Annotated in this window: 56 protein-coding genes and 1 pseudogene (2 of these 57 running past the window's edge); 29 read left to right on the top strand and 28 right to left on the bottom strand. The window is 64.0% G+C overall.

Features of this window, described 5'->3' with window-relative positions; translation table 11 throughout:
- The 3 genes from aguA to DU505_RS04475 form a co-directional block, all read right to left on the bottom strand.
- Positions 1-832, bottom strand: partial view of an agmatine deiminase gene (gene aguA / locus DU505_RS04485; RefSeq protein ID WP_245947766.1) — the 5' portion only. Its footprint begins 293 nt before the window's first position; only the first 832 of its 1,125 coding nucleotides appear in the window; it begins with the start codon at positions 830-832; its stop codon lies beyond the left edge, outside the window.
- Positions 833-840: 8 nt separating this feature from the next.
- The gene (locus DU505_RS04480; protein WP_114477788.1) at positions 841-2,187 is read right to left on the bottom strand and encodes a Na+/H+ antiporter NhaC family protein; all 1,347 of its coding nucleotides are present in this window, start codon (positions 2,185-2,187) and stop codon (positions 841-843) included.
- 67 nt (positions 2,188-2,254) lie between these two features.
- Positions 2,255-3,679 (bottom strand): aminotransferase, encoded by a 1,425-nt coding sequence (locus DU505_RS04475; protein ID WP_114477787.1) that lies wholly within the window; start codon positions 3,677-3,679, stop codon positions 2,255-2,257.
- A gap of 132 nt (positions 3,680-3,811) precedes the next feature.
- Between DU505_RS04475 and DU505_RS04470 the strand changes: the two genes are divergently transcribed.
- A complete protein-coding gene (locus tag DU505_RS04470; protein ID WP_114477786.1) occupies positions 3,812-5,059 on the top strand; it encodes a Zn-dependent hydrolase in 1,248 nt (415 codons plus the stop codon).
- Positions 5,056-6,576 carry an aldehyde dehydrogenase gene (locus DU505_RS04465; RefSeq protein WP_114477785.1) on the top strand — a complete coding sequence of 507 codons (1,521 nt, stop codon included), beginning with the start codon at positions 5,056-5,058 and terminating at the stop codon, positions 6,574-6,576. The genes DU505_RS04470 and DU505_RS04465 overlap by 4 nt, the downstream gene beginning before the upstream one ends.
- Before the next feature lie 91 nt (positions 6,577-6,667).
- Here the strand turns inward: DU505_RS04465 and DU505_RS04460 are convergent, their stop codons facing one another.
- Complete coding sequence (locus DU505_RS04460) at positions 6,668-7,483, bottom strand: LuxR C-terminal-related transcriptional regulator (RefSeq protein ID WP_114477784.1); 816 nt, start codon at positions 7,481-7,483, stop codon at positions 6,668-6,670.
- A gap of 200 nt (positions 7,484-7,683) precedes the next feature.
- On the opposite strand from DU505_RS04460, the gene DU505_RS04455 reads away from it, so the two are divergent.
- Positions 7,684-9,084 carry a DNA recombination protein RmuC gene (locus DU505_RS04455; protein WP_114477783.1) on the top strand — a complete coding sequence of 467 codons (1,401 nt, stop codon included), beginning with the start codon at positions 7,684-7,686 and terminating at the stop codon, positions 9,082-9,084.
- 27 nt (positions 9,085-9,111) lie between these two features.
- On the opposite strand, the gene DU505_RS04450 is transcribed toward DU505_RS04455, so the two are convergent.
- The 6 genes from DU505_RS04450 to gatC form a co-directional block, all read right to left on the bottom strand.
- Positions 9,112-9,276, bottom strand: a complete 165-nt coding sequence (locus tag DU505_RS04450) for a DUF6435 family protein (RefSeq protein WP_114477782.1) — start codon at positions 9,274-9,276, stop codon at positions 9,112-9,114.
- 51 nt (positions 9,277-9,327) lie between these two features.
- On the bottom strand, positions 9,328-11,061 hold the full coding sequence (locus DU505_RS04445) for a methyl-accepting chemotaxis protein (protein ID WP_114477781.1): 1,734 nt from the start codon (positions 11,059-11,061) through the stop codon (positions 9,328-9,330).
- Between the two features lie 204 nt (positions 11,062-11,265).
- Positions 11,266-11,817 (bottom strand): cupin domain-containing protein, encoded by a 552-nt coding sequence (locus tag DU505_RS04440; RefSeq protein ID WP_114477780.1) that lies wholly within the window; start codon positions 11,815-11,817, stop codon positions 11,266-11,268.
- A gap of 66 nt (positions 11,818-11,883) precedes the next feature.
- Positions 11,884-13,338 (bottom strand): Asp-tRNA(Asn)/Glu-tRNA(Gln) amidotransferase subunit GatB, encoded by a 1,455-nt coding sequence (gatB, locus tag DU505_RS04435; RefSeq protein ID WP_114477779.1) that lies wholly within the window; start codon positions 13,336-13,338, stop codon positions 11,884-11,886.
- Positions 13,338-14,798 (bottom strand): Asp-tRNA(Asn)/Glu-tRNA(Gln) amidotransferase subunit GatA, encoded by a 1,461-nt coding sequence (gatA, locus tag DU505_RS04430; RefSeq protein ID WP_114477778.1) that lies wholly within the window; start codon positions 14,796-14,798, stop codon positions 13,338-13,340. Before gatA ends, gatB begins: the two co-directional genes overlap by 1 nt.
- Before the next feature lie 51 nt (positions 14,799-14,849).
- Complete coding sequence (gene gatC / locus DU505_RS04425; protein WP_114477960.1) at positions 14,850-15,137, bottom strand: Asp-tRNA(Asn)/Glu-tRNA(Gln) amidotransferase subunit GatC; 288 nt, start codon at positions 15,135-15,137, stop codon at positions 14,850-14,852.
- A gap of 181 nt (positions 15,138-15,318) precedes the next feature.
- Here gatC and DU505_RS04420 point away from each other — a divergent pair, with 181 nt between their 5' ends.
- The 7 genes and pseudogenes from DU505_RS04420 to tldD all read left to right on the top strand — a co-directional run bounded on the left by DU505_RS04420 (position 15,319) and on the right by tldD (position 25,422).
- Entirely contained in the window at positions 15,319-16,356 is a 1,038-nt protein-coding gene (locus DU505_RS04420) for a rod shape-determining protein (RefSeq protein ID WP_043514225.1), read from the top strand.
- A 234-nt stretch (positions 16,357-16,590) separates the two neighbouring features.
- The gene (gene mreC, locus DU505_RS04415; protein ID WP_114477777.1) at positions 16,591-17,502 is read left to right on the top strand and encodes a rod shape-determining protein MreC; all 912 of its coding nucleotides are present in this window, start codon (positions 16,591-16,593) and stop codon (positions 17,500-17,502) included.
- Positions 17,502-17,993 carry a rod shape-determining protein MreD gene (gene mreD, locus DU505_RS04410; protein ID WP_114477776.1) on the top strand — a complete coding sequence of 164 codons (492 nt, stop codon included), beginning with the start codon at positions 17,502-17,504 and terminating at the stop codon, positions 17,991-17,993. Before mreC ends, mreD begins: the two co-directional genes overlap by 1 nt.
- Before the next feature lie 15 nt (positions 17,994-18,008).
- Positions 18,009-18,607, top strand: a pseudogene (locus DU505_RS04405) (Maf family protein).
- 65 nt (positions 18,608-18,672) lie between these two features.
- Positions 18,673-20,136: a ribonuclease G gene (gene rng, locus DU505_RS04400; protein WP_114477775.1), complete on the top strand. Its 1,464-nt coding sequence runs from the start codon at positions 18,673-18,675 to the stop codon at positions 20,134-20,136.
- A gap of 7 nt (positions 20,137-20,143) precedes the next feature.
- Entirely contained in the window at positions 20,144-23,971 is a 3,828-nt protein-coding gene (locus tag DU505_RS04395; RefSeq protein ID WP_114477774.1) for a YhdP family phospholipid transporter, read from the top strand.
- Positions 23,968-25,422: a metalloprotease TldD gene (gene tldD / locus DU505_RS04390; RefSeq protein WP_114477773.1), complete on the top strand. Its 1,455-nt coding sequence runs from the start codon at positions 23,968-23,970 to the stop codon at positions 25,420-25,422. The genes DU505_RS04395 and tldD overlap by 4 nt, the downstream gene beginning before the upstream one ends.
- A 162-nt stretch (positions 25,423-25,584) precedes the next feature.
- On the opposite strand, the gene yjgA is transcribed toward tldD, so the two are convergent.
- Positions 25,585-26,091, bottom strand: coding sequence for a ribosome biogenesis factor YjgA (gene yjgA, locus DU505_RS04385; RefSeq protein ID WP_114477772.1), 507 nt, complete (start codon positions 26,089-26,091; stop codon positions 25,585-25,587).
- 150 nt (positions 26,092-26,241) lie between these two features.
- On the opposite strand from yjgA, the gene pmbA reads away from it, so the two are divergent.
- Positions 26,242-27,582 carry a metalloprotease PmbA gene (gene pmbA, locus DU505_RS04380; protein ID WP_114477771.1) on the top strand — a complete coding sequence of 447 codons (1,341 nt, stop codon included), beginning with the start codon at positions 26,242-26,244 and terminating at the stop codon, positions 27,580-27,582.
- A gap of 91 nt (positions 27,583-27,673) precedes the next feature.
- Here pmbA and DU505_RS04375 read toward each other — a convergent pair whose 3' ends face one another.
- From DU505_RS04375 to DU505_RS04325, 11 genes are all read right to left on the bottom strand, one after another.
- Complete coding sequence (locus DU505_RS04375; protein ID WP_114477770.1) at positions 27,674-27,943, bottom strand: HPr family phosphocarrier protein; 270 nt, start codon at positions 27,941-27,943, stop codon at positions 27,674-27,676.
- A 2-nt stretch (positions 27,944-27,945) separates the two neighbouring features.
- On the bottom strand, positions 27,946-28,866 hold the full coding sequence (rapZ, locus tag DU505_RS04370; protein WP_114477769.1) for an RNase adapter RapZ: 921 nt from the start codon (positions 28,864-28,866) through the stop codon (positions 27,946-27,948).
- A gap of 42 nt (positions 28,867-28,908) precedes the next feature.
- A complete protein-coding gene (gene ptsN / locus DU505_RS04365) occupies positions 28,909-29,379 on the bottom strand; it encodes a PTS IIA-like nitrogen regulatory protein PtsN (protein WP_114477768.1) in 471 nt (156 codons plus the stop codon).
- A 5-nt stretch (positions 29,380-29,384) separates the two neighbouring features.
- Positions 29,385-29,693: a ribosome hibernation-promoting factor, HPF/YfiA family gene (hpf, locus tag DU505_RS04360; RefSeq protein WP_114477767.1), complete on the bottom strand. Its 309-nt coding sequence runs from the start codon at positions 29,691-29,693 to the stop codon at positions 29,385-29,387.
- 108 nt (positions 29,694-29,801) lie between these two features.
- On the bottom strand, positions 29,802-31,220 hold the full coding sequence (locus tag DU505_RS04355; RefSeq protein ID WP_114477766.1) for an RNA polymerase factor sigma-54: 1,419 nt from the start codon (positions 31,218-31,220) through the stop codon (positions 29,802-29,804).
- A 158-nt stretch (positions 31,221-31,378) separates the two neighbouring features.
- Positions 31,379-32,104 carry an LPS export ABC transporter ATP-binding protein gene (gene lptB / locus DU505_RS04350; RefSeq protein WP_114477765.1) on the bottom strand — a complete coding sequence of 242 codons (726 nt, stop codon included), beginning with the start codon at positions 32,102-32,104 and terminating at the stop codon, positions 31,379-31,381.
- A 7-nt stretch (positions 32,105-32,111) separates the two neighbouring features.
- Positions 32,112-32,639, bottom strand: coding sequence for a lipopolysaccharide transport periplasmic protein LptA (gene lptA / locus DU505_RS04345; RefSeq protein WP_114477764.1), 528 nt, complete (start codon positions 32,637-32,639; stop codon positions 32,112-32,114).
- Entirely contained in the window at positions 32,636-33,259 is a 624-nt protein-coding gene (gene lptC, locus DU505_RS04340; protein ID WP_114477763.1) for an LPS export ABC transporter periplasmic protein LptC, read from the bottom strand. Before lptC ends, lptA begins: the two co-directional genes overlap by 4 nt.
- A gap of 4 nt (positions 33,260-33,263) precedes the next feature.
- The gene (locus tag DU505_RS04335; RefSeq protein WP_114477762.1) at positions 33,264-33,821 is read right to left on the bottom strand and encodes a KdsC family phosphatase; all 558 of its coding nucleotides are present in this window, start codon (positions 33,819-33,821) and stop codon (positions 33,264-33,266) included.
- Positions 33,822-33,897: 76 nt separating this feature from the next.
- Positions 33,898-34,911, bottom strand: coding sequence for a KpsF/GutQ family sugar-phosphate isomerase (locus tag DU505_RS04330; RefSeq protein WP_114477761.1), 1,014 nt, complete (start codon positions 34,909-34,911; stop codon positions 33,898-33,900).
- Between the two features lie 32 nt (positions 34,912-34,943).
- The gene (locus DU505_RS04325; RefSeq protein WP_114477760.1) at positions 34,944-35,891 is read right to left on the bottom strand and encodes a calcium/sodium antiporter; all 948 of its coding nucleotides are present in this window, start codon (positions 35,889-35,891) and stop codon (positions 34,944-34,946) included.
- Between the two features lie 143 nt (positions 35,892-36,034).
- On the opposite strand from DU505_RS04325, the gene DU505_RS04320 reads away from it, so the two are divergent.
- From DU505_RS04320 to hisD, 9 genes are all read left to right on the top strand, one after another.
- Positions 36,035-36,847: an ABC transporter ATP-binding protein gene (locus DU505_RS04320; RefSeq protein WP_114477959.1), complete on the top strand. Its 813-nt coding sequence runs from the start codon at positions 36,035-36,037 to the stop codon at positions 36,845-36,847.
- A complete protein-coding gene (gene mlaE / locus DU505_RS04315) occupies positions 36,844-37,626 on the top strand; it encodes a lipid asymmetry maintenance ABC transporter permease subunit MlaE (protein WP_114477759.1) in 783 nt (260 codons plus the stop codon). The genes DU505_RS04320 and mlaE overlap by 4 nt, the downstream gene beginning before the upstream one ends.
- Positions 37,627-37,663: 37 nt before the next feature.
- A complete protein-coding gene (gene mlaD, locus DU505_RS04310) occupies positions 37,664-38,128 on the top strand; it encodes an outer membrane lipid asymmetry maintenance protein MlaD (protein WP_114477758.1) in 465 nt (154 codons plus the stop codon).
- Positions 38,129-38,176: 48 nt separating this feature from the next.
- Positions 38,177-38,854, top strand: a complete 678-nt coding sequence (locus tag DU505_RS04305; RefSeq protein WP_245947765.1) for an MlaC/ttg2D family ABC transporter substrate-binding protein — start codon at positions 38,177-38,179, stop codon at positions 38,852-38,854.
- Positions 38,851-39,189, top strand: coding sequence for an STAS domain-containing protein (locus DU505_RS04300; RefSeq protein ID WP_114477756.1), 339 nt, complete (start codon positions 38,851-38,853; stop codon positions 39,187-39,189). Before DU505_RS04305 ends, DU505_RS04300 begins: the two co-directional genes overlap by 4 nt.
- Before the next feature lie 124 nt (positions 39,190-39,313).
- On the top strand, positions 39,314-39,583 hold the full coding sequence (locus DU505_RS04295) for a BolA family protein (RefSeq protein ID WP_114477755.1): 270 nt from the start codon (positions 39,314-39,316) through the stop codon (positions 39,581-39,583).
- Between the two features lie 13 nt (positions 39,584-39,596).
- Complete coding sequence (murA, locus tag DU505_RS04290; RefSeq protein ID WP_114477754.1) at positions 39,597-40,859, top strand: UDP-N-acetylglucosamine 1-carboxyvinyltransferase; 1,263 nt, start codon at positions 39,597-39,599, stop codon at positions 40,857-40,859.
- A 43-nt stretch (positions 40,860-40,902) separates the two neighbouring features.
- Positions 40,903-41,565, top strand: a complete 663-nt coding sequence (gene hisG / locus DU505_RS04285) for an ATP phosphoribosyltransferase (RefSeq protein WP_114477753.1) — start codon at positions 40,903-40,905, stop codon at positions 41,563-41,565.
- Positions 41,566-41,632: 67 nt separating this feature from the next.
- Positions 41,633-42,955 (top strand): histidinol dehydrogenase, encoded by a 1,323-nt coding sequence (gene hisD / locus DU505_RS04280; protein ID WP_114477752.1) that lies wholly within the window; start codon positions 41,633-41,635, stop codon positions 42,953-42,955.
- A gap of 137 nt (positions 42,956-43,092) precedes the next feature.
- On the opposite strand, the gene DU505_RS04275 is transcribed toward hisD, so the two are convergent.
- A complete protein-coding gene (locus DU505_RS04275; RefSeq protein WP_114477751.1) occupies positions 43,093-44,310 on the bottom strand; it encodes a Do family serine endopeptidase in 1,218 nt (405 codons plus the stop codon).
- Between the two features lie 103 nt (positions 44,311-44,413).
- Here DU505_RS04275 and DU505_RS04270 point away from each other — a divergent pair, with 103 nt between their 5' ends.
- The gene (locus tag DU505_RS04270) at positions 44,414-45,175 is read left to right on the top strand and encodes a Nif3-like dinuclear metal center hexameric protein (RefSeq protein WP_114477750.1); all 762 of its coding nucleotides are present in this window, start codon (positions 44,414-44,416) and stop codon (positions 45,173-45,175) included.
- Between the two features lie 30 nt (positions 45,176-45,205).
- Here DU505_RS04270 and DU505_RS04265 read toward each other — a convergent pair whose 3' ends face one another.
- Positions 45,206-45,655, bottom strand: a complete 450-nt coding sequence (locus DU505_RS04265; protein ID WP_181872725.1) for a ZapG family protein — start codon at positions 45,653-45,655, stop codon at positions 45,206-45,208.
- A 216-nt stretch (positions 45,656-45,871) separates the two neighbouring features.
- Here DU505_RS04265 and zapE point away from each other — a divergent pair, with 216 nt between their 5' ends.
- The 8 genes from zapE (at position 45,872) to DU505_RS04225 (ending at position 52,190) form a co-directional block, all read left to right on the top strand.
- Positions 45,872-47,056: a cell division protein ZapE gene (gene zapE, locus DU505_RS04260; RefSeq protein ID WP_114477748.1), complete on the top strand. Its 1,185-nt coding sequence runs from the start codon at positions 45,872-45,874 to the stop codon at positions 47,054-47,056.
- A gap of 157 nt (positions 47,057-47,213) precedes the next feature.
- The gene (rplM, locus tag DU505_RS04255; protein ID WP_043516860.1) at positions 47,214-47,642 is read left to right on the top strand and encodes a 50S ribosomal protein L13; all 429 of its coding nucleotides are present in this window, start codon (positions 47,214-47,216) and stop codon (positions 47,640-47,642) included.
- 13 nt (positions 47,643-47,655) lie between these two features.
- Positions 47,656-48,045: a 30S ribosomal protein S9 gene (gene rpsI / locus DU505_RS04250; protein WP_114477747.1), complete on the top strand. Its 390-nt coding sequence runs from the start codon at positions 47,656-47,658 to the stop codon at positions 48,043-48,045.
- 214 nt (positions 48,046-48,259) lie between these two features.
- Positions 48,260-48,853, top strand: a complete 594-nt coding sequence (petA, locus tag DU505_RS04245; protein WP_114477746.1) for a ubiquinol-cytochrome c reductase iron-sulfur subunit — start codon at positions 48,260-48,262, stop codon at positions 48,851-48,853.
- Positions 48,853-50,112 carry a cytochrome b gene (locus DU505_RS04240; protein ID WP_114477745.1) on the top strand — a complete coding sequence of 420 codons (1,260 nt, stop codon included), beginning with the start codon at positions 48,853-48,855 and terminating at the stop codon, positions 50,110-50,112. The genes petA and DU505_RS04240 overlap by 1 nt, the downstream gene beginning before the upstream one ends.
- A complete protein-coding gene (locus DU505_RS04235) occupies positions 50,112-50,879 on the top strand; it encodes a cytochrome c1 (protein ID WP_114477744.1) in 768 nt (255 codons plus the stop codon). Before DU505_RS04240 ends, DU505_RS04235 begins: the two co-directional genes overlap by 1 nt.
- A 150-nt stretch (positions 50,880-51,029) precedes the next feature.
- Positions 51,030-51,656: a stringent starvation protein SspA gene (gene sspA, locus DU505_RS04230; RefSeq protein ID WP_114477743.1), complete on the top strand. Its 627-nt coding sequence runs from the start codon at positions 51,030-51,032 to the stop codon at positions 51,654-51,656.
- A gap of 51 nt (positions 51,657-51,707) precedes the next feature.
- Positions 51,708-52,190, top strand: coding sequence for a ClpXP protease specificity-enhancing factor (locus DU505_RS04225; RefSeq protein ID WP_114477742.1), 483 nt, complete (start codon positions 51,708-51,710; stop codon positions 52,188-52,190).
- A 158-nt stretch (positions 52,191-52,348) separates the two neighbouring features.
- On the opposite strand, the gene DU505_RS04220 is transcribed toward DU505_RS04225, so the two are convergent.
- The 4 genes in view from DU505_RS04220 to DU505_RS04205 are tightly spaced (at most 38 nt apart) and all read right to left on the bottom strand, a layout consistent with a single transcriptional unit that may run on beyond the window.
- The gene (locus DU505_RS04220; RefSeq protein ID WP_114477741.1) at positions 52,349-52,927 is read right to left on the bottom strand and encodes a BON domain-containing protein; all 579 of its coding nucleotides are present in this window, start codon (positions 52,925-52,927) and stop codon (positions 52,349-52,351) included.
- A 5-nt stretch (positions 52,928-52,932) separates the two neighbouring features.
- Entirely contained in the window at positions 52,933-53,526 is a 594-nt protein-coding gene (locus tag DU505_RS04215) for a phosphoheptose isomerase (RefSeq protein WP_043517869.1), read from the bottom strand.
- 38 nt (positions 53,527-53,564) lie between these two features.
- Positions 53,565-53,933, bottom strand: a complete 369-nt coding sequence (locus DU505_RS04210) for a YraN family protein (protein WP_114477740.1) — start codon at positions 53,931-53,933, stop codon at positions 53,565-53,567.
- Positions 53,917-55,057 carry the 3' portion of a penicillin-binding protein activator gene (locus DU505_RS04205; RefSeq protein ID WP_114477739.1) on the bottom strand. 659 nt of this gene lie beyond the right edge of the window, so the window shows 1,141 of its 1,800 coding nt (coding positions 660-1,800); the start codon falls outside the window, past its right edge — the gene reads right to left on this strand; its stop codon occupies positions 53,917-53,919. The genes DU505_RS04210 and DU505_RS04205 overlap by 17 nt, the downstream gene beginning before the upstream one ends.

Raw genomic sequence — 55,057 nt, 5'->3', positions numbered from 1 at the left:
CGGGCTGGGGAAGCTTGTGAACGCATAGCTCACGGCCCCTGGCATCGAACGTCGATTCCAGTACGGCCAAGGCTTCCCGGCAGATGGCGTGCTGGGGATCGTCCTCGTCATCGGACCAGGTCAGCACAACCTCTCCGGGGGCGACGAAGCAGCACAGGTTATCCACGTGCCCATCGGTTTCGTCCAGGTGGCAGCCCCGGGGCAGCCAGATGACTTTCTCGACGCCGAGGTAGTCGCGGAGCAGCTGTTCCATTTCCTCGCGGTTCAAGCCGGGGTTGCGGTTGGGGTTGAGCAGGCACTCCTCGGTGGTGATCAGGGTGCCTTCACCGTCGACGTGCAGCGCCCCGCCCTCCAGCACCACCGGGGCAGTGAAGCGCGGGATGCCGAGCATTTCGGCGATCTTGGTGCGGATGCGCTTGTCCTTGTCCCAGGGGAAATAGAGCCCGCCGTCGAGGCCGCCCCAGGCGTTGAACTCCCAGTCGACCATGGCCAGGCGGCCATCGGGGTGGGTCAGGAAGGTGGGGCCCACGTCGCGCATCCAGGCGTCGTTGCTGGAGAGCTCCACCACGCGAACCTCGGGCGGCAACTGGTGGCGGGCATTCTCGTACTGCTCGTCGTTGACCCCGACGTAGACGGTTTCGCTCTCGGCGATGGCCGTGGCGACCTCCACGAAGGCCTGCTGGGCCGGCTTGGCCCCGAAGCGCCAGGTGTCGGGGCGCTGGGGCCAGAGCATCCAGCAGGCATCGTGGGGGGCGAACTCGGCTGGCATGGCGAAGCCCTGGGCCCGGGGCGTCGGTTCGGCGGTCGGAATGTCGAACATTGGCTCGTTCATGATTGGTCTCACAGGTGGCCAACTATCAGGAAGATGCCGGCGGCGATACCGGCGGCGATCAGCACATAGGGCAACTGGGTCAGGGCATGGGCCATGGGTGTGCACCCGCTGCCCTGGGCGGAGAGCACCGTGGAGTCGCCGTAGAAGCAGGCGTGGCTGCCGAAGGCACTGGCGGAGATCAGGGCGCCGATCACCAGCGGCATATGGCTGTCCATGCTCGCCGCCAGCGGCAGCACGATGGGTATGGCCACGGCGAACAACCCCCAGAAAGAGCCGGTGGCGAATGCCAGGAAGGCCATGGTGACGAAGACCACCGCCGGCAGCATGCCCGGGGTCATCAGTGGCTGGACGGTGGCGATCACATAGTCGGTGAGCCCCAGCACGTCGTTGACCTCCTTGAGGGCGAAGCCGGCCACCAGGGTACCCAACGGCATGATCATGGCCTTGAAGCCATCAAGGGCCGTGTCGAAAGTGTCGTGGAAGCTCAACAGCCGCTGGCTGAAGATCAGCACCAGGGTCACGGTCAGCGCCACGATGACGCCGCGCAGGATGTCGATCTCGAAGTGCCAGGTGAAGAAGATCAGGGTGGCGATGGGCAGCAGGAAATTGAGCAGGTGCGGGCGTTTCTTGCCGGTGTCCTCGACTTCCAGGGCATTGTCGTCGATGCCGGCTGGCATCAGCTGGCCGGCGGCGGCACGTGCCTCGGCGCCCCTCATGGGACCGAGGTCGGGAATCCAGCCCATGGCCACCAGGGGCACCACGGCGGCGGCCACCCAGGCGTAGAACATATAGGGAATGGCCTCGATATAGAGGCCCATGCCGTTGCCGGCCACATTGTTCTCCTCCAGCAGGCCGGCGAAGAACACCGCCCAGGTGGAGAAGGGCACCAGGATGCAGATCGGCGCCGCAGTGGAGTCGACGATATAGGCGAGCTTCTCCCGGGAGACCTGGAAGCGGTCGGTGATCTTCTTCATCGAAGCGCTGATGGTCAGCGCATTGAGGTAGTCGTCGACGAAGATAACGAGGCCGAGTAGCCAGGTGGCAAGCAGGCTCTGGCGGCGGCTATGGATACGACGGGTAACTGCGTCGCCGAAGCTGAGCACGCCACCGGTCTTGACCAGCAGGGCGATCAGGCTGCCGAACAGGCCGCAGACCAGGATGATCCAGGTGACGGTATCGTTGCCAAGCACCGTCAGCAGAATGTCCGAACCCTGCGATACCACTGTGGCGGGTTCGATCATGAGTAGTCCAACCACCGCCCCTGCCAGCAGGGACTCGATGGTTCGGCGGGTAACGATGGCCATGCCCAGCACTACGGCGGTGGGGAACAGACTCCAGGGGCCAAAGGTTTCCATACAAGACTCTCTTTTATCGTTATGGTTGTTGGTTCATGCGGGGGCCGGATAACTGGCCCCGGGGCGCTTACAGGTAGCCATCGGCCTTGAGTGAAACCGTGGTGGCGGCGAAGGCCTCATCGAGGATCGCCACCACGCGATCCACCACCTCGCGGTCCCAGATCAGCGGCGGCGAGAGGATATTGAGGTGACCCACCGGGCGAATGATCAGGCCGCGTTTCTGGGCTTCGGCGGCAACCCGGTCGCCGACTCGCGCTTCTACCGGAAGCAGCTTCTTGGTGGCCTTGTCGGCGACGTTCTCGATGGCCAGCATGAAATGGCTGCCGCGCACGTCACCGACAGTCTCGTGATCCGCCAGAGTCTTGAGCTTCTGCGCCAGGTAGGGGCCCACCTCGCGGACGTTCTCGCAGATCGCCTCGCGCTCGATGATCTCGATGTTCTTGAGTGCCGCGGCACAGCTGACCGGGTGGCCAGAGTAGGTGAAGCCAGTGCTCAGCACGCCGCCCTTGCGCTGAGGTGTGCCCAGCACCTTGTAGATCTCGTCGGAGATCAGGGTGGCACCGAGGGGGGCGTAGCCGGAGGAGAGTCCCTTGGCGCAGTTGATGATGTCCGGCTGGGTATCGAAGACCGCCTCGGAGGCGAAGAAGTGGCCCAGGCGGCCGAAGCCGGTAACGACTTCGTCGGCGATAAAGAGGATGTCGTTGGCGCGGCATACCGTCTGCATGCGGGCATGGTAGCCCTGGGGGGGCATCAGCACGCCACCCGCGCCCATGATCGGCTCGGCGATAAAGGCGGCGATATTCTCGGCACCGATCTCGACGATGGTCTCCTCGAGCTCGGCCACCAGATGATCGCAGTAGTCCGCCTCGCTCATGCCCTCGGGGCGGCGGTAGAGGTTGGCCTCGCTCAGATGGGTGACCAGGTGATCGAGGGTGTCGAAGTCCCAGTTGTTGCTCTCGATGCCGGTCAGGCTGGCGGCCAGGTAGGTGGTGCCATGATAGGCGTTGCGGCGTGACAGGATACGCTTCTTGCTCGGCTTGCCCAGGCGGTTGAAGTAGTAGTGCACCAGGCGGATGGTGGCGTCGTTGGCTGCCGAGCCGCCGCAACTGAAGAAGACGTGGTTGAGGTTTGCCGGTGCCAGCTCGGCGAGCTTGGCGGCCAGCTCCGCCGCCGGGGCGTTCGACAGGTTGTTGAAGGTGGAGAAATAGGCCATGCGGGTCGCCTGTTCGGCCATGGCCTGGCCAATCTCGGCACGCCCGTGGCCCACATTGACGCACCACAGGCCGGCAATGCCATCGATGAAGCGGTTGCCGTGAGCATCCTCGACATAGATGCCGTCGCTGTCGACGATAAGATCGCAGCCTTTCTCATGGAACAGGCTGAAATCGGTGAAGGGATGGATAAAGTGATCCTTGTCCTTCTGCCAAAGCGTGCGGCGATCGTAGCGTAGTGACGAAGGGGTGTTGCCAGCGGTTCGATGGGTCGTTGTCATGGTTGGCTCCTCACAAGTGACAGAGCCAGCCTACGAAGATGTGCCCCGTCGTCGGTATATCCTGATTGGGGTATATCGCCGCTGCGACCTTCCCGCCTAGGGTGGCTGGGAACAAACACAAGGGAGACACCCATGACGGTTTCTATCGACGGCCAGCGGCTCTGGTCGAGCTTGATGGCCATGGCCGAGATCGGCCCCACCGCGAATGGCGGCAGCTGTCGCCTGGCGCTCTCCGAGGAGGATGCCGCCGGGCGGCGCCTGCTGATCGAGTGGTGCAAGGCGATTGGCTGCACCTTGCGCGTCGACCGGGTCGGTAATCTCTTTATCCGGCGCCTGGGGAAGCGTGATGACCTTGATCCGGTTGCCACCGGGAGTCACCTGGATACCCAGCCCAAGGGCGGGCGCTTCGACGGCATCCTCGGGGTGCTGGCGGGGCTCGAGGTATTTCGCACCCTCGACGATCACGGCATCATCACCGAGCGGCCGCTGGAGCTGGTGGTGTGGACCAACGAAGAGGGCAGCCGCTTTGCCCCGGCCATGGTGGCCTCCGGTACCTACGCCGGGGCGTTCAGCGTCGAGTCGACCCTGGCACGCCGCGACCGTGATGGCATAACCCTGGGCGAGGCGCTCGCGGCCACTGGTTTCGCCGGCGAGATGGAAGTGGGCGAGCCGCGTCTGGTGGGCTTCCTCGAGCTGCATATCGAGCAGGGACCGGTGCTGGAGGAGAACCGTGAAGCGGTCGGTGTGGTGACCGGCGTGCAGGGCATGCGCTGGTTCGATGTCACCCTGCGCGGGCAGTCCTCACATGCCGGCCCCACCCCGATGCGCTACCGCCGCGATGCCCTGGCCGCCGCAGCGCGCTTGATCGATCGCCTGCAGGGCCATGCCCTGGCGGACACCAGCGGCGACACCAAGGTCACCGTAGGCTGCCTTGATATCGACAGCCCCTCCCGCAATGTCGTCCCCGGCGAGGTGCGCCTCACCCTCGACCTGCGCCATGTGGAAGAGAGTGAGCTGGATGCCCTGGAAACTCACTTCGAGCGTGAGTTGGCCGCTGCCGGCGAGACCTTCGACATCGAAACCCGAAGCGAGCGGGTCTGGGCCTCACCTGTCGTCGAGTTCGATGTCGGTTGCATCGACGCCGTGGAGCGGGCCGCCCGGGCCCAGGGCGTGCCTTACCGCCGCATGATGAGCGGCGCCGGTCACGACGCGGTCTATGTCTCCCGGGTGGCCCCCACGGCGATGATCTTTATTCCCTGCCGCGACGGTATCAGCCATAACGAGGCGGAGTACGCCAGCCCGGAGCACTGCGCCCTGGGCGCCCAGGTGCTTTTTGATGCCGTGCTGGAGCGGGCCAACACCCTGGAGGCGAGCCGATGAGTGCCACCCCGACAGCGATTCCAACCACCAAGGCCGACTGGCAGGCCCTGGCCGAGGAGCTAACCCAGGGCCAGGCCCTTGAGACCCGTGCCTATATCGACGACGCCTTCGTCGCCGCCGCGAGCGGCGACACCTTCGAGTCGCGCAACCCGGCGACGAACGAGATCCTGGCCCAGGTGGCAAGCTGCGACGCCGCCGATGCCGAGCTGGCCGTGACCTCGGCCCGGGCGGCCTTCGCCGAAGGCGAGTGGTCGCGCCTGGCACCGGGCAAGCGCAAGAAGGTGCTGCTGCGCCTGGCCGACCTGATGGAGGCTAACAAGCACGAGCTGGCGCTGCTCGATACCCTGGACATGGGCAAGCCGGTTTCGAGCTCGCTGGGCGACATGGCCGGTGCCATCGCCTGTATCCGCTACCAGGCCGAGTGCATCGACAAGCTATACGGCGAGGTGGCGCCCACCGGCGAGGATGCCCTGGCGCTGGTGCTGCGCGAGCCCATCGGCGTGGTGGCGGCCATCGTGCCGTGGAACTTCCCGCTGATGATGACCGCCTGGAAGATCGCCCCGGCGCTGGCCGCCGGCAACAGCGTGATCCTCAAGCCCTCGGAGAAGTCGCCGCTCTCGGCGCTGCGCTTGGCCCAACTGGCCAAGGAAGCGGGGATACCGCGTGGGGTGTTCCAGGTGCTGCCCGGCTTCGGCCATACCGTGGGCAAGGCGCTGGCGCTATCCATGGAAGTCGACTGCCTGGCCTTCACCGGCTCCACGGCGGTGGGTAAGCAGCTGATGCAGTACGCCGGCCAGTCCAACCTCAAGCGGGTCTACCTGGAGTGCGGCGGCAAGAGCCCCAACATCGTCTTCGCCGACTGCAAGGAGCTGGACAAGGTGGCGAGCCACGCTGCCGCAGCCATCTTCCACAACCAGGGCGAGGTGTGTATCGCCGGCGCCAGGCTGCTGGTCGAGAACGCGATCCGAGAAGAGTTCGTCGAGAAGGTTCTCGCGGCGGCGGAGACCATGCAGCCCGGCGACCCGCTCGACCCCGAGAGCTTCATGGGCGCCATGGTCGATGAGACCCAGCACCGGCGCGTCCTCGACTACATTCGCCAGGGTGTGGAAGAGGGCGCACGGCTGCGCACCGGTGGCCAGGCCATCGACGGCCCGGGCTACTTCATTCCACCCACGGTCTTCGATGGCGTGACGCCACAGATGACCATCGGCCGCGAGGAGATCTTCGGCCCGGTGCTGGCGGTGTTCGGCTTCGACAGCGAGGAGGAGGCGGTGGCCATGGCCAACGACACGCCCTACGGGCTCGCCGCGGGGCTGTGGAGCCAGGACATCGACCGCATCATGCGCGTGACCGGGCGGCTGCAGTCGGGCCAGGTGTTCGTCAACAACTGGGCCGGGGGCGACCAGACCATGCCCTTTGGCGGCGTGAAGCAGTCGGGTAACGGGCGGGACAAGTCGCATCACAGCCTGGAGGAGTACTCCAGCCTCAAGAGCGTGTGGATGGCGCTCGAGACCTGAGTTCTCTCCCTGCGATGCATCGACGCGGGAATCAACGTCTGGCCGGCTCCTTCTCGTCTACGGAGCCGGCCTTTCTCGTGTCAGCCGTTCATTACGCCTGCTGGCGCGAGACCAATGCCACGTGATCGAGGAATAGCCGGAACAGCTGCGACTGGCTGGAGACCTCGAGGCGCTGATAGATGTGCTTGCGGTGCACCTTGACAGTACCGTCGCTGATGTCGAGCTCTCGGGCTGCCGATTTCGTCGAGTGGCCAGCCAGCAGCAGACGCACGATCTCCTGCTCACGCATCGTCAGTACCCCGGCCCCGAAACTGGCCAGGGCCGCTTCCACCGGTTCCTGCTCCGCCAGGCGTTGCTGGAACTGGCTTCCCTGCCATTTCCAGTATTCGACCAGCAGCGCTTCCATCATGGGTGAGAGGTGACGCAAGGCTTGCAGGGCGCGACGGGTCAGCGGTGGCGACTTGACTCCGAACCCCAGCGACACGGCAATGACCACATCCTCTTCGACCCGGCAAAAGATGCCGACTTCATCTACCAGGCCCAGGGCGCGGTAGTAGTGAGCGTAGTAATCGCTGGCCTCGAACCGGTCCGGCGCCAGTTCGCGCAGGCGGTGGGCACCCTGATCCAGGCCATCGCTCACGGCAGTGAAGAATGGGTCGAGCAGGTAGGCCTTGCTCAGGTAGCGCTCGATGCCCTGTTCGCGTCGATGCAGGGGGTAGTCGTCATGAATCAACAGTGGCCGGCGGCGGCCGCGATAGGCGTTGATCAAGACGGTTTCGTGGCCCACGAGCTCCCGCAAGCATTGATCGAGCCTGGCCGGAAAGTCGGACGCTGCCGCCGTGCGCATCAGGCGTGCCAGTTGCTGGTGCCAGACAAGGCTTTTGGAATGGGCAAGGAAATCGAGCATGGAGTCGTAGGCTAAGTGGCGCGGAAGACTCACGATACCATGGCCCCGCGTTGACGACCGCACGCTGGCCGTGACCCGACCGAAGCCGATGAGGGACAGGGGCTTCTAGCAGGAAATCCGTGGGCAAACAGTGACAAGCTTGACCGTTTTGGGGAGACTTTCGCCCCGGCCCCATTCGCGCTGCAGCAGGAGAAAGCCCCTTGACCGATCTGACCACACTGCTGGACTCCCTTCCCGTCGGCTATGCCATGGCGCTCTCGGCGCTGCTGGCATTCCTGCTCGCCTTCGGTCTGGCCGGCCTGTTCGCTGCCCGGCGTCAGCGCGGCGATGCGCAACGGCACGCCGCCGCCCTGGCCGAGCTGCGCGAGCGGCTTGCCGAGCGCGAGCAACGCCTCGATGAATCGCAGCGCATGCTGGGTGAGGTGCAGATAAGCGAGGCGCGGCTGGCTACCACGCTGGAGCAGAAGCAGCAGCACTTCGCCGAGCAGCTCACGCTGCTGCGCGACAGCCGCGACCAGCTCAAGCAGGAGTTCGAGAATCTTGCCAACGAGATACTCGAACGCAAGGGCAAGGCCTTTTCGGAGCTGTCCCAGAAGCATATCAGCGGCTTGCTGCAGCCCATCCAGAGCGAGATGAAGGGCTTTCGCGAGAAAGTGGAATCCATCCACCGCTTCGACACCGAGCAGCGCGCCAGCCTGCGCACCGAACTCAAGCATCTGCAGGGCCTCAACCGCGAGATTACCGACCAGGCCGATCGCCTGACCCGGGCGCTTCAGGGGCAGAAGAAGGTCCAGGGCAACTGGGGTGAGCTGATGCTCGAGAACGTGCTGGAGGGCTCCGGCCTGCGCGCCGGCAAGGACTATCAGCGCGAGGTCAGCTTCGCTACCGAAGAGGGGTGGCGGCGGCCCGATGCCATCGTCTACCTGCCCCAGGGCAAGCATCTGGTCATCGATGCCAAGACGTCGCTATCCGCCTATGTGCGGTACGTGAACGCAGACGAGGAAGTGGCGAGGGGGCAGGCGCTGGCCGAACATGCCCGGGCAGTGGGCGATCGTATCGCCGAGCTGGCCGACAAGCACTACTACGACCTGCCGGGGCTCAACTCGCCGGAAGTGGTGGTGATGTTCATTCCGGTGGAGTCCGCCTATGTGGAAGCGCTGAAGTTCGACGAGTCGCTCTTCCAGCGGGCCATCGAGAACAACGTCCTGGTGGCGACGCCCACCACGCTGCTCACCAGCCTGAATATCGTGCGCCAGCTGTGGCGCTTCGAGGATCAGAGCCGTCACAGCGCCGAGCTGGCCAGCCGTGCCGAGAAGTTCTACAACAAGCTGCGTCTCTTCCTGGAGAGCATGGAGGACGTGGGCAGGAAGCTGGACGGGGCCCGTGACAGCTATGACAGAGCCATGGGCCAGCTGGTCAATGGCCGTGCCAACCTGATCAAGCAGACCGCCGAGTTCCAGGAGCTGGGGGTGGCGGTGAAGAAGGAGCTGCCCGCCGAACTCGTCGAGCGAGCCCGCCTCGAACTCACCCCCGGCTGGAACGACGAGCCGGGGGACGGGGAGGATGACCTGACGCGCAGCGCCCCGGGGTCACTGAAATAAGCCGGCCTTCCGGCGGCACCCGCTTGGCTATGGGTATTGCCTGAGCTCGGCGAGCAGGCTTTCGGCTTCTTCGGTCAGGGAGGCATTGGCGCGCATGTCGCCGTTGCGGGCTGCCTCCATCGCCTGCTGCAGCTTGTGCTCATACGCTTTCTGCAGCTTCTTCTTCGGGTCAGGCTTCAACCATCCGAACATGGTGTCTCTCCGTTAGGGCCTTGAGGAGCACGAGCCGGCACTCCCTCGTGCTCAGAAATTTTCCCATTCGGGCTGGAGTCGCTGTCCAACGATACCCTTGGGCGAGCGGCTCCGGGTGGGTTGTGGGTCATCGAGTGTAAGCCAATCACTGTAGGTAGTCCCCATGGAGGAGGATGGCCGGTTTGCGGCGGCGCTGCCTTGGGGCAGGTGGAAGGCCGACATGGCGTTGATCAACTGCTGGGCATGCTGGCTCAGGTTGGCGGCGGACGACGCGCTCTGGTTTACCAGGATGGCATTTTGCTGGGTCACCTGGTCCATTTCGTAGACCGCCTTGCCGGCTTCCTGTACGCCGGTGCGCTGTTCGGCGCTGGCCTGGCTGATCTCCTGCATGATCTGGCTGACCCGGCCGATCGCTTCGATGATCTCCTCCGTTGCCTGGCTGGCATCGGCGGCACGAGCGTTGCCATGCTTGACACGCTCCACGTTGCTGGTGATCAGCTCATTGATCTCGCGGGCGGCATTGGCGCTGTTCTGGGCTAGCTTGCGCACCTCGGCGGCGACCACGGCGAAGCCGCGACCGTGCTCGCCGGCCCGGGCGGCTTCTACCGAGGCATTGAGGGCCAGGATGTTGGTCTGGAAGGCGATGTTGTCGATGGTGGAGATGATGCTGGCGATCTCGCTGGAGCTGCGGTCGAGGTCGTTCATGGTCTCCGCGACCTGCTGCACGGCGGCGCCACCGCGCCTGGCCGTGACGGACGCGCCCTCTGCCTCGTGGCTCGCCTGCTCGGCATTGGCGGAGTTCTGGGACACGGTGCCGTTGAGCTCCTCCATGGCGGAGGCGGTCTGGGTCAGGGCGCTGGCCTGCTGCTGCGTGCGTGATGCAAGGTCGTTGTTACCTTCGGCGATCTGCTCGCTGTTGGTGGCCACGGCGTCCGCTGCGGCACGTACCTGGGCGACGATGCCCTGGAGCTGTCGTGCCATGTTCATCTGGGAGGCCATGATGCTGCGGTCGTCGTTCTGCCGCAGTCGCCCGGAGGTCGTCAGCTCGCCGCGGCCGATTGCCTCGGCGAAAGCTTTCACTTCGTGGGGCTCGGCGCCCAGCTCCCTGAGCAGCTGGCGGGAGAGCAGGTAGGCGATGATGCCGCCGATGAGCAGCGCGGCCAGGCAGAGCCCCAGCATCAGTATTTGGAAGCCCTCTGCCGTGTCACGGGCCACGGCGGTATCGGCGGCGCTGTTGCTTTCCTGGTAGTCGATGAAGCCGTTGATCTCGTCAAGCCAGGCGAAGAAGGCGGGACCGGCCGCGGCGAGCAACTGCTGGCGGGCCGCCAGCAGATTTCCGTCCTGGCGTTGCGCCATGACGTCGGCGGTGAGCGCCTGGGTGGCGGCAGCCTGACTTTCGATGGCGTCCAGCAGAGTGCGCTCCCTGGCGGTAACGCTGTCCGGCGCGGCGCTCATGACGTCGCTGAGCCCCCCGGTGGCGCGCTCGTAGTTTTCCGCCAGCACCCGGTAGTCGGCCTGCAGGGCGGCCAGGTCAGCGTCGCTGGTGACCAGGGTCATGTCGCGCAGCAGGATGGCGCGGTCATGAACGCTGCCTCGCCAGTCGATGGCGTGGCGCAGCTTGGCACCATTGATGTCGTTGATGGTGGTGAGGCCACGGTCGATGCGGTTTACCTGGCTGATGCCGATGAGGGTCAGGGCCACGATCAACACCAATACGGCGGAGAAGCCACTGGCCAGTCGGGATCGGATGCCAAGCCGGGAGAAACGTGCCATCAGGGAGCTCATTGTCTTTCCTTCTTTTTTATGAGGCGCTCTGCGGCGCCCGGGCCAGCGGCGCTCGAGTAGCGCCCTGCGTAGGAAGGCAGTCTATTCTCTGTACGGTAATTGTACAACTGCATATCTTGTGTACAGGTATTGTCGGGCAGGCACAGTTACACACCGCCTGGTGGCGGTGGCCTGGCAATCAGCGCGTAAGACGCGGAAGGCGGGTCAGAATGTTCGAGCGGGAGTGCAGCAGCTCACCAGGCGACAGGGTTCCTTGCCAGGGTTGCGAAAGCGGTGGGGTACGTTGGTATCGAAATAGTAGGCTTCGCCCTCACCGAGGGTGCGGGATTCGGCACCGATGGTGATCTCGATCTCGCCTTCCAGCACAACGCCGGCTTCTTCGCCCTGGTGGGCGATCATCTCGCGACCGGTGTCGGCGCCGGGGGGGTAGGTCTCGATCATGAACGCCAGCGCCCGGCTGTCGCGGTTGGCGCCGACCAGCTTGTAGATGACCTCGCCGGTGCCCACGTCGGCGAGCTCGGCGGCGGAGTAGAAGACCTGGTCGCGGCTCTCCAGGTCCATGGTGAAGAAGTCGCCGACACTGATGGGAATGGCGTCGAGGATCTTCTTGAGGGAGCTGACCGAGGGGCTGACCTTGCCCTGTTCGATCAACGACAGGCTGGAGTGGGTGACCCCGCAGCGCTTGGCCAGCTCGCGCTGTGAAATGCAGCGCAGAGTACGCAGGGCGCGCAGCCGTGCACCGACGTCATCCGACATGCTGATCTCCTTGTGGGCTCGGGCAGCGGGGCATGCGCGCCGTCGGCACGACATGCCCCGATGGGCTCAGCACAGCGCGTCCAGTTTTTCCTTCAGCAGTTGGTTGACCTGCTGAGGGTTGGCGGTGCCCCGGGAGGCCTTCATTACCTGGCCGACGAAGTAGCCGATCATCTTGCCGCGCTTGTCCGGCTCGGCATCGCGGTACTGGGCCACCTGGCCTGGGCTTTCGGCAATCACCTGGTCGATCATCGCTTCGATGGCACCGCTGTCGGTGACCTGCTTGAGACCCTGAGCCTCGATGATGTCGTCGGCGCGAGCGCCCTGGCCGTTCCACAGGGCCTGGAAGACCTGCTTGGCGGCCTTGCCATTGATGGTGTCGTCCATCACCCGGGCGATCAGCTCGCCGAGCTGACGGGCCGAGACGGGGCTGTCGACGATCGGCAGTCCCTCCCGGTTGAGTGCCCCGGAGAGCTCGCCCTGCACCCAGTTGGCGGCCTGCTTGGCATCGCCGCAGACGTTCTTGGCTTCCTCGAAGTAGTCGGCCATCTCCCGCGTGGCGGAGAGCACGCTGGCATCGTAGGCGGAAAGCCCCAGTTCCTGCTCGAAGCGGGCGCGCTTCTCGGCGGGCAGCTCCGGCAGGTTGCTGCGCAGGTGATCGACATAGGCTTGGTCAAGCACCACGGGAAGCAGGTCGGGGCAGGGAAAGTAGCGGTAGTCGTTGGCCTCCTCCTTGGTGCGCATGCTGCGGGTCTCGTCGCGGTCGGGGTCGAACAGGCGAGTCTCCTGCACCACCTTGCCGCCATCCTCGATCAGCTCCACCTGACGCTCCACCTCGAAGGCGATGGCGCGCTCGACGAAGCGGAAGGAGTTGACGTTCTTGATCTCGGCGCGGGTGCCGTAGGCTTCCTGGCCCAGGGGACGCACCGAGACGTTGACGTCGCAGCGCATCGACCCCTCGGCCATGTTGCCGTCGGAAATCCCCAGATAGGTGACGATCGAATGGATCGCCTTGAGATAGGCGGCGGCCTCCTTCGCCGAGCGCAGGTCCGGTTCGGAGACGATCTCCAGCAGCGGGGTGCCGGCCCGGTTGAGGTCGACCCCGGTCATGCCGTGGAAGTCCTCATGCAGCGACTTGCCGGCATCCTCCTCCAGGTGGGCATGGTGGACGCGGATGCGCTTGGTGCTGCCGTCATCCAGGGTGATCTCCACTTCGCCGGCACCGACGATGGGGTGATACATCTGGCTGGTCTGATAGCCCTTGGGCAGGTCGGGGTAGAAGTAGTTCTTGCGGTCGAACACCGAGACCTCGGGGATCTCGGCGTGGATCGCCAGGCCGAACTGAACGGCCATGGCCACCGCGGACTCGTTGAGTACCGGCAGCACGCCGGGCAGGCCCAGGTCCACGGCGCACGCCTGGGTATTGGGCTCGGCGCCGAAGGCCGTGGACGCACCGGAAAAGATCTTCGAGCGAGTGGCGAGCTGGACGTGGACCTCCAGGCCGATCACGGTTTCCCATTGCATCAGGCGTTCTCCTCGGCAAAGGCGGGATGACGACGGTGCCAGTCGGTGGCCTGCTGGAACTGGTGGGCGACATTGAGCAGCCGCGCCTCGGTGAAGTGGCTACCGAGGATCTGCAGGCCCACCGGGCGGCCTCCCGCAAAGCCGGCCGGCACGCTGATGCCGGGGATGCCAGCCAGGTTGACGGCGATGGTGTAGATATCCTGCAGATACATCGATACGGGGTCCTTGTTGGCCCCCAGGTCGAAGGCCGGGGTGGGCGAAGCTGGCCCCATCAGCACGTCGACCTCCTCGAAGGCATCGAGGAAATCCTGGCGGATCAGCCGCCGCACCTGCTGGGCCTTCTTGTAGTACGCATCGAAGAAGCCCTCGGAGAGGGTATGGGTGCCTATCAGGATGCGCCGCTTGACCTCGTCGCCGAAGCCCTCGGCGCGGCTGCGCTTGTAGAGGTCGATCAGGTCGACTGGGTTGTCGCAGCGATGGCCGAAGCGCACCCCGTCGAAGCGTGACAGGTTCGAGGAGGCCTCGGCAGGAGCGATGACGTAGTAGGCAGGGATGGCATAGTGGGTGTGCGGCAGGCTGACTTCGCGCACGCTGGCCCCCAGCGACTCGAAGACAGCGATCGCCTCGTGGGTCGCCTTCGCCACGGCCGGATCGAGACCATCGCCGAAATACTCGCTGGGCAGGCCGATCTTGAGGCCGTTCAACGGCGCGGCGAGCTCCTCGGAATAATTGGGTACGCCGCGGGCAACGCAGGTGGAGTCGCGCAGGTCGTGCCCGGCGATGGCGCCCAGCAGCAGCGCGCAGTCCTCGGCGGAGCGCGCCATGGGGCCCGCCTGGTCGAGGCTCGAGGCATAGGCGATCATGCCGTAGCGCGATACCCGTCCATAGGTTGGCTTGAGACCGGTGATACCGCAGAAGGCGGCCGGCTGACGGATCGAACCACCGGTGTCGGTACCCATGGCCGCGGGCACCAGCCCGGCGGCAACCGCAGCGGCGGAGCCCCCCGAGGAGCCGCCGGGAACCGCCGTGAGGTCCCAGGGGTTGTGCACCGGGCCGTAGTAGCTGTTCTCGTTGGAGGAGCCCATGGCGAACTCGTCCATGTTGGTCTTGCCCAGGCTCACTGTGCCAGCGGCCCTGAGCTTCTCGACCACCGTGGCGTCGTAGGGCGAGACGAAGCTGTCGAGCATCTTCGAGCCGCAGCTGGTCTTCACGCCGCGAGTGCAGAAGATATCCTTCAGGGCAAGCGGCAGGCCGGTGAGCGGCCCGGCATTGCCCTTGGCCCGCACGGCATCAGCCTCATCGGCGGCGGCCAGGGCCTGGTCGAAGGTGACGGTGATGAAACTGTTCAGTTCGCCGTCGAGGCGGTCGATGCGGCCCAGCAGGTGCTGGGTCAGCTCGCGACTGGAGAACTCGCCGGCGTCGAGCGCTCGGGCGAGTTCGACAAGCGTCTTGTCATGCATGCGGCATGGCTCCATGAAGGCGTGCCGTTAATGTGGACAGGGCGTGTGCAATCATTCGACGACCCGAGGCACCAGATAAAGGCCGCTCTCGACGGCGGGGGCGCAGCGCTGGAATTCGTCACGCTGATCGCTCTCGGTGACTTCGTCGGCGCGCAGGCGCTGGGTGGCATCCAGCGGGTGGGCAAGCGGGGCAACGCCGTCGGTGTCGAGGGCCTGGAGCATGTCGACCATTTCAAGAATACGACCAAGATCATCGACATAGCCGGCGGCTTCATCGTCGTTCAGGCCAAGGCGGGCCAGGTGGGCGGCCCGCTGCACGTCTGCGTGTTCAAGCGCCATGGGCTGGGTGTCCTCGCACGGATTGGGGGTGTTGAATAGCGGGAAAAGGTACCACATCCGAGGTGCTGCGGGCACTCTTCTCTCGGCGATGGGCGTGGCATGTCGCTTGCTGCGCGGGGGCCGCGATGATACCGTTTGCATCCGCACAAGGGTCCCCGGTCTGCACTAGGTAACGACGTCCATGTTCAAACGCTTGAGGGGGCTGTTCTCCAGCGATCTGTCGATCGATCTGGGTACGGCCAATACACTGATATACGTCCGTGGTCGCGGCATCGTGCTTGATGAGCCGTCGGTGGTGGCCATACGCCAGTCCGGCAACATGCGCAGCGTGGCTGCCGTCGGCGCCGATGCCAAGCGTATGCTGGGTCGTACGCCGGGTAACATTACCGCCATACGGCCGATGAAGGACGGGGTGATCGCCGATTTCACCGTCACCGAGCAGATGCTTCAGCACTTCATCCGCAAGGTCCATCAGAGCACCTTTCTCACGCCGAGTCCGCGCGTGCTGGTCTGCGTGCCCTGCATGTCGACCCAGGTGGAGCGACGCGCCATCAAGGAGTCGGCCGAGGGTGCCGGTGCCCGCGAGGTCTTCCTGATCGAGGAGCCCATGGCGGCTGCCATCGGAGCCGGCCTGCCGGTGGACGACGCCCAGGGCTCCATGGTGGTCGATATCGGTGGTGGTACCACCGAAATCGCCATCATCTCGCTGAACGGCGTGGTCTACTCCGAGTCCATCCGCGTTGGTGGCGACCGCTTCGACGAGGCTATCACTGCCTATGTTCGCCGCCACTATGGCAGCCTGATCGGCGAGGCCACTGCCGAGCGCATCAAGGAAGAGATTGGCTGCGCCTACCCCGGCGGCGAGCTGCGCGAGATCGACGTGCGTGGGCGCAACCTGGCCGAGGGCATTCCACGCAGCTTTACGCTCAATTCCCACGAGATTCTCGATGCCCTGCAGGAGACGCTGGCTTCCATCGTCGCTGCGGTCAAGAGTGCGCTGGAGCAGTCGCCGCCGGAACTGGCTTCCGATATCGCCGAGCGCGGCCTGGTGCTGACCGGCGGTGGTGCCTTGCTGCGTGACCTGGACAAGCTGATTGCCGAGGAAACGGGGCTGCCGGTCATCGTCGCCGAGGATCCGCTGACCTGCGTGGCTCGCGGTGGTGGCAAGGCACTGGAGATGATCGACCGCCATACCTTCGAGCTGCTGTCCAGCGATTAGGCCTTGCCCGACCGTGCCTGCGCGGTCGGGCGGCTTCGTCGCGCGGCGGTGACAGGAGCGCCTGTCCATGAGCTCCTTGCCGTTTGTCGTGGTCCGAGGCGTACCATGCTGCCTGCACTCGACCGCTCGGTGACGGCCTCAGCCCTTCCCTGATAGCGGCAAGGCGTATAGGAGACTTGGGGGAGATTCGCCATTAAGCCGCTGTTTTCTCACGGATCGGTGCCAGGCTATCGCATGTTCTTGTGTGCGATGGCCGCTTCCGCCCTGATGTTCGCCGATCATCGCTTCACGCGAATGGAAGAGGTCCGCGCCCAGCTTTCTACTGTGGTTGCACCGATCCAGTGGCTTGTTGCAGTGCCCAGCGATGTCCTGGCCTGGGGCTCACTGGCACTCTCCGACCAGCGTGCCTTGGTGGAAGAGAATCAGCGACTGCGGGAACAGATACTGCATCTCTCACATCGGGTACAGCACATGTCCAGCCTGACGGCCGAGAACGTGCGCCTGCGGGAGCTTCTGGGTGCGGCGGCGCGCAAGGAGTCCCCCTACATCACCGCTGAACTGCTCTCGCTCGACCCCGACCCCTTCAACCATCAGATGGTGATCGACCGTGGCCGGCGCAATGGCGTCTATGTGGGGCAGCCGGTGCTGGATGCCTCGGGCCTGGTGGGGCAGGTGACGGCCGTTTCCGCCTATTCCAGCCGGGTGCTGATGGTGGCTGATGCGAGCCATGCGCTGCCGGTGCAAGTCAATCGCAACGGGCTGCGTTTCATCCTGCAGGGCAGCGGTCAATACGATCAACTGCGGGTACTACATGTGCCGGATACCGCCGATATTCGCGAGGGAGACCTGCTGGTGACGTCGGGCCTTGCTGGACGTTTCCCGGCCGGCTACCCGGTGGCGCGGGTCACCGAGGTCGTGCACGATCCAGGCCAGCCATTCGCCCGGGTCAACGCAGTGCCCGTCGCCCTGTTGCAGCGCTCGCGCCACTTCCTGCTGCTGTTTCCGCCCGACCCGGTGGCGGTGCCGGATGACGAGTCCTGGGATATCGACCCGGATCGTCTTCCTGGTGAGCTGGCGCCTGGAGCCGAGGTGCCCGCCGAACAAGCCCCGGGTGCGGACGCGCTGCACGGGGAGGAGACAGACTGATGGCGAGTTCTCCGCGCACCGCACTGCCCTGGGTATGGTTGACGCTGCTGCTGGCCCTCTGCCTTCAGGTGATGCCCCTGGCCGAAGGGTGGCAGATATGGCGCCCCGACTGGCTGGGGCTGATGCTCATCTACTGGTGCATGTCGGCTCCCGACCGGGTTGGGGTGCTCCATGGTTTCGTGCTGGGCATTCTGTTGGACCTGATCGAGGGCGCGCCGCTGGGGCTGAATGCCCTGACACTATCGCTGCTGGCCTTTCTTTCCGCGTTGATCTATCCGCGGTTTCGAACTTACTCCCTTTTTCAGCAGTCGCTGCTGATCCTTGTGCTGCTGGGGCTGGTGCAGCTCGTCGAGCAGTGGTTGCGGACCCTGTTCGGTCCCTTTTCGATGCATCTTGCCTTTCTGTTGCCTTCACTGATCGGTGCCGTCCTCTGGCCCTGGCTGACGACCATGTTCCAGTCCATCGAGCGGCGCCTGGCGGGCAACGCCTGATCGGAGCCTATCTGCATGAGCGAATTGTCCACCACTGCGGTCCTGTGCCTGGCGTCGGCGTCGCCGCGTCGCCGAGAGCTGCTGGCCTCGATAGGGGTCGAGGTCGAGGTCCATCCGGTAGACATCGATGAGACGCCCAACGGAGCCGAAGCCGCTGGCGACTACGTGACCCGCCTGGCGCGCAGTAAGGCGAGCGCCGGTGCTGGGCTCTCCTCCCTGCCCGTGCTGGGATCGGACACGGCGGTGGTCTGCGATGGCGTGATCCTGGGCAAGCCCGACGATCACTATCACCGGCTGCCATGCTGCGTACGCTGTCGGGACGTGCCCATCAGGTGTTGACTGCCGTCGCGGTATCCGGTCCGGCCGGTATGCTGGAAGCCTGCGTCACGACACGGGTGATCATGCGCGACATAGCCGAGCACGAGATAACCGCTTACTGGGCCACCGGTGAGCCTGCCGACAAGGCCGGTGGCTATGCGATACAGGGGTTGGCCGCGATCTTCGTCGAGCGCATCGAGGGCAGCTACTCCGCGGTAGTCGGGCTGCCGCTGTACGAGACGGCGACGCTGCTGTCGCGTCAGGGCGTACCGCTGTGGAATCGTCCTGGTCGATAACGCCCCTGTCTGCCGTCTGCACTATGTCATAATGCTCCGAAGACTGACTGGACAAGGATTTCCGCATGAGCGGCGAAGTACTGATCAACCTGACGCCGATGGAAACCAGGGTAGCCGTGGTGGAAAACGGGGTGCTGCAGGAGGCGCTCATCGAGCGTACGCGCCGGCGAGGCATCGTCGGCAACATCTACAAGGGGCGCGTGGTAAGGGTGCTGCCCGGCATGCAGGCGGCATTCGTCGACATCGGGCTGGACCGAGCCGCCTTCATCCATGTCCATGAGGTAATGCCGCCGGGCCCCTCCTGCGAGGAGCAGGTCGCCATCGGACAGCTGCTCAGCGAAGGGCAGTCGCTGATCGTCCAGGTCACCAAGGATCCCATCGGTTCCAAGGGTGCCCGGCTGACGACTCACTTGTCGGTGCCATCACGTTATCTGGTCTATATGCCGGAGTCCCCGCATCACGGTGTCTCCCAGCGCATCGAGGACGAGCGCGAGCGCGAGCGCTTGCGCGAATTGCTCGAACGCTGTCAGCTTGAACAGGATATCGAGGTCACCGGCGGCTTCATCGTTCGCACCGCAGCCGAGAACGTGGGGCAGGATGAGCTCTTCGCCGACATGCATTTCCTGCTGCGACTGTGGCGCAAGGTCAGCGAGCGCAAGGCCACAGCAGAGTGTCCGAGCGTCATTTACGACGACCTTCCGCTGTTCATTCGCACCCTTCGCGACCTGATGCGTGACGATATCGAGAAGGTGCGTATCGACTCGCGGGAGAACTACGTCAAGCTGATCGAATTTGCCGAAGAGTTCATGCCCGACTCCTCGGCACGGATCGAGTACTACCCCGGCGAGCGCCCCATCTTCGACCTCTACAGCGTCGAGGATGAGATTCTCAAGGCACTTGGGCGCAAGGTACAGCTGAAATCCGGTGGCTACCTGGTGATCGACCCCACCGAGGCGATGACGACCATCGACGTCAATACCGGTGGCTATGTGGGCCATCGCAATCTCGAAGAGACTATCTTCAAGACCAACCTCGAGGCGGCCAACGCCATCGCCCGGCAACTGCGTCTGCGGAACCTGGGCGGTATCATCATCATCGACTTCATCGACATGGAGGAGACGGAGCACCAGCGCCAGGTGTTGCGCGTACTGGAGAAGGCGCTGGAGCGAGACCATGCCAAGACCAAGTGCACCGGCGTGACCGAGCTGGGCCTGGTTCAGCTCACACGCAAACGCACGCGGGAAAGCCTGGAGCAAACGCTGTGCGAAGCCTGTCCAACCTGTGGAGGGCGCGGCACGCTGAAGACCCCCGAGACGGTCTGCTACGAGATCTTCCGCGAGATACTGCGCGAGGAACGCGCCTACAGCGCGGAGACCTACATGGTGCTGGCCTCTCAGTCGGTGGTGGATCGTCTGCTCGACGAGGAGTCCGCGGCGGTGGCCGACCTGGAAACCTTCATCGGCAAGACCATCCGCTTTCAGGTGGAGACCCACTACTCCCAGGAGCAGTACGACATCGTGCTGATGTGACGCCGCGATGCATCCGATACGTCTGCTAGGCCGCTGGGTCCTGACGCTGGCGGCCATCGTGCTGGGGCTATTAGCTCTGGCGGTACTGGTGCTACGCCTGGCATTGACCCAGGTCGACGAGCTTGCACCGCGCGTTGAGCGCTTGCTCGAAGCTCGCTCGGGAGCTGTGGTCGAGCTGGCTCGCATGAAGTCCCGCCTGGCCGGGCTCGATCTCTTGCTGGAGGGCGGTGGGCTGACCGCCCGCAGTCAGCGGGGCCCCGACGGGGTGCCGCTACTGGAAGTCGAGCATGCCAGTCTGCGCTTGAACACGTCCGATACGCTCATGAACGGCTTTCTGGTGGTGGAGGATGCTCGGCTGGAGGGGCTGACGCTGCACCTCTACCAGGACGCGCAGGGTGGCTGGCACTGGCCTGACCCCGCAGACATCCCCCCCGAGCTCATGCCCAAGGGCGACTTCGACCTGGAGGCGCTGGACTTCTGGGTAGGTGTGCTGCTGCGCCAGCGTGCCTGGGCCGAGGATGTTCGCCTGGTGCTGCATGGCCAGCAGGAGCAGGTGGAGATGCATGCCCCGCGGCTTCTGCTCACCGGTGACGAGCGTCATGCCCATCTCGAAGGGGAAGTGCATCTTGAAGGCCAGGAAGAGCCTGCTCTACTGGCAGCCCTGAATGTTTTTCCGGGTCCCGGTGGCCTGCGCGACTTCAGCGCCGCCCTTCAGGCCGACATGAAGCTTGATACGCTGATCGGCCTGGTCGAGCTGCTAGCCTTTGATGACCCGCTACGGTTGGAAGAGGCTCAGGGCGATGCCCGGCTTTGGGGGCGTTGGCACCGAGGTTCGCTGGCCGATGCACGGCTGGATGTCGATGTGCCGCGACTGGCGCTGCGGCGGGGTGACGATCTTGTACTGATGGAGCCATTCAGGGCCCGCGGTCAATGGCTACGCAGTGACGATGGCTGGGAAGCCTGGTTGGAGGGCGATGCCGAGGCCACCGACTGGGCCGAACCCGAGGCGCTGGCGGCAGCACCGGGACCAGCGCTGCCGCGCTACTGGTACCTGCGGTATGGCGCCGACGACTGGTGGCTCACCACCAGCGAATTCGACCTCGCTTCGCTCGCCGCATGGCGAGAGCGGGTCCTGCTGCCCGAGGGGCTCACCCGGGTCATCGAGACGCTCGATCCCCGCGGGCTGGTTGCGGGTCTGGGTGTGGGGCGTGAAAGCGGCAGCTGGGTGGCCCGTGCCGCTGTTCACCAGGTCGCCGTCTCGGCCTGGGAGGGTGTGCCGGGCGGCGGGCCGCTGGACGCCTGGGTCGAGGCTCGGGATCTCTCCGGGCGCGTCCATTTCGTCGGCGTCGACGGCCCGGTTTTCGAGCTGCCGCAGATCTTTGCCGATCCCTTGGCGCTATCCCACGCCAGCGGGGTGATCAACTGGTCCTATGATGGGCCGCGCAGCTTCGTCAGCGGACGCCGCCTGAAGGCGGGCTGGCAAGGTGCCGAGGTGGAGGGCAGCTTTGGATTGGTGGTCGGCGGCGAGCTGCGCGGGGGCCTGGGGCTGGACCTGCATTTTCGTGACGCCGATGCCCTGGAGCGTCCCCTCATGTCCTGGTTGCCGGTCGGCGTGCTTGGCGATGAACTCGAGCAGTGGCTGGATTCCGGGGTGGCGGGCTTCGTACCCAAGGGTTCTTTCAAGCTCCACCTGCCGATGTTCAGAGAGGGGGAGCGTGTACCTCCCAGCATGGCACTGGACCTGGATATCGTGCGTGGCCGGCTGCCTTTCGCTCCCGGCTGGCCGGCCCTTGAGCAGGTCGAAGGTCGATTGCAGCTGGGTATCGAAACCCTTGACGCCGATGTCCACCATGCAGAAAGCCTCGGCGTCGAAGTGCGTCGCGGCCGCGTCACCCTTGCCGATGAGCATCTTGAGGTGAGCGGCGACCTGATGGCCGATGCCGATGCCCTGCGGCGTTATCTCGAGGCGATGCCGGTGGAGGGCATGGAACTGGTCGAGCCATGGCGAGGCGTCGGTGGCGCCACCGGTAAGCTGGACCTGAGCCTGCTTCTCGGCGAGCCCGACAGCATGGCACTGGATTTGGAGACGAACGTTGCGTTGGAACAATTGATGCACCGGGACTTCGGTGTCACGTTGCGAGACGTGAACGGTCCGCTCGCCTGGCGTCAGCGAGGCGAGGAGGAGGGAGGGCTCGAGGGGCGGCTTGAGGCACGCCTGCTGGGTGGCCCCGTGACGGCAGACATCGATACCCAGGCTGGCCGAGTCGATCTCGAAGGGGCCATCGAGGTGTCTCGCCTCCTCGAGTTGGACGCCATGCCCGACCTCGGGACACTGCTATCCGGCCGACTGCCATGGCAGGGGAGGCTGCGCATGGATGATCACCACTCGCTCCGCCTGGAGAGCGACCTGCAGGGCCTCGCCATCGACCTGCCGGCTCCGCTGGGGAAGGCTGCCGGAGAAGCGCGCTCCCTGTGGGTTGACGCCGACCTGGACAGGCACAGCGTAGCAGCCGAGCTGGGCAGCGAATTACGGATGCGCTGGAGAGACATGCCGGGCCCGGGAGGCGGGCAGGGGCAGGTCTGGCTGGGGCGTTGGCCCAGCGCCCCGGCCTGGCCCGACGGCGAGGGCTGGGATCTGGACCTCTACCAGCCCCGCCTCGATTTCCGGGAGTGGGGGGGTGTCCTGGCTTCGCTGACGAACGTCGGGGACGCGACTGCTGAAATACCTCCGCTACGTCGAGTGGGGCTGGAAACGGCCTGCCTGGTGGGAGCTGATGGCTGCCTGGGTGTGGCGACGGCGCAGGCGGCGCCTCAAGCGGGGGGAGGGTGGCGTGTGGCCATGGATTCCAGCCTGTTGATCGGCCACCTGGACTACCGGCCGGCGTTGGGCGACCCCCTCGACATTGCACTGCAGCGGTTGACCCTGGACGGACTGATACCGGCTCAACAGGAGGGCGTGGGCGCATTACTGGATGAAATCGAGACCGCAAGCGAGCCTGCACCGCTGCCTGGCTGGGTCGAACAGCTTCCGAATGGACGCCTGCGGATTGCCGATATCCAGTACCAGGGCCGCCAGATGGGGCCCTTGACCGCTCGCTGGCAGAGCGAACCTGACCGCTTGACCGTGTCGCCATTGGGCCTGACCCTGGGGCAGGTTTCGGCCCATGGCGAGGTGATCTGGGAGTCCGCGGGTCCAGGCGACAGCTTGACCCGTTCCCGGCTCTCCCTGGATGGTCGGGATCTGGGTACGGCGCTGGAGAAATTCGGGCAGCCGGTGGCCATACGCAGTGGCGAAACCCGGGTCAGAAGTCAGCTTGCCTGGCCGGGAGCGCCGTGGCAGTTCGCGCTGGCCCGCTCGCGTGGCAATATCGACGTGGAGTTGCGCGACGGGCGCTTTGTCAATCTGGCGTCGCCGACGGCCAGGCTGGTCGGCCTGCTCAACGTGGACAACCTGGTGCGCCGCCTGCGAATGGACTTTTCCGACGTGACCGGGCAGGGTACGGCTTTTGATCATGTGGTTGGTGCCGCAACCCTCTATGAAGGGGTGCTGGAGACACAGGGCCCCGTGAATATCAGCGGGCCGGCAACGACCTTCACGCTCGATGGCACCGTTGACCTGGCCAGGCGGGAACTCGACCAGCAACTGAGCGTCACAGTCCCAGTCAGCAGCAGCCTGCCCCTGGCCGCCGTTATTGCCGGCGCGCCGGTGGTGGGCGGCGCCCTGTTCATCGCCGATCGCCTATTCGGCCGCGCCATCGACCGGGTCACCCGAATTCACTATCGCGTGCGCGGTCCCTGGACCTCGCCGCAGATCACACTGGAAACCGCCGAATGACGACACGATCGCAAGCCATGCTCGATACCGCCACCGATATCCTGTTGCGTCCCGGCGGCCTCGGGCTCGAGTCGCTGGATGCCGGCCTGAGACATGTGCTCACTCCCGGTGTGGATTACGCCGACCTCTATTTCCAGCGCAGCTGGCACGAGAGCTGGGTGCTGGAGGATGGCGAGGTGAAGGAAGCCGGCTACAACATCGACGGCGGCGTAGGCGTGCGCGCCATGGCCGGCGAGAAGACCGGCTTCGCCTACTCCAACCAGATCACGGCCGATGCCCTGGCTGAGACGGGGCGTACGGCGTCTGGCATCGTGCGTAGCGGGGCTGCGCTTTCGGCGGCGCCCCGGGTGATCAGCCAGGCCAGCGTACGCTACGACGCCATCGATCCCCTCTCCGGTCTTTCGGCCGAGGAGAAGATCGCCCTGCTCAAGGAGGCCGATCGTGTGGCGCGTGCTGCCGATCCGTCGGTTTCCCAGGTCAGCGCCTCGCTTACCGGTGTGCACGAAGTCGTGCTCGTACGCGCCAGTGACGGCACCCTTGCGGCGGATATCCGGCCGCTGGTGCGATTCAACGTCAGTGTGATCGCGGTGAAGAATGGGCGTCGCGAACGCGGCAGCGCGGGTGGTGGCGGGCGCTATGCCATGGCCCGTCTGCGCGACGAGAACGTGGCCGAGCGCTATGCCCGTGAAGCCGTGCGTCAGGCCTTGGTCAACCTCGATGCGGTGGATGCCCCGGCGGGCCAGTTGCCGGTGGTTCTTGGGCCGGGCTGGCCGGGTATCCTGCTGCACGAGGCGGTGGGGCATGGGCTGGAGGGCGACTTCAATCGCAAGGGGAGCTCGGCCTTTGCCGGGCGCATGGGCCAGCGCGTCGCCTCGCCCGGTGTGACGGTGGTCGACGATGCCACCCTGGCCGATCGCCGAGGTTCCATGAGCGTGGATGACGAGGGCACGCCGGGGCAGTATACGCCGCTCATCGAGGACGGCATTCTCACCGGCTACATGCAGGACAAGCTCAACGCCAGGCTGATGGGCATGGCGCCCACCGGCAATGCTCGTCGCGAATCCTTCGCCCATATGCCGATGCCGCGCATGACCAATACCTACATGCTGGCTGGTCAGGACGAACCGGCCGATATCATCAAGAGCGTCAGACGCGGCATCTATGCCGTCAGCTTCGGCGGTGGCCAGGTGGATATTACGTCGGGCAAGTTCGTCTTCTCGGCAAGCGAAGCCTACCTGATCGAGGACGGCCGCATCACCGCGCCGGTCAAGGGCGCGACGCTGATCGGAAACGGCCCGGAGGCCATGGGGCGAGTCTCGATGATCGGCCACGACCTGGAGCTGGATACCGGTATCGGCGTCTGTGGCAAGGACGGGCAGGGGGTGCCGGTGGGCGTGGGCCAGCCGACGCTCAAGCTTGATGAACTCACTATCGGTGGGACAGCCTCCTGAAGATAGGCGGCTTGTCGGAGGCTGTTTGAGGCTCACTGTAGAAGGCTGGTCGTGCCAGGCCGAGCGCTCCAATAGAGACTTGTCTATGAGTCTTCGCTGTAGGAGCGCCGGTTCCCGTCGCGACTGGTGGCCGCAGGCCTCCCGGCGGTGTTGCCTGGGCTGCTAGAGCCCCGCCGTATCGCGGATCAGCCGGAACAGCCGACGTGAGCTGGTGGGGGGCTTGTCCTGTTCGCGCTCGCGACGAGCGTTGCGGATCAGCTGGCGCAGGGCCTGGCGGTCGACATCGGGATAGTCGGCGATGAAGGTCTCGACGGCCTCGTCGCCCTCCTCGATGAGACGGTCACGCCATTTCTCCAGGCGGTGGAAGGCCAGGTCGCGATGGCGGGATTCCTGCTCGATGGAATCGAATACCGCCTGGATGGCGTCGAGGTCCTCGCCGCGCATGAGCTTGCCGACGTACTGCATATGGCGGCGACGCCCTTCATGGGAGCGGATGCGCGAGGTCTCTTCCACCGCCGCCAACAGGTCATCGGAAAGCGGGAACCGTGACCGTTCGGCGGGGGTCATGGCGATGATCTGCTCGCCCAGCGCCTGCAGCTTGTGCATCTCGCGCTTGAGCTGGGATTTACTGGGCCGCTCGTCTGGCTGTGAAGGGACTTCCTGGGACATGCCGTTACCAACTAGTGTGATGGGTAAACAGTATCGTGAGCTTGATCGCACCCGTGGGATCAATGCGACACAGTATACCAGCCCGCCAGCGTATGGCGGGATACTGACACGTTCGAATGCCGGCCGGGCCGGTGAATGAGGGAGAGACAGATGACACAGGCTTTCGATGCCGCCGCCCAACAGCCGCTGCTGGAGTCCCGTGCCGCGCAGGCACTGGCACTGGCACGCCGCCTGGGCGCCGATGCCTGCGAAGTGGGTGCCAGCGTTGACCAGGGAATCGGCATCAGCGTACGCGAGGGTGACGTGGAAAGCGTCGAGCTGTCCCGCGACCAGGGCATCGCGGTGACCGTCTATCAGCGGGGGCGAAAGGGCAGCGCTTCCTCGACGGATGCCAGCGATGAGTCGATACGCGCGGTCGTGGAGAAAGCCATGGCCATCGCCCGTTACACCGGCGAGGATCCCGCGGCGGGGCTGGCGGATGCCGCCCTGATGGCGACGGAGTTGCCTGATCTTGACGTTCACCACCCTTGGGCGCTGACCACCGAGCAGGCCATCGACCTTGCCCTGGCCTGCGAGTCTGCCGGCCGGAGCCAGCCCGGCATACGTCAGTCTGAAGGAGCCTCGCTCTCCAGCGGCGAAGGCGTGCGGGTCTACGCCAACAGCCATGGTTTCCTGGGCAGCCAATGCGGTAGCCGCCATTCGCTTTCCTGCATGCTGATTGCCGAGGACGAGCGTGGAATGCAGCGCGACTACGACTACACCAGTGCCCGCAACCCGCAGGACCTGCTGGCACCCGACGTGGTCGGCCGGTCGGCGGCGGAGAAGACCCTGCGTCGCATGGGGTCCCGGCGGCCCGATACCGGGCGCCTGCCAGTACTGTTCGATGCCACGGTATCCAGCGGCCTGGTCGGTCACCTCATGAGTGCGATTGCCGGAGGCTCCCTTTACCGGCAGGCCTCATTTCTCTGCGACCGCCTGGGTAATGGGCTCTTTCCTGCCTGGTTCTCCCTCTACGAGCGACCCATGGAGATAGGCGGCATGGCCAGCGCGCCCTTCGACAACGATGGGGTCCAGACCCGTAACAATGTCTTCATCGACAGCGGACGCCTGGCCAGCTACATGCTGTCCGCCTATAGCGCGCGGCGCCTCGACATGCAGACCACCGGCAACGCCGGCGGTGCGCGGAACCTGCGTATCGACGCTCCGCTGGAAACCCGTGACGAACTGCTGGCGCGCATGGGCCGCGGGGTGCTCGTCACCGAGCTGATGGGGCAAGGCGTCAATGGCGTCACCGGCGATTATTCCCGGGGCGCCGCCGGCTTCTGGGTGGAAAACGGGGAAATCCAGTATCCGGTGGAAGAGTTCACCATTGCCTCCAACCTGGAAGCGATGTTCAGGGGGCTGGCCGCCGTCGGTAGCGATATCGACACCCGTGGCAGCATCCACTCCGGCAGCTGGCTGATCGACGAGATGACCATCGCCGGCGGTTGAGGGGGCATCGGAGACGCAGTTGGACCATCCGAAGAGTGCAGTGTCTGTGTGAGTCTGCCGAGCGTGCGTCGCTGAGATTAGCGGCACACGTTCAGGCATCCTCCTCGAAGCGGGCATCGAACAGGGTTTCCAGCGCATCGAGTACGCGCTCGGCGTCTTCGCCCTCGGCTCTTACTGTCAGCTCGGTGCCGCACGGGGCACCCAGCATCAGCAGTGACATGATATTACAGGCGTCGGCATCCTGGTCGCCACGGCTGACGGTGACGCGTGCCTGGAAGGGTTGGCAGCACTGAACCAGCTTGGTGGCCGCCCGGGCATGAAGGCCGCGCTTGTTGGTCAGTATGAGCTTGCGGCTGGCCACACTCAGGACTCCTTGCTTTCAGGCGATTCCGGTGTGGCCTGCGTGGAAGGGGAGACTGGCGTATGGATACCGAGCTCGCGATGTCGCAGGCGGACGTCGGGCTGCCGTTGAGCCAGGTGGTGTGCCAGCCGTTCGGCCAGATAAACCGAACGGTGTTGCCCCCCGGTACAGCCGATGGCGACGGTAAGGTAACTCCGATGGCTGCTGCGATAGGCGGGGAGCCAGCGCTCGATCCAGCCGATGATGTCATCGAGCATCTCGCCGACCAGCGGATACTGCTCAAGAAAGGCAACGATACTGGGGTCGCGGCCGGTGGCGGAGCGCAGGCGCGGGTCCCAATAGGGGTTTGGCAGGCAGCGCGCGTCGAAGACGATATCGGCATCCAGCGGTACGCCCCCCTTGAAGCCGAAGGACTCCACAGTAAGCGTCAACTGGTCGGGCCTGTGACTGGCGACTTGATCGGTGATACGACCGCGCAGGTCGTGGACCGAAAGCCGTGAGGTGTCGATGATCAGGTCCGCCAGGTTGCGAATATCGCTGAGGGTGGCGTCTTCTGAATCGATTGCCTCTCCCAGTGTCATGTCGCTACCGCGGGTCATCGGGTGGCGGCGTCGCGTGGCCGAGTATCGCTCGATCAGGATGCGGGCGTCAGTGGTGAGGTAGATGACCTGGCAATCGATCTTTCGCGTTCGAAGCTCTTCAAGCAGCCGCGGAAAGCGCTCCAGTGCATGGGGCAGGTTGCGGGAGTCGATGCTCACGGCGATGGAGGACTGCCCAGATGGGCCGCTGGGAAGTTCCTCCACCAGCGACCCCAGCAGCATCGCCGGGAAGTTGTCGATGGCGTAGTAACCCAGGTCTTCGAGCGCCTGCAGCGCGATCGACTTGCCGGAGCCGGAACGGCCACTGATGATCACGAGCTGCATGCGGGTCTCCTGGTTGGCTGGCCGGGCGGCCCGGGGAGTGTGTCAGGACGGCGTCTGTCGTCGAATCGCTTCGAGAAGTCGCTCGTGGAGCTCTCGCTGGCTGGTACTCTTGCGTAGCCCCATTCGCGTGTCGACGTCGTTCATCACGCTGGCGACCTGGCTGAGTAGTGCCAGGTGTGTATCGTCGGCCTCTTCCGGTACCAGCAGCACGAAGATCAGGTCGACCGGCTCACCGTCGATGGCATCGAAATCGATGGGTTCCGCCAGCTTCAGGAATGCCGCAACCGGGCTATTGCAGTGGGGGCTCCGGGCATGCGGGATGGCCACGCCATTGCCGATGCCCGTGCTGCCCAGGCGCTCCCGCCCGATGAGACGGGCAAAGACTTCCTGGCTGTCGAGGCTCGGCGTGTTCTGGGCGATGAAGGTGCTGAAGAACTCCAGCACCCTCTTTTTGCTGCCACCGGGCACGTCGAACAGGGCGCGCTCCGGGGGCAGAATGGTTTCCAGTGTCATGGCAATCAGCGAATGCCGGCGCCTTGGGCGCGGGCCTGGGCCTTTTCCTTGTGTTTGACCAGTTGCCGATCGAGCTTGTCGGTCAGTGCGTCAATAGCGGCGTACATGTCGGAATCCGTGGCCTCGGCATGAAGGTCTGCGCCGGCGGCATGAAGCGTGCAGGCGGCCAGTTGGCGCTCCTTCTCTACCGAGAGCGTGACCTGGACGTTGGTGATGTTGTCATAGTGGCGCTGCACGCGGGTCAGTTTTTCGCTGACATAGTCACGCAGGGCATCGGTCAGTTCAACATGGTGGCCGGTAATATTGACTTGCATGACAAGCTCCTTCGTCCTTCGAATGGTGCTTCGATTGTAACCCTTTTTAGGGCCCTGCAAACCCCTCCCTTGCCGGTTTCCTGCAGGGGGGTAGCCAGGGGTATCGAGTCAGCGGAATCGCTTGCGGTCGCTGGAAGAGGGTATGCCCAATGCTTCCCGGTATTTGGCGACGGTTCGACGCGCAACGCGGATGCCATCCTCGGCCAGCAGGTCGACCAGGCGACTGTCCGACAGCGGCTTGCGCGGCGGCTCATCCTGAACCAGCTTACGGATCCTGGCGCGAATCGCCGTGCTGGAATAGGCGTCGCCTTCGCCTTCGCCACCCCCGACATGGCTGGAGAAGAAGAATTTGAGCTCGAACACGCCGCGCGGTGTGTGGATGAACTTCTGGGTCGTGACGCGGGAGATGGTCGACTCGTGCATGTCCACGGCCTGGGCAATATCGGCCAGGATCAGTGGGCGCATGGCTTCTTCCCCCTGCTCGAGAAAGTCGATCTGGCGGGCCATGATCTCGCGGCCCACCCGCAGCAGGGTGTCGTTACGGCTGGCCAGGCTCTTCATCAGCCAGCGGGCCTCCTGGAGGTGATCCTTGAGGAACTGGTTGTCATGGCTCTTGTCGGCGCGGCGTACCAGGGCTACGTAGTCGGGCTGGATGCGCAGCCTGGGCAGGGCATCGGCATTGAGCTCGACGCGCCAGCCGCGCTCGTCATGGCGGGCGAGCAGGTCGGGGGTGATGTAATTGCCACCCACCTCGGCGAACTCGCTGCCCGGGCGTGGGTCCAGCGAGCGAATCAGGCCGATCACCTCCTCCAGGGCCTCATCGTCCAGGCCCAGGCGGCGCTTGAGCAGCCTTCGATCATCGCCGGCCAGGGCTTCGAGAAACTGGCGCACAAGGCGTCGCGCCTGTGGCAGTAGCGGGGTGTCGTCGGGTAGTGCCGCGAGCTGAAGCATCAGGCATTCGCGCAGATCCCGGGCAAAGACGCCGGTGGGTTCGAATTGCTGCAGGCGCAGCAGTACCTGTTCGACCTCCCGAGTCGGCAGGCCCTCCAGGCCCTGCTGTCGCAGCCCGTCGCGGATCTCTTCCAGCGGCTGCGCCAGGTAGCCGGTGCCGTCCACGGCATCGATCAGGCTCTCGGCAATCTGGCGCTGGCGCTCGCTCAGGTCGGTCATCGCCAGTTGCCAGATCAAGTGGCTGGCAAGGCTCTGGCCGGCGGCCTGGCGCTCGAAATCGGGCCCTTCGCCGCTGCCGGAGCTGGTGCCATGATCGGGATAGGTATCCGTCCAGTCGCTGTCAGTGGAAAGCTCGGAAGGAATTTCGCTGGCCCAGTCGTCGTCTTGGGTCTCCTCGGCGGTCTGTTCGCCGAAGCCGTCGTCAAGCTCCAGCATGGGGTTGGCTTCCAGGGCCTGCTGGATTTCCTGACGCAGATCGAGTGTCGATAGCTGCAGCAGTGCGATCGCCTGCTGTAGCTGGGGAGTCATGGTCAGTTGGGTGCCGACACGGAGTTGCAAGGATGCTTTCATGGCCATGAGAATAGGGGCTCATTTGCCGAAAAAAACCACCCTAGCCCGCTGCGGATTGACTTGCAAGTGCTTTGTTTGCAATAAGCATGCCATGCGCAATTTTCATGCCGCGTGAGCGTATAATTATTGACAACAAGCGGTTGTGGTGCCCTCGTTCGAGTCTATTACAAACGAAAGTCCTCGCCCAGATAGACTTCACGCACCCTGCGATTGGCCAGAATGGCATCGGCGTCGCCTTCGGCGATGATCTGTCCGTCTCCGACGATGTAGGCGGTATTGCAGATGTCGAGGGTCTCGCGAACGTTGTGGTCGGTAATCAGGACCCCGATGTCGCGCGCCTTCAGTTGGCGGATGATGCCCTTGATTTCACCGACCGAAATGGGGTCGACGCCGGCGAAAGGCTCATCGAGCAGGATGAAGGCGGGCTCGGTGGCCAGGGCCCTGGCGATCTCGACCCTCCGCCGCTCGCCACCCGACAGGCTCATGCCGAGATTGTCGCGAATATGGGTGACGTGGAAGTCTTCCAGTAGCTCCTCGAGACGGGCATGGCGGCTGCGCCGGTCCAGATCCTTGCGCGTCTCGAGAATCGCCATGATGTTATCCGCCACCGAAAGCTTGCGGAAGATCGAGGCCTCCTGAGGGAGATAGCCGATGCCGGCGTGAGCACGCTCATGCATGGCCGATCCGGTCAGGTCAAGGTCGTCGATATGCACTTGCCCGGCGTCGGCGCGGACAAGGCCGACGATCATGTAGAAGGAGGTGGTCTTGCCGGCGCCGTTGGGGCCGAGCAGGCCAACGATGCTGCCCTGCTCAATGGTGAGGCTGATGTCGTGCACCACGCGGCGACGCTTGTAACTCTTGGCCAGATGGGTGGCTCGCAGGGTCTTCATTGGCACATCAGCGCTCCGGTTGCAGGGTCATGCGAATCCGCTGGCGACCTTCGACCCCTTCGCTCTCTGCACGCGCCTGAACCACTCGGCGATCGAGGAAATATTCGAGATAGCCGCCATCGAAGGTGTCGCCACGCTGATGCAGCTCGGCTTGGTCGATCAGCTCTACCCGGCGTTCGGCGACATGATAGATGATGGTCCTTCCCCAGCCTCGCACCACGGGCTCGTCGGGCTCGGGCTGCTGTTCGATATAGGCGCGTTCGCCGGTAGCGGTGGCGCGAGTCAACTCGCCGGCCTGGTTGCGGCGGATCTCCACTCGGTCGCCGGTCAGCTGCATGGTGCCCTGGCGAATGTCCACGTCGCCGGTATAGACGGCGGTGCCGGCAGTGTCATCGAGGTCGAGCCGGTCGGCTTCCACCTCAATGGGCTGATCGGCGTCGCGCTGCTGGGCCATGGCCGCGCCGCCTCCCCATGCCATGCCAGCCAGTGCCAGGGTGAGCAGGATTCGGGCGGTCGGGAACTTGTATCGCTTCATGGCGTGACATCCTCTGGGTTGACGGCGTCGGCCTGGCCCCGCTGGGCGCCCTCCGGGGGGTGGTGGCCGCGCACATTGTCGGTCAATCGTGCACGATTGTCATGGACCCAGGCATCGAAGCGGTCTCCACGGATGTGTTGGGGCGGCTGCTGGAGCAGCGCCGGAGTGTCACTCCAGGCGTGTCCGACATCGGCGTCGAAGTGCAGGATATCGGTGTCGAGCTGCCAGCGCTCTTCCGGGGCAAGCAGGCGGGCGTTGCCGGTCAGCGTCAGCGGGTTGCCTCCGGGACCGAGTCGTCCTTCGTCGCCACTGGCGATCCAGTCCCGCCCCTCCCGGTCGATCATGTGGGCAATCGGGGTCACCGCACGGGTGACGTCATCGTGAGGGGTGTGCACCAGGCGCGGGCTATCCAGGCGCTGGTGTGCCCGTCCCTGGGCGTCGAACCGCGTCAGCCTGGCCTCTTCGAGGTAGTAGTCCGGCTCCCCGGCCTCGTCGGTGGGTACAGGGCCGGGAGTGGGAGTCTGCCAAGGGGCCATCCATGACAGCAGTGCGCCGAGGCCAAGCAGGATCAGCAGCAGCCAGAATCGAAACGGGGGGCGGGGCAATTGCTTGAATGTCATGCGGTCAGTGCTGGACGTGAAGATAGGTGTCGACCAATGCGTCCCGGTGACCCTGGGCTTCGAGCAGGGTGTCGCAGATCTCGCGAACGGCGCCGTGGCCACCGCTTCGTACGGTGATCCAGTCGGCCAGGGTGTGAATATAGCTGGGCGCCCCTGGGACGGTGATCCCGATGCCGGCGCGCTGGATGGCGGCCAGGTCGGGGAGATCGTCGCCGCAGTAGGCGACCTGCTCCAGGGAGAGGTTCTTGCGGCGACAGAGTTCCCTCAGGGTGGCCAGCTTGTCTTCGCAACCCTGGAAGACGTGGTCGATGCCCAGCGCCGCGGCGCGATGGCTGACCATGGGCGACTCACGGCCCGTCAGCAGGGCAACCTGGAGCCCGGCGCGGCGCAGCAGCTTGATACCCAGCCCGTCCTGGGTGTGGAATGCCTTGATCTCCACGCCGTCGGCCTGGAAGTAGAGGCGACCATCGGTCAGTACGCCATCGACGTCGAGGGCCAGCAGCCGGATCTTGCGCAGGCGGTCGAGGAGGCGGGGGTCGTTGATCGGGGTTGCCAGAGCCATGGGCTCTCCTTGTGGTTCAATAATGTCAGAGTTTCAAAAGGTCACAGGCTCGAAGAATCAAGGGTTCAAAGGATCGTCAGATCACGCCGCTACGCAGTAGATCGTGCATGTGCAGGGCGCCGACCGGGTGCCCCTCGGTGTCGACTACGGCCAGGGCCGTGATCAGGTTGTCCTCCATGACGCGCACAGCCTCGGCGGCCAGGAGGTCGGGAGCGATACGCTTGCCGGGACGGGTCATCACGTCATCGACGGTCAGTTGGCTCAGGTCGTTATGCTGGTCCAGGGTGCGACGCAGATCGCCGTCGGTATAGACACCGATCAGGTGATTCTGCTCATCGACGACGCAGGTGAAGCCGAGCCCCTGGCGTGATATCTCCAGCAGGGCATCTCGCAGCGGGCTGCCCAGCGGTACGCTCGGCAATCGCGTGCCTTGATGCATGAGATCGGCAACCCGCAGCAGGAGCCGCTTGCCCAGGCTTCCACCCGGGTGGGAGCGGGCGAAGTCCTCGGCGGTAAAGCCGCGTGCTTCCAGCAGGGCGACGGCCAGTGCGTCTCCCAGGGCGAGTGCCGCAGTGGTCGAGGCGGTGGGGGCCAGGTCCAGGGGGCAGGCTTCCCGGGCGACACCGGCGTCGAGATGGGCGTCGGCATGGCGCGCCAGGGTTGAATCGGAGCGCCCCGTCATGCTGATGAGCGGTGTGCCCAGGCGCTTGAGCAGCGGCAGGATGGCGGTGACTTCGCCGGTTTCGCCGGAGTTCGATAGGGCCAGCACCACGTCGCCAGGGGTAATCATGCCGAGATCACCATGGCTGGCCTCGCCGGGGTGGACGAAAAAGGCGGGCGTGCCGGTGCTGGCCAGGGTGGCCGCGATCTTGCCGGCAATATGGCCGGACTTGCCCATGCCGGTGACGACGACCCGACCCTGACAGGCAAGCATCAGCTCGCAGGCGTGATCGAAATGGCTATCCAGACGGTCGGCAAGCGCGGCGATGGCCTGCTGTTCGACCTCCAGGGTGCGGCGCGCGCTGTTCCGCAGTGGCGATTCACCATCGGCAGGTTCGACAGGCTGGGAGTAGGAGGTGTCATTGGTCATGGCGATGATTGTTGCCCGTTGTGGCGTTTCACTCAAGGACTGCCGTTGCCGGCCAGCGCCAACCAGCCCAGATAGGCGAGATAGATCGCCAGCAACAAGCCGCCAGGCAGTCGTTGGATGCGACCATGGCGCTGCCATAGTAATAGCATGGCCATGGCCAGGGTCAGTAGCAGCATGACGGGATAGTCCCGGCTGGCCGCTGCGGCATCGACTGGTCCGGGCGCGAGCAGTGCCGGAATGGGTAGCACCGCCAGCAGGTTGAAGAGATTCGAACCGATGATGTTGCCGATAGCCAGGTCATGGTGTCCCTTGAGTGCGCTGGCTACGCAGGCGGCGAGTTCCGGCAGGCTGGTGCCGATGGCCACGACGGTGAGGCCGATGACCAGTTCGCTGACGCCCATGCCCTGTGCCAGTTCGCTGGCGCCCCATACCAGCGCTCGGGAGCTGAGCGTGAGCAGCAGTAGCGTGCCAACCAGCCAGCAGAGCGCACGTAGCAGTGGCATGTCGGGAATATTGTCGGCCGGCACGGTGTCCGGGGTGTCGGCGCGCACCAGCCACCACAGGCTGAAGATCAGCAGCAGGGCGAGGAGCAGGGCGTCGAAGCGGCCCAGGATGCCATTGGCCAGGGCATATCCCGCCATACCGGTGGCGCCCAGCAGCAGGGGCAGTTCGCGTCGCACCAGGGAGAAGGGGACGGGGACCGGCCGCACCAGGGCAGTGACACCGAGTACCAGGCCGATATTGGCGATATTCGAACCCAGGGCGTTACCGGTGGCGAGGTCGGGAACCCCATCCAGAGCGGCGATGACAGCCACCACCATTTCCGGTGCCGAGGTGCCCAGCGCCACCACCGTCATGCCGATCAGCAGCGTACTCAGCCCGCTGCGGCGGGCGGTGGCCGCCGCAGCGCCGACGAAGCGATCGGCACTCCAGACCAGTCCGATGAGCCCGAAGGCGACCATGAGTAGGGGTATCAGCATGAGCGGAGAAGGGCCGAGGGGTTCAGGAGGCGCATATTAGACGTGTTGAGGGGCTGTTGTGCAAGTGCAACCGGAGCTGGGCTGGCGCCCTGCGACCCAGTTAGGATACGATGTTCGATAATTTTTTCGATGGACGTCTCGAAATGACCGATTCCCCCTTCGTGGTGGTGGAGGGTCTGCATTTTGCACGAGGGGAGAAAGACATCTTCCGTGGCGTGGAGCTGCAGATCCCGCGGGGCAAGATCACTGCCATCCTGGGCCCCAGTGGCACGGGCAAGACGACCTTGCTCAAGCTGATCGGCGGACAGCTTGTTCCTGATGCGGGCCGCGTCACGATCGAGGGCGAGGATGTGCATGCCCTGTCGCGCAAGGCGCTGTTCCGCTTGCGGCGGCGTATGGGCATGCTGTTCCAGAGCGGTGCGCTCTTCTCCGACCTCAGCGTATTTGAAAACGTGGCCTTTCCCCTGCGGGTGCATACCGATCTGCCCGAGGCGATGATCCGTGACGTGGTGCTGATGAAATTAGAGGCAGTCGGATTGCGCGGCGCGCGTGAACTGATGCCGTCCGAGCTCTCGGGGGGCATGGCCCGCCGTGTCGCCCTGGCCCGAGCCATTGCCCTGGACCCCGAGCTGATACTCTACGATGAGCCCTTCGTGGGTCAGGACCCGATCTCCAAGGGCGTCCTGGTACAGCTGATCAAGCGACTCAACGATGCGCTGGGCCTCACCGCCATCGTGGTATCGCACGATATCAAGGAGACACTGTCCATTGCCGACTATGTCTACGTGATCTCCGACGGCCGGGTCATGGCCCACGGCACGCCGGACTCGCTGGATGTCGACGAGGATCCGCGAGTCAGCCAGTTCGTCCATGGCGAGCCAGACGGTCCGGTTCCTTTCCACTATCCGGCGTCCGATTTCTTCAGCGACATCCTCAACATGGAGAAGCGTCCATGATCGGGCGAATCGTGATCCTGGGACGCCGTGGTTGCGAAGTGCTCGAAGCTCTGGGTCGGGCGGGGCAGTTCCTGGCCCAGTCGGCCGTTGGCGTGCCATCGCGGGAGGGCTGGTACCTGTGGCTGCGGCAGGTGCATTTCGTCGGCGTGCTGTCGCTGGCCATCGTGCTGGTCTCAGGGCTCTTCATCGGCATGGTGCTGGCGCTGCAGGGGTACACCCTGCTGGTCGACTTCGGCGCCGAGCAGGCGCTGGGGCAGATGGTGGCGCTGTCGTTGCTGCGTGAGCTATCTCCGGTGGTTGCCGCGCTGCTGTTTGCCGGCCGTGCCGGTTCGGCGTTGACCGCCGAGATCGGCCTGATGAAAGCCACCGAACAGCTCACCAGCATGGAGATGATTGGCGTCGACCCGCTGCGGCGGATAGTGGCCCCCAGGCTGTGGGCCGGTTTCGTGGCGCTGCCAGTGTTGACCATCGGCTTCAGTGTCGTCGGCATCTATGGCGGTTACCTGGTCGGTGTCGAGTGGCTCGGGGTCTTCGAGGGCTCCTACTGGAGCAACATGCAGTCCAGCGTCGACTTCATTGGCGACGTGGGCAACGGCATGGTCAAGAGCCTTGTCTTCGCCCTGGTGGTCACCTGGATTGCGGTGTTTCAGGGCTATGACCTGGTGCCTACCTCGGAAGGCATTTCCCGCGCTACCACGCGTACGGTGGTTTACTCCTCGCTGGCGGTGCTCGGCCTGGATTTCGTGCTCACCGCGCTGATGTTTGGAGGATTTTCCTGATGACGGGAAGGCTTGTTTCGATGTTCGGAGAGACGGAATGAAGCGCAGCAAGACGATGGAGCTGGGTGTTGGTCTTTTCATGCTGGCGGGCATCCTCGGGCTCTTGTTCCTGGGGATGCGTGTCAGTGGCATGGCCTTCACCACGCCGGACGACACCTTCCGGCTCGAGGCCAATTTCGCCAATATCGGCAGCCTCAAGCCGCGCGCCCGGGTCACCATGGCTGGCGTGACCGTGGGACGGGTCACCGCCATCGAGCTCGATACCGACTGGTACGATGCCCGCGTGGTGCTGGAACTCAATGGCGAGCTCGAGGGCGAGCTTTCCCGTGATACGACCGCTGCTATTCTCACTGCCGGCCTGCTCGGCGAGCAGTATATCGGGCTCACGGTGGGGGGGGATCCGGACACCCTTGCCGATGGCGATACCATCCGCGATACCCAGTCCGCCATGGTGCTGGAAGAACTCATACAGCAATTCGTGTCCAATATGGTCAGCGACTAGAGGCCTTGCCTCGCGTCACCCAATCATCGTTTCGTTAGAGGTCAACCCATGACAGGTCAACCCAAGACACTCATGTCTCGCTCCCACACTCTCCTTCGTCTGCTGGTGGTCGGGTTGTACCTGGCTCTGTTTTCCCTTTCGGCCAAGGCCGAGCCGGAGCGGAGCCCGGAGCAGGTGATCCGCGATAGCATCAACGAGATGATGGGACAGATTGAGGGTCGGGAAGACCACTTTGCGGCTAACGTCGATGAGCTCAAGAGACTGGTCGACGAGAGCTTGGACGAGATTGCCGATTTTCGCTATATCGGGGCAAGCGTGATGGGGCGCTACTTCCAGAACGCCACGCCCCAGCAGCGCTCCCGTTTCGTCAATACCTTCCGCCAGACGCTGATCGACACCTATACCAAGGGTCTCGTCACCTTCGACTATCGCGAGCTGCGGGTGCTGGAGAGCCAGCGGGCGCCGCGCCACGAGGATCAGGCGAGCGTGGCCATGGAGGTGGTCGCGGTCGATGGCACCGTTTACCCTGTCAGCTACACCTTGCGCCTCTCGGATGGTCAGTGGAAGGTGGTCAATGTCATCGTCAATGGCATCAACCTGGGGCTGACGTTCCGGAATCAGTTCGACCAGGCCATGCGTGATCACAATCGCGATTTCGACGCCGTTATAGACACCTGGTCGCCGGAGCTGGCTGCCGATGAGCTCGAAGAAGGTGGCAGTGAATGAGCCTGCTGCTCGATCGCGGCGGTGTCCGTCTCGAGGCCAGTCCCGCCAGGCTGGCCGTGACTGGCGACGTCGATTTCGACATGGCAGCTCAGCTTGCCGATGCCGGTAGCGTCTGGCTTGACGAGCAGTCTGCCGGCTCCCGGATGGAGCTGGACTTGCACGGTGTCGAGCGAGTCAGCAGTGCGGCCCTCAGCGTGTTGCTGGAGTGGACCCGGCGCGCTCGAGTGGCCGGTATCCAGATTGATGCGGTACGCCTCTCCGAACCCCTGCTCAGGTTGACCAGGGTTGCCGGCCTCGATGCCCTGCTTCCGGTTGCCGAAACGCCTTCCTCTTGAGTTCTGCCCTGCCCGGCATCGCCAAGTGGGGCGCTTTTCATTACCATGTCACCATTGACTGACTCTGGCACCCGGCCACTGCGCTCGCGTGCCTCCTTTTCGACCCACAGGAGTTCCTGTTTCCATGCAACCCAGTGACGTCAAGGCGCTGCTAGAGGCCCGTATCGAGGGCTGCGATTTCCACATTCAGGGTGAAGGCTGCAATTTCCAGGTCATCGCGGTGGGCGAGATGTTCGACGGCCTGTCTCCGGTGAAGCGCCAGCAGTTGATCTATGGCGCCTTGTCGGAAGAGATCGCCTCCGGTGCGGTTCATGCCGTCAGCATCAAGACCTACACCCCGGCGCAGTGGGCTAGCGCGCCGGAGAATGCGGCTTCACAGAACCAGGGTGCCTGACGGTCGAACCTCCATGGACAAGTTGATCATAACCGGCAATGGCCCCGTCAGCGGCGAGGTCTGGGCCAGCGGCGCCAAGAACGCCGCTCTGCCCATTCTCTGTGCCACCCTGCTCGGCGACGAGCCCGTCACCATCGGCAACCTGCCGCATCTACAGGACATCACGACGACGCTGGAGCTGCTCGGCCGCATGGGCGTCGAGCCGGTGATGGGCGAGAAGATGACCATCCAGCTGGACGGTTCCCAGGTGAAGGATTGTCATGCGCCCTATGAGCTGGTCAAGAAGATGCGCGCCTCCATTCTCGTGCTCGGGCCCTTGCTCGCCCACTTCGGCCATGCGGACGTCTCGCTGCCCGGCGGCTGCGCCATCGGTTCTCGCCCCGTGGACCTGCATATCCGCGGGCTTGAGGCCATGGGCGCGGAGATCCGAGTCGAGGGTGGCTACATTCGTGCCCGGGTCGACGGTCGCCTCAAGGGTGCCACCATCTACTTCGACACCGTGACGGTCACTGGCACCGAAAACCTGCTGATGGCTGCGACCCTGGCTGCCGGTACCACGATACTGGAGAATGCCGCCCGCGAGCCCGAGGTGGTCGATCTGGCCGAGTGCCTGATCAAGATGGGGGCGAATATTCGTGGCCACGGCACCGATACCATCGTGATCGAGGGTGTCGAGCGGCTTCACGGTGCCTACCATGAGGTCATGCCGGACCGTATCGAGACCGGTACCTTCCTGGTGGCGGCCGCGCTCAGTCGCGGCAAGGTGCGGGTGCGCAATACCCGTGCCGACATTCTCGAGGCAGTGCTGGCCAAGCTGGAGGAGGCCGGTGCCAAGATCACCCTGGGTGACGGTTGGATCGAGCTGGACATGGAGGGGCGTCGCCCGCGGCCGGTCAATATCCGTACCGCGCCGTATCCCGCCTTTCCGACCGATATGCAGGCCCAGTTCGTGGCGCTCAATGCGGTGGCGGACGGCAGTTCGCGGGTGGTCGAGACCATTTTCGAGAATCGCTTCATGCACGTGCAGGAACTGAACCGCATGGGTGCGAAGATCGTGCTTGAGGGCAATGCGGCGCTGATTACCGGCGTCGAACGGCTCTCGGGCGCGCCGGTCATGGCGACCGACCTGCGGGCCTCGGCCTCGCTGGTGATCGTGGCCATGATGGCTGAAGGGGAGACGCTGGTGGATCGCATCTATCATATCGATCGCGGCTATGAGTGCATCGAGGAGAAGCTGCAGCTACTGGGCGCGCGAATCCGCCGAATTCCCGGCTGAGCGGCTTCTTTGACATGCGCTTTTCCCGACCATAGGCGAGACCATGAGCAAGCAACTGATTCTGGCCCTATCCAAGGGCCGTATTCTCGACGAAACGCTGCCGCTGTTGGCCGATGCCGGCATCACCCCGGCAGAGGATCTGGGCAAGAGCCGCAAGCTGCTCTTCGACACCAACCTGGCGAACGTCAAGCTGGTAATCATACGCGCCACCGACGTGCCGACCTATGTCCAGCTGGGGGCCGCGGACCTGGGGGTTGCCGGCAAGGACGTGCTGCTCGAGCACGGTGCCGAGGGCTTGTACGAGCCACTGGACCTCGAGATCGCCCGGTGCAAGCTGATGACCGCTGGCATCGACGGCGCCGAGCCGGCTCGTGCGCGCCGCCGGGTGGCCACCAAGTTCGTCAACGTGGCGCGCCGGTATTATGCGGAGCAGGGCATCCAGGCGGAGGTGATCAAGCTCTACGGTGCCATGGAGCTGGCGCCGCTGATGAATCTGGCAGACGAGATCGTCGATATCGTCGATACCGGAAATACGCTGCGTGCCAATGGCATGTCGCCGCGGGAACTGATTGCACCGATCAGCACGCGTCTGGTGGTCAACAAGGCGGCCATGACCATGAAACATGCCCAGATCAAGCCGCTGATTGCGCGGCTCACCGATGCGGTAGGCAAGCGGCGTGCTACCGAAGACGCCCTCTCACCTTGAGCGCTTCGGCCGCCAGGCGAGTCAGCGTATTACGACTGCTTTCATCCTTGTAGAGGCGAATTCCATCATGAGCGAAACCCTTGTCGATACCGTTGAGATCGCCCGGCTCTCCACCGCCGACGGCGATTTCGAGACGCGTCTCGATGCGCTGCTCGCCTGGGAAGGCGTATCCGATGCCGAAATACAGGGCCGTGTCGATGACATCCTCGCCGGTGTGAGGGCGCGTGGCGATGCGGCACTGATCGAGTATTCCAATCGCTTCGACCGGCTAGCCGTGTCTAGCATGGCAGAGCTGACCCTCGGAGCGGAGCGGCTCGAGCAGGCCTTCATCGGCCTCCCCGAAGAGCAGCGTGCCGCCTTGTCGAAGGCGGCCGAGCGCGTTCGTGCCTATCACGAGCGCCAGAAGCCGGAGTCCTGGGCCTTCACCGAAGACGACGGTACCGTGCTGGGGCAGCAGGTCACGGCACTGGATCGTGCCGGTATCTATGTTCCCGGAGGCAAGGCGGCCTACCCCTCCTCGGTGCTGATGAATGCCATACCCGCTCATGTGGCCGGGGTGCGCGAGATCGTCATGGTGGTGCCCACGCCAGACGGCGTGCTCAACGAGCTGGTGCTGGCCGCGGCGCATCTGGCCGGGGTCGATCATGTCTTCACCATCGGCGGCGCCCAGGCCGTAGCCGCGCTCGCCTATGGCACCGAAACGGTACCCCGGGTCGACAAGATCGTGGGGCCCGGCAACATCTACGTCGCGACGGCCAAGCGAGCGGTATTCGGCCAGGTGGGGATCGACATGATCGCCGGTCCCTCCGAGATCCTGGTGGTTTCCGATGGTGGGACCGACCCCGATTGGCTGGCCATGGACCTCTTCTCCCAGGCGGAGCATGACGAGGACGCCCAGGCTCTGCTGGTCAGCTGGGACGCCAGCCACCTGAACGCCGTCGAGGCGTCCATCGAGCGGCTGCTACCGAGCCTGGAACGAGAGGAAATCGTGCGGCAGTCGCTGTCCCGTCGCGGCGCTCTGATTCACTGTCGTAACAGGGAAGAGGCGCTCCGCCTGATCAACCGGATCGCGCCGGAGCACCTGGAGCTTTCCATGGCCGACCCGGAGGCGCTGTTGCCGGAAGTGCGCCACGCGGGTGCCATCTTCATGGGGCGCTACACCGCCGAGGCGCTGGGAGACTACTGTGCCGGCCCCAATCACGTGCTGCCGACATCGGGAACGGCGCGTTTCTCATCGCCGCTTGGGGTCTACGATTTCCAGAAGCGCTCCTCGATCATCAACTGCTCTCGGGAGGGCGCGTCGGAGTTGGGTCGGGTGGCATCGATCCTCGCCCGGGGCGAGTCGTTGACCGCCCATGCCCGTTCGGCCGAATACCGGATCCAGAAGTAGCGTTTGCCGGACGTTTCCGGGGCGATAACACGAAAGACCCTGTCCAGCGATTCTGGGCAGGGTCTTTTTGCGAAAGCTCAGCGCACGTTCGTAGGTTCGTAGCGGCCTCGGCCGATAGACGGTGGCCGGGGCGCCTCTTAGCGTTCCGGCTGTCTTGGCTGCGGGGGCGGCCGCTCCCCGACTTCCAGTTCGATGCTCAGTTTCTCGCCGCTGCGCACGACCGTCAGCGGTAGCGTGGCGCCGGGCTGGATGGCGGCGATGTCGCTCATTGCCACGCGGGCGTCGAGGATCGGACGGTCATCGACTTCCAGCAGCACATCGCCTGGCCTGAGGCCTGCTCGGGCGGCGGGGCCTTCCGGCACCACCCCGGAGATCACCACCCCGCGAGGGGCCTGCAGACCGAAGGAGGCGGCCAGCTCCGGGGTGATCTCCTGCGCCTCGATGCCCAGCCAGCCGCGGATCACTCGCCCCTGGGTCACCAGGTCGTCGAGAATGCTGTGTGCCAGGCGGGTAGGTATGGCGAACCCCACCCCCTGGGAGCCGCCGGAGCGTGAGAAAATGGCGGTGTTGATGCCTACCAGGGCGCCGTCGGCATTGATCAGGGCGCCACCCGAGTTGCCGGGATTGATGGCGGCATCGGTCTGGATGAAGTCTTCATAGGCACTCAGGCCCAGGTGGGTGCGACCGGTGGCGCTGATGATGCCCATGGTCACGGTCTGGCCTACGCCGAAGGGGTTGCCGATGGCCATGGCGATGTCGCCGACCGCTACGTCCTCGGTGTCATAAAGGACGATCACCGGGAGGTCTTCCAGATCGATACGCAGCACGGCCAGGTCGCTTTCCGGGTCGGTGCCGATGACCTGCGCCAGGGTCTCACGGCCGTCGCGCAGGGCCACCTGGATTTCGTCGGCACCGTCGATCACGTGATGGTTGGTCAGCACATAGCCGTCTTCGCTGACGATGACGCCCGAGCCCAGGCTGGAAAGAAAACGCTGCTGGCTGGGGAGGTCGTCGCCGAAGAATTGACGGAAGAAGGGGTCTGACATCATCGGATGCTCTTCTAGAGCGACGACCCGTGACGAGTAGATATTGACCACCGCCGGGGCGGCCTTTTCCACCGCCTCCGAATAGCTGACGGGCCCCTGCATGCGGCTCAAGGGGGCGGCCTGGCGCACCTCGGGGGTGGCCCGCACTACCGGTTGCTGCAGCTCACTGGGCGCTTCCACCTCTGGCGTGGGGGCATGTGGCTTGGTTGGGGAAGGTCCCAGCAACTGCGGGAAGGTGTTGAGCAGTACGATGGCCAGCAGCACGCCAATGAGGACGGGCAGGGCATAGGCTAAGAGCGGACGACGCATGCGGTGCTTTCCTGATCGGCGAGGCGCGGTCGATGCCGCCCCGCGCAGTCGTTACAATTGAGTTATCGTAACATTCCAAGTGAACCGCTGTCCGGAGGGCCGAATGATTTCCCGCGATGACCTGGTAAGGACCTGCGACGCCCTGCTCGATGCGCCTCGCTTCAAGGATTACACGATCAATGGATTGCAGGTGGCAGGGCGTGATCGCATTGCCCGGGTCATGACAGGCGTTACCGCCTGCCAGGCGCTGCTTGACGAAGCAGTGGACTGGGGGGCCGATCTGGTGCTGGTGCATCACGGATATTTCTGGAAGAACGAACCGATTCCCATCACCGGCATGAAGCAGCGTCGTATACGGACGCTGCTGCTGAACGACATCAATCTACTTGCCTACCACCTGCCGCTGGATGCCCATGCCGAGTTGGGCAATAACGCCGAGTTGGCCAGGCGGTTGGATTTTCTGGTGGAGGGCTGCGTCGATGGCGAAATCGGTGAGGGGTTGATATGGATTGGCCGCCTTCCACAAGCCCGTGGGGCTGCCGAGCTGGCAAGCCACGTGGCTGGCTGCCTGGGGCGTGAGCCACTGTTGATCGAGGCGCCAGGCGTTGGAGCGATACGGCGTCTGGCCTGGTGTACGGGCGGGGCGCAGGACATGATTACCCAGGCTTGGGAGGCCGGCGCCGACGCCTTTGTCTCGGGTGAAATCTCCGAGCGGACTACCCACCTGGCGCGAGAGCTCGGTATCCACTACCTGGCCGCCGGGCATCACGCCACCGAGCGCTATGGTGTACAGGCACTGGGCGAGTGGCTGGTCCGGAAGTTCGGCATCGAGCACCGCTTCGTCGACATCGACAACCCGGCATAACGCCGGGCAGGGGGCCTACTTCCTGACCTGTCAGTAGCGTGGAGGCTGCGGGGAGTCGGGTTTGTCACTGTTACCCTTGAGCCCGAAATCCTCCGACAGGGTGCCGCCGGTGCCATCGGCGTAGTCCCGGGGCGTGGGGACCTCGTCGGTCTGAGGGCCGAGTACCTTCTGCTCGGCCGCATCGAGACGGCGGGTGGCCGGCGTTTCGCAGTTCAGGGTGCTGGCGTCTTCGGTTATCCGGTGTTCGAGAGTCCGGATTTCGCGCTGTATGTTGGTGACCATCATGCCAACCTGAGAGAAATGCTCACCCAGGCCTTCCTTGAGTTCGCTCAGTTCCCGCTCGCGTTCTGCCACCTGCTGTCGCTGCCGCTGCAAGCGATCCGCTGAGGCGCCGAACAGGTGATAGCCCAGGCCGCCGAGGCCCAGGCCGGCCAGCAGGCTGACGATGGCGACGAGCCAGTTGATGTTGCCGTATTCCACGTGGTTCTCCCCCTGATGCAGATACACGCTGAGCGCGTGGTGTCGCCATGACGCCGCACACGGTCGCCTGACGGCCCATTATAGGGGTGTGGGCGGCGGGCCGGTCAACGCAGTCACCGTGGGTGGGTGGCGATGGCCAATATTCTGCGCAATGATTTCAGGGTGCGTATAATGCCGAGCCTGCCAACTTTCGAGCCAAGTCAGCAAGGAATTGCCATGTGCGCGACTGCGACCCCTCTGGATTCTCGTTCGACTCCCGGTAATACGCCGCTGGGGCGTTACCGTGCCGACATCGAGCGTGAAGGTTTCCAGTACGATCCGGCCCAGGAGCAGGCCGTCATGCACCTGCAGCGTCTCTTCGATCAACTGGTCGCGACGCCGCGTGTCGAGCCAAGGGCAGTGACTACGGGGCGTGGTCTCAAGTCGAAGATGGCGGGCCTGTTCGGCAGGCGCGAGAAATCTGACGATGCGCCGACGCTACCAGCCATCCAGGGGCTCTATCTCTGGGGCGGGGTGGGGCGGGGCAAGACCTACCTGGTCGATACCTTCCACGAGTCGCTGCCGTTTCCCGACAAGATGCGCACTCACTTTCATCGCTTCATGCAGCGAGTGCACAATGAACTCGGGCACTACAAGGGCGAGAAGAACCCATTGTCTCTGATTGCCGGCAAGTTTGCCGCCGAGGCGCGGGTGATCTGTTTCGATGAATTCTTCGTCAAGGACATCACCGATGCGATGATCCTGGCCAACCTTATCGAGGCGCTGTTCGAGCGGGGCGTCGTGCTGGTGGCGACGTCGAATATCGTTCCCGACGAACTCTACAAGGATGGGCTGCAGCGGGCACGATTCCTGCCTGCCATCGACCTGCTCAAGCGACACTGTGAGGTGGTCAATGTCGATTCCGGCATCGACTATCGACTGCGGGCGCTCGAGCGTGCCGAGATCTTCCATGCCCCCCTCGACGCGGCGGCCGAAGCCGAGCTCGCACGCAGCTTCCGCGAGATTGCTGGCCACGAGGGGGAGCGTGACGTGGCCATTGAGGTCAACCATCGCGTGCTGCATGCACGCCGGCTCCATGACGACGTGGTTTGGTTCGATTTTCGCGAGCTGTGCGACGGGCCGCGTAGCCAGAACGACTATATCGAGCTGGCTCGGGAGTACCATACCGTGCTGGTGTCCAATGTGACTCGCATGGGGGCATCGACCGACGACCAGGCGCGTCGCTTCATCAACATGGTCGACGAGTTCTACGACCGCGGCGTCAAGTTGCTGCTCTCAGCCGAGGCGCCCGCCGAGGCCCTTTATGCCGATGGCCGACTCGAGTTCGAATTTCAGCGCACCCTGTCTCGGCTCCAGGAGATGCAGTCCCACGAGTACCTGGCGCTGCCGCATAAACCGTGACAGGCCCCTTATCATGGGCCGGCGAGTCGTGTAGAATGCCGCCTCGCTCGAACGTTGTCGTCGCTGTCGGTGGCGGCAACCAAGAAGAATAGGGATGATCCCCAGCCGGCAACCCGGCGGCAGGATCCAATACATCTATATTGTGGTGATTTCATCCATGAAGACGTTCACTGCTAAGCCGCAGTCCGTCCAGCGCGATTGGTACGTCGTCGACGCTGCGGACAAGACGCTCGGTCGTCTGGCCACCGAAATTGCTCGTCGCCTGCGCGGCAAGCACAAGCCGGAATTCACGCCTCACGTCGATACCGGCGACTACATCGTCGTGATCAACGCCGAGAAGGTGCATGTCACCGGCAACAAGGCGAAGGCCAAGACCTATTACCGTCACACCGGTTATCCGGGTGGCCTGCGCTCCATGAGCTTCGAGAAGATGATCGCTCATGCTCCCGAGCGTGTCATCGAGTCCGCTGTCAAGGGTATGCTGCCGAAGGGCCCCCTGGGACGTGCGATGTATTCCAAGCTCAAGGTCTACGCCGGCGCCGAGCATCCGCACGCCGCCCAGCAGCCGCAAGAACTGAACATCTGAGGGGGTCATTGCCATGACACAGCACTATTACGGTACCGGGCGCCGCAAGACATCCACCGCCCGTGTCTTTCTGAAGCCGGGAACCGGCAAGATTACCGTCAACAGCCACGAGCTGGACCAGTATTTCGGCCGAGTCACCGGTCGCATGGTGGTTCGCCAGCCGCTGGAATTGACCGACACCGTGGGTCAGTTCGACGTCTATGTCACCGTCAAGGGTGGCGGTGGCTCCTCTCAGGCCGGCGCTATTCGCCACGGTATTACCCGTGCCCTGATGGAGTACAACGAGGACTTCCGCCCTGCACTGCGTGCGGCCGGCTATGTCACTCGTGACGCGCGCCAGGTCGAGCGTAAGAAGGTCGGTTTGCGCAAGGCGCGTCGTCGCCCGCAGTTCTCCAAGCGCTGATCGCACTCCTTGCAGACAGAAAAACCCAGGCAAATGCCTGGGTTTTTTCTTTTGAAAAACAGAATTTTGCATTGGAAATTACACCTTGGTCAGGCGTGCTTTGTCTTGTGCCAAGCGGCAGGATTCCTTAAGATACGACGGATTTTATATCCGTGGTCGCGGGACACCACCCCCGTGCTGGATCAACGGGTAAGCTGATGGGAGAAACCATACAATGGCAGATAACGGCGTGAACAAAGGGCGGCGCCGTCTCCTCCTGGGTGCCACCACCGTAGTGGGTGCGGTGGGTGCAGTGGGAGTGGCGGTTCCCTTTGTGGCTTCCTGGCAGCCGAGTGCCAGGGCACGAGCGGCGGGGGCACCGGTAACCGCAGATGTCTCGAAGCTTGAAACGGGGCAGCGCATGACCGTCGAGTGGCGAGGCCGACCTGTCTGGATTGTCAGGCGTACCGACGACATGATCGAGCGTACCGAGAACTTCGATCCCGATCGTCTGGCCGACCCGGATTCCAACGAGCCGCAGCAGCCGCAATATGTCACGGGTCCACTGCGTTCGATCCGGCCCGATATCTCGGTGCTGATCGGGATCTGCACCCATCTTGGTTGCTCACCGCTCTACCGGCCCGAGCCTGATGACGTTGATATGGCCGCCTGGCCCGGGGGCTATTTCTGCCCTTGTCATGGTTCCTATTTCGATCTGGCGGGGCGCGTATTCCGCAACGTGCCGGCACCGACCAATCTCGAAGTGCCGCCGTATCGCTTTGAGAGCGATGACGTGATCGTCGTTGGCGAAGACGAGGAGAGTGCCTGATGGGTAATCCGAATAAGGTCAAGGCGGAAAGCGGCTTCATGCGCTGGGTGGATGATCGCTTTCCTGCCACGCAGATGTGGCAGGACCACCTGTCCAAGTACTATGCGCCGAGGAACTTCAATTTCTGGTACTTCTTCGGCTCATTGGCCATGTTGGTGCTGGTCAATCAGATACTGACCGGCATCTGGCTGACCATGAGCTACAACCCCTCGGCCGAAGGTGCCTTTGCCTCGGTCGAGTACATCATGCGTGATGTCGAGTGGGGCTGGCTTATTCGCTACCTGCACTCTACCGGTGCTACAGCCTTCTTCGTGGTCATTTATCTGCACATGTTCCGCGGCCTGCTCTATGGCTCCTACAAGGCGCCACGGGAGCTGGTATGGATATTCGGCATGGCCATCTACCTGGCGTTGATGGCAGAGGCCTTCATGGGCTACCTCCTGCCCTGGGGGCAAATGTCCTATTGGGGCGCGCAGGTGATCATCTCGCTATTCTCGGCGATACCGGTGATCGGGCCGGACCTGACCCAGTGGATTCGAGGCGATTTCCTGATCTCCGGCATCACACTCAACCGCTTCTTCGCCCTGCACGTGGTGGCGCTGCCCATTGTCATCCTGGCGCTGGTGGTGCTGCATATCATCGCCCTGCATGAGGTTGGCTCCAACAACCCCGACGGCATCGACATCAAGGCCAAGAAGGATGAAACCGGCAAGCCGCTGGATGGCATCCCGTTCCACCCCTACTACACGGTGAAGGACATCTTCGGGGTGGCGGTATTCCTGTTCGTCTTCATGGCAGTGGTGTTCTACTTCCCGGAGGGCGGTGGCTACTTCCTTGAAGCGCCCAATTTCCAGCCGGCCAACCCCATGGTGACGCCGGATCACATTGCGCCAGTGTGGTACTTCACGCCTTTCTACGCGATCCTGCGGGCTATCACCTTCAACCTCTTTGGCCTGGATGCCAAGTTCCTGGGGGTGGTCTTCATGGGCGGGGCCATTGCTGTGCTCTTCGTGCTGCCATGGCTGGACCGTAGCCCGGTGCGCTCCATGCGCTACAAGGGGTGGATGTCCAAGTCGATGCTGGTGATATTTGCCATCAGCTTCGTCATCCTCGGCATTCTCGGCGCACTGCCGGCGACTCCGCTGCGCACGGCGGTGGCTCAGCTGTGCACGGCACTGTACTTCGCCTTCTTCCTGCTCATGCCGTTCTATACGCGGATGGAGAAGACCAAACCCGTTCCGGAGAGGGTGACTGGCTAATGAAAAAGCAACTGTTCGCACTGCTCTTTGCGCTGCTGCCTTTCTCGGCCTTCGGTGCTGCCGCCGAGGACGTGCCCTACTCGATGACGCCGGACCTCAACGATCAGGCATCGTTGCAGAGGGGCATGCAGCTCTATACCAACTACTGCATGGGCTGTCATAGCCTGGAGCACCAGCGTTTCGCGCGGGCCGCCGAGGATTTCGGCATGCCCCAGGACCTGGTGGAAGAGCATCTGATCTTCTCGTCCGACCTGGCCTACAACGACCAGATGCACATTGCCATGAACCGCGATGATGCAGCCAACTGGTTTGGGGCCGCAGCGCCGGACTTGACCCTTCAGACGCGGGTGCGCAGCGCCGACTGGGTCTATTCCTACCTGCTCACCTTCTACCGCGACCCGAGTCGTCCTAACGGGGTGAACAATGAGGTCTTCGACATGGTGGCGATGCCCAACGTGCTCGAGCCGCTGCAGGGGGTCCAGGAGAAGGTCTGTGCCGAGACCGACCGCCCCGGCGAGGGTGCCGAACTCGATCCGCTGACCGGCAAATACCAGTCCTGCGACGTGCTTCAGGTCACTCGTCCCGGCTCCATGGAGCCGGACGAGTTCGAGGAAGCGGTCTATGACCTGACCAACTTCCTGGCCTACGTGGGCGAGCCTTCCAAGCTGCAGGCTCAGGTGCTCGGGCCGAAGGTGCTGCTCTTCATCTTCATCTTCGGCGTGCTCGCCTATCTGCTCAAACGCGAGTACTGGCGCGATATTCACTGACCCCTCGCGGGTCGGTCGTGAGAAGCAGGGGGCGTATGGCGGTTATGCCATACGCCCCCTGCGTCTTGTCTTCTGCCGGTTGCAACGCACACGCACGACGATGCATGTGCGTGTTATCATCCCGGTTCGAATTGATGCGAGGATTGTTTCATGGGTGTAGTGGCCAAGCGGTCGTCGATGATCTTCTATTCTGGAAGCGATGATCACTTCAGTCATCGCGTGCGCATCGTACTCGCCGAGAAGGGCGTGGCGGTGGATATTGTCGAAGTCAGTGGCGAGCAACGCCCTGAAGAACTCGCCGATCTCAACCCCTACAACAGTGTGCCCACGCTTCTCGATCGCGACCTGGTGCTGTACGAGTCCAAGGTGATGATGGAGTACCTGGATGAGCGCTTCCCGCATCCACCGCTGCTCCCCGTATACCCTGTGGCGCGGGCTCAGAGCCGACTCTGGATGCATCGTATCGAGCGTGAATGGTGCCCTCTGGTCGAGCAGATCGAGCAGGGACCGAAGAAGGAAGTCGAGAAGGCGCGCAAGGAGCTTCGCGAAAGCCTGGTAGGTATCTCGCCAATCTTCGAGGACGTGCCGTTCTTCATGAGCGAGGAGTTCTCGCTAGTCGACTGCTGTATCGCTCCGATTCTGTGGCGGCTGCCGGTGCTGGGCATCGAGTTGCCGGAGAAGCAGGTCCAGCCGCTGATTACCTATATGGAGCGGTTGTTCGAGCGTGATGCGTTCGTCTCTTCGCTGAGTGAGACTGAGCGCGAAATGCGCAACTGATTATAGCGCCGGGCTCTGTCCGGCGTCTTCAAACGGAGGAGGGCAGCAGAGATGCTATCGAGCCGTCCCTATCTTGCAAGAGGCCTCTACGAGTGGCTTCTGGACAACGAGCATACCCCCTACGTGGTCGTGGATGCCGAGCAGGCGGGTGTCGTGGTTCCGCGCCAGTTCGTCCAGAACGGACAGATCGTCCTCAATGTGGGCCCAACCGCGGTGCGCGACCTGCGCATCGAGAACGATGCCATCACCTTCAGTGCCCGGTTCGGCGGCCAGCCCATGCAGGTGGTGGTGCCCATGCCGGCGCTGATCGCCATCTATGCTCGTGAAAACGGCGTAGGCATGGTGTTCGGCCATGAGCCGGTGATTCCGCAGGGAGGGGGTGGCGATGGCGCAGAGGAAGCCGTCGAGCGCCCGGAGCTGACTGCCGTTGAAAGCGACGCTCATGAAGCGGATTCCTCGGATGATGAGCGCCAGGATGAGCCTAAGGGAAAAACCAAGTCCAAGGGTCGCCCATCGCTTCGGGTCATCAAGTAGGCGAGCTCATCGGCTCATGCGTCAGTGGCAATCCATTCGATGGACGCCTCGCTCAGTTGACGGTTGAGGTCGGAAGGGTGGGGTGAACGAGCCCAGCGAAAAACGGCAGGCCCATGGGCCTGCCGTTTTTATCTCCGTTGTTTTTTCCGCTGCTGGCGTCAATCGATATAGTCGAAGACCTTGACGATACGCTGCACGCCGCCGATACGCGAGATGGCGTTGACGATGCGATCTGCCTCGGCGCGGGTGACGATGCCCATGACATAGACACTGGCGTTCTCGGTGACGAAACGCAGTCGACTGGTGTCGATGGTCTCGTCGGTGGCCAGGCTGGTGCGAATGCGGGTGTTGATCCAGGTGTCCGACAGGCGCTGGCTTGCCGGAAGGTTGGCGGCGACGGTGAGCTCATTGTGAACGTCGCGCACGTTGCGTACGTCACGGGCGATCTCGGTTGCCATCTGCTTGAGTTCCTCGCTGGGTACCTGGCCGGTGAGCAGTACGATGGCATTGTAGCTGTCGACATTGATGCGGGCATCGCCCAGGCGGGCATCGTTGCGCCGCAGGTTATGGGCGATCTTGGTTTCGATGCTCTCGTCCTCGACCTGGGCGCCTAGGGTGCGCTTGCCATAGTTCTCGTCGATGGTGCCGGGGTTGGTGACACTGGTAACCGTGGTGCAGCCCGCCAGTGTCAGCACGAAGGCGGTCAGAAGAAGGGGGATCAGTCTCGAAAGGGCCATGTCGTTTACTCGCTGCTGCCGAAGAGTTGTTCATCGATAAGGTCGCAGAGGCAGTGAATCACCAGTAGGTGAACCTCCTGGATGCGTGCTGTAGAGGTGGCCGGGACGCGAATTTCGCAGTCGTCCTGGCCGAGCAGGGATGCCATGTCGCCGCCGTCACGGCCGGTCAGGGCGACGACCGTCATGTCGCGGTCATGCGCTGCCTGTATCGCTTGGATGACGTTGCCCGAGTTGCCGCTGGTGGAGATGGCAAGCAGGATGTCGCCGGGCTGACCCAGAGCGCGAATCTGCTTCGAGAATACCTCGTTGTAGCTGTAGTCGTTGGCGATGGACGTCAGCGTCGAGGTGTCGGTGGTCAGGGCCAGGGCGGGCAGGCTGGGGCGCTCCCGCTCGAAGCGGTTGAGCAGTTCGGAAGAGAAGTGCTGGCTGTCGCCGGCACTGCCGCCATTACCACAGGCCAGGATCTTGCCCTCATTGACCAGGCACTGGACCATCATCTGGCTGGCCACCTCGATGAAAGGCGGCAGTACCTCGCTGGCATAGGTCTTGGTGTCGATGCTGGCGTTGAAGTGGCCGAGTATGCGTTGCTGAAAATCCATTCTGTGAAATCCTGGTCCTGGGGGCTTTAGCAGGCCGGTCAGAACGCTTCGAAGGCGCCTTGCACCCATTCGAAGTCGAGAGCGGGCGGGATGCCGGTGACGGCCAGCGCATCAAAGCGGCACGGACATGATAGCCGGTTGCGTGCAAGATAAAAACGCGCTGCGCGTATCAGGCGACGCTGCTTGGTGGCGGTGATGGTTTCCAGTGGATGGCCATGTCGGCTATCAGCGCGGTGACGGACCTCGACGAAAACGAGTGTCTCGCCTTCGCGCATGATCAGATCGAGTTCTCCGCCTTTGACCTGATGGTTACTGGCGATCAGTGCCAGGCCTCGTGCAGTGAGCCAGTCGGCAGCGAGGCGCTCGATGCGAGCCCCCCTTGCCCGTGCATCAGTTCCGCTGGCCATTCGAGGACGGCTCGCGGTCAGGAAGTCCGTTTTCCAGCAGGTCGGTGTCGAGCAGGTCGATGGCCAGAATCGGCTGCGGCACGCCGCGCTGGAAACGTGCCCAGGGGAGCTGCCGCTCGATGCGTCCGTCGGCGGCGCGGGTCAGTCGACCCGTGGCGCCGTTAAGCTCACTCTCAGGTATCAGCTGGAACTGGGGCAGGCGGCGTGCAAGCTCGTAGGCGTCCACGCCCATGGCCATGAGACGGAATACGGAGGGGTCAGCGTCTGCATGCAACTGCTGATAGCTGCTGAGGTAGGGAAGGGCCTCAACCCCGCCGACGGCCGCATCGGGTATCTGCCAGGGAATGTCGATGAAGTTAACGTCATCCAGGTCATGATCCAGCAGCGGCTGGGGGCGCCCCTCGAAGAGGTGCGAAGTGGCATAGATCGGCAGGGTGGACGCGTTGTAATAGTCCAGGGTTGGGGGAACCTGGCGGGCGTAGCTGGGCAGCGCCAGCAGGAACAGCATGTCAGGCCGGCCACCGGAGAGGACGCGGCGCGTGCTCTCGGTGGCGGAGCCGCGGGGGTCGTAGGTGACGGCGTTGGTGATGATGCCGTCCCTGCTGCGCCACTCTTCCTCGAAGGCGCGGCCGACCCGTCGTCCCCACTCGTTGTCAGGTACCAGCATGGCGCTGCGACGATGGCCATCATCGCGTCCCCGCCTCGCCACCTGGCGTGCTTCGTCCTCGGCCGACAGGCCGTATTGGAAGAATCCCTCGGCACGATTGGTCTCGCCATGGCCGTAATTGAGGCCCAAGGTGGGCAGCGGTAGCCGGTCGCGGTTTTCGAGTTCCGTCACCAGGTCCTTGTCCAGCGGGCCGATGACGACCTGGGCGCCGCGGTTTCGCGCTTCCTCATAGAGTGCATCGATACTGCCGCGGCTGGTATCCAGGAACGACAGGCGAACGCCGCCGTTGCGTTCGGCGGCACTCTGGTGGTGGGCGCGTATGCCGTCCCGAATTGCTTCGGCGATACCGGCCAATGGGCCCGACTCCGGAAGGAAAACGGCGATATGACGGACTTCCTGGCCGCGCAGGTCGCGAAGGGCTAGCAGGTCTGAGGGAACGCTTCGGGCGGCGGGGTGT

This window comes from Billgrantia montanilacus, from assembly GCF_003336675.1.
GTDB classification, from domain to species: Bacteria; Pseudomonadota; Gammaproteobacteria; order Pseudomonadales; family Halomonadaceae; genus Halomonas; species Halomonas montanilacus.
This window is presented reverse-complemented; position numbering and strand designations above follow the sequence as displayed.

What these genes read in the sequence shown, in the direction of transcription:
- DU505_RS04480 (WP_114477788.1), bottom strand. Translation starts at nt 2,187, where the DNA reads ATGGAAACCTTTGGCCCCTGGAGTCTGTTCCCCACCGCCGTAGTGCTG.
- DU505_RS04475 (WP_114477787.1), bottom strand. Translation starts at nt 3,679, where the DNA reads ATGACAACGACCCATCGAACCGCTGGCAACACCCCTTCGTCACTACGC.
- DU505_RS04470 (WP_114477786.1), top strand. Translation starts at nt 3,812, where the DNA reads ATGACGGTTTCTATCGACGGCCAGCGGCTCTGGTCGAGCTTGATGGCC.
- DU505_RS04465 (WP_114477785.1), top strand. Translation starts at nt 5,056, where the DNA reads ATGAGTGCCACCCCGACAGCGATTCCAACCACCAAGGCCGACTGGCAG.
- DU505_RS04460 (WP_114477784.1), bottom strand. Translation starts at nt 7,483, where the DNA reads ATGCTCGATTTCCTTGCCCATTCCAAAAGCCTTGTCTGGCACCAGCAA.
- DU505_RS04450 (WP_114477782.1), bottom strand. Translation starts at nt 9,276, where the DNA reads ATGTTCGGATGGTTGAAGCCTGACCCGAAGAAGAAGCTGCAGAAAGCG.
- DU505_RS04445 (WP_114477781.1), bottom strand. Translation starts at nt 11,061, where the DNA reads ATGAGCTCCCTGATGGCACGTTTCTCCCGGCTTGGCATCCGATCCCGA.
- DU505_RS04440 (WP_114477780.1), bottom strand. Translation starts at nt 11,817, where the DNA reads ATGTCGGATGACGTCGGTGCACGGCTGCGCGCCCTGCGTACTCTGCGC.
- gatB (WP_114477779.1), bottom strand. Translation starts at nt 13,338, where the DNA reads ATGCAATGGGAAACCGTGATCGGCCTGGAGGTCCACGTCCAGCTCGCC.
- gatA (WP_114477778.1), bottom strand. Translation starts at nt 14,798, where the DNA reads ATGCATGACAAGACGCTTGTCGAACTCGCCCGAGCGCTCGACGCCGGC.
- gatC (WP_114477960.1), bottom strand. Translation starts at nt 15,137, where the DNA reads ATGGCGCTTGAACACGCAGACGTGCAGCGGGCCGCCCACCTGGCCCGC.
- DU505_RS04420 (WP_043514225.1), top strand. Translation starts at nt 15,319, where the DNA reads ATGTTCAAACGCTTGAGGGGGCTGTTCTCCAGCGATCTGTCGATCGAT.
- mreC (WP_114477777.1), top strand. Translation starts at nt 16,591, where the DNA reads ATGTTCTTGTGTGCGATGGCCGCTTCCGCCCTGATGTTCGCCGATCAT.
- mreD (WP_114477776.1), top strand. Translation starts at nt 17,502, where the DNA reads ATGGCGAGTTCTCCGCGCACCGCACTGCCCTGGGTATGGTTGACGCTG.
- rng (WP_114477775.1), top strand. Translation starts at nt 18,673, where the DNA reads ATGAGCGGCGAAGTACTGATCAACCTGACGCCGATGGAAACCAGGGTA.
- DU505_RS04395 (WP_114477774.1), top strand. Translation starts at nt 20,144, where the DNA reads ATGCATCCGATACGTCTGCTAGGCCGCTGGGTCCTGACGCTGGCGGCC.
- tldD (WP_114477773.1), top strand. Translation starts at nt 23,968, where the DNA reads ATGACGACACGATCGCAAGCCATGCTCGATACCGCCACCGATATCCTG.
- yjgA (WP_114477772.1), bottom strand. Translation starts at nt 26,091, where the DNA reads ATGTCCCAGGAAGTCCCTTCACAGCCAGACGAGCGGCCCAGTAAATCC.
- pmbA (WP_114477771.1), top strand. Translation starts at nt 26,242, where the DNA reads ATGACACAGGCTTTCGATGCCGCCGCCCAACAGCCGCTGCTGGAGTCC.
- rapZ (WP_114477769.1), bottom strand. Translation starts at nt 28,866, where the DNA reads ATGCAGCTCGTGATCATCAGTGGCCGTTCCGGCTCCGGCAAGTCGATC.
- ptsN (WP_114477768.1), bottom strand. Translation starts at nt 29,379, where the DNA reads ATGACACTGGAAACCATTCTGCCCCCGGAGCGCGCCCTGTTCGACGTG.
- hpf (WP_114477767.1), bottom strand. Translation starts at nt 29,693, where the DNA reads ATGCAAGTCAATATTACCGGCCACCATGTTGAACTGACCGATGCCCTG.
- DU505_RS04355 (WP_114477766.1), bottom strand. Translation starts at nt 31,220, where the DNA reads ATGGCCATGAAAGCATCCTTGCAACTCCGTGTCGGCACCCAACTGACC.
- lptB (WP_114477765.1), bottom strand. Translation starts at nt 32,104, where the DNA reads ATGAAGACCCTGCGAGCCACCCATCTGGCCAAGAGTTACAAGCGTCGC.
- lptA (WP_114477764.1), bottom strand. Translation starts at nt 32,639, where the DNA reads ATGAAGCGATACAAGTTCCCGACCGCCCGAATCCTGCTCACCCTGGCA.
- lptC (WP_114477763.1), bottom strand. Translation starts at nt 33,259, where the DNA reads ATGACATTCAAGCAATTGCCCCGCCCCCCGTTTCGATTCTGGCTGCTG.
- DU505_RS04335 (WP_114477762.1), bottom strand. Translation starts at nt 33,821, where the DNA reads ATGGCTCTGGCAACCCCGATCAACGACCCCCGCCTCCTCGACCGCCTG.
- DU505_RS04330 (WP_114477761.1), bottom strand. Translation starts at nt 34,911, where the DNA reads ATGACCAATGACACCTCCTACTCCCAGCCTGTCGAACCTGCCGATGGT.
- DU505_RS04325 (WP_114477760.1), bottom strand. Translation starts at nt 35,891, where the DNA reads ATGCTGATACCCCTACTCATGGTCGCCTTCGGGCTCATCGGACTGGTC.
- DU505_RS04320 (WP_114477959.1), top strand. Translation starts at nt 36,035, where the DNA reads ATGACCGATTCCCCCTTCGTGGTGGTGGAGGGTCTGCATTTTGCACGA.
- mlaE (WP_114477759.1), top strand. Translation starts at nt 36,844, where the DNA reads ATGATCGGGCGAATCGTGATCCTGGGACGCCGTGGTTGCGAAGTGCTC.
- mlaD (WP_114477758.1), top strand. Translation starts at nt 37,664, where the DNA reads ATGAAGCGCAGCAAGACGATGGAGCTGGGTGTTGGTCTTTTCATGCTG.
- DU505_RS04305 (WP_245947765.1), top strand. Translation starts at nt 38,177, where the DNA reads ATGACAGGTCAACCCAAGACACTCATGTCTCGCTCCCACACTCTCCTT.
- DU505_RS04300 (WP_114477756.1), top strand. Translation starts at nt 38,851, where the DNA reads ATGAGCCTGCTGCTCGATCGCGGCGGTGTCCGTCTCGAGGCCAGTCCC.
- DU505_RS04295 (WP_114477755.1), top strand. Translation starts at nt 39,314, where the DNA reads ATGCAACCCAGTGACGTCAAGGCGCTGCTAGAGGCCCGTATCGAGGGC.
- murA (WP_114477754.1), top strand. Translation starts at nt 39,597, where the DNA reads ATGGACAAGTTGATCATAACCGGCAATGGCCCCGTCAGCGGCGAGGTC.
- hisG (WP_114477753.1), top strand. Translation starts at nt 40,903, where the DNA reads ATGAGCAAGCAACTGATTCTGGCCCTATCCAAGGGCCGTATTCTCGAC.
- hisD (WP_114477752.1), top strand. Translation starts at nt 41,633, where the DNA reads ATGAGCGAAACCCTTGTCGATACCGTTGAGATCGCCCGGCTCTCCACC.
- DU505_RS04275 (WP_114477751.1), bottom strand. Translation starts at nt 44,310, where the DNA reads ATGCGTCGTCCGCTCTTAGCCTATGCCCTGCCCGTCCTCATTGGCGTG.
- DU505_RS04270 (WP_114477750.1), top strand. Translation starts at nt 44,414, where the DNA reads ATGATTTCCCGCGATGACCTGGTAAGGACCTGCGACGCCCTGCTCGAT.
- zapE (WP_114477748.1), top strand. Translation starts at nt 45,872, where the DNA reads ATGTGCGCGACTGCGACCCCTCTGGATTCTCGTTCGACTCCCGGTAAT.
- rplM (WP_043516860.1), top strand. Translation starts at nt 47,214, where the DNA reads ATGAAGACGTTCACTGCTAAGCCGCAGTCCGTCCAGCGCGATTGGTAC.
- rpsI (WP_114477747.1), top strand. Translation starts at nt 47,656, where the DNA reads ATGACACAGCACTATTACGGTACCGGGCGCCGCAAGACATCCACCGCC.
- petA (WP_114477746.1), top strand. Translation starts at nt 48,260, where the DNA reads ATGGCAGATAACGGCGTGAACAAAGGGCGGCGCCGTCTCCTCCTGGGT.
- DU505_RS04240 (WP_114477745.1), top strand. Translation starts at nt 48,853, where the DNA reads ATGGGTAATCCGAATAAGGTCAAGGCGGAAAGCGGCTTCATGCGCTGG.
- DU505_RS04235 (WP_114477744.1), top strand. Translation starts at nt 50,112, where the DNA reads ATGAAAAAGCAACTGTTCGCACTGCTCTTTGCGCTGCTGCCTTTCTCG.
- sspA (WP_114477743.1), top strand. Translation starts at nt 51,030, where the DNA reads ATGGGTGTAGTGGCCAAGCGGTCGTCGATGATCTTCTATTCTGGAAGC.
- DU505_RS04225 (WP_114477742.1), top strand. Translation starts at nt 51,708, where the DNA reads ATGCTATCGAGCCGTCCCTATCTTGCAAGAGGCCTCTACGAGTGGCTT.
- DU505_RS04220 (WP_114477741.1), bottom strand. Translation starts at nt 52,927, where the DNA reads ATGGCCCTTTCGAGACTGATCCCCCTTCTTCTGACCGCCTTCGTGCTG.
- DU505_RS04215 (WP_043517869.1), bottom strand. Translation starts at nt 53,526, where the DNA reads ATGGATTTTCAGCAACGCATACTCGGCCACTTCAACGCCAGCATCGAC.
- DU505_RS04210 (WP_114477740.1), bottom strand. Translation starts at nt 53,933, where the DNA reads ATGGCCAGCGGAACTGATGCACGGGCAAGGGGGGCTCGCATCGAGCGC.